The organism is Deltaproteobacteria bacterium, assembly GCA_019309045.1.
GTDB lineage: Bacteria > Desulfobacterota > Syntrophobacteria > BM002 > BM002 > JAFDGZ01.
Genome location: JAFDGZ010000002.1, coordinates 1 through 57,671, shown reverse-complemented (window position 1 = coordinate 57,671; position 57,671 = coordinate 1). Strand labels below are relative to the sequence as shown.

The 57,671-nt window shown below is 54.3% G+C and carries 49 protein-coding genes (1 of these 49 running past the window's edge); 16 read left to right on the top strand and 33 right to left on the bottom strand.

Annotation, left to right across the window (positions count from 1 at the left end):
* The 27 genes from JRI89_00905 to JRI89_00775 form a co-directional block, all read right to left on the bottom strand.
* A protein-coding gene (locus JRI89_00905; protein ID MBW2069791.1) for a lactate/malate dehydrogenase family protein crosses the window boundary here: on the bottom strand, positions 1–529 show its 5' portion. Its footprint begins 398 nt before the window's first position; 529 of the gene's 927 nt are visible here — the first part of the coding sequence; the start codon lies at positions 527–529; its stop codon lies off the left edge, out of view.
* A gap of 41 nt (positions 530–570) precedes the next feature.
* Positions 571–867, bottom strand: a complete 297-nt coding sequence (locus tag JRI89_00900; GenBank protein MBW2069790.1) for a hypothetical protein — start codon at positions 865–867, stop codon at positions 571–573.
* 3 nt (positions 868–870) lie between these two features.
* Positions 871–1,287, bottom strand: coding sequence for a heme-binding protein (locus JRI89_00895; protein ID MBW2069789.1), 417 nt, complete (start codon positions 1,285–1,287; stop codon positions 871–873).
* A gap of 21 nt (positions 1,288–1,308) precedes the next feature.
* Positions 1,309–2,709: an aldehyde dehydrogenase EutE gene (locus JRI89_00890; protein ID MBW2069788.1), complete on the bottom strand. Its 1,401-nt coding sequence runs from the start codon at positions 2,707–2,709 to the stop codon at positions 1,309–1,311.
* 72 nt (positions 2,710–2,781) lie between these two features.
* A complete protein-coding gene (locus JRI89_00885) occupies positions 2,782–3,366 on the bottom strand; it encodes a heme-binding protein (protein ID MBW2069787.1) in 585 nt (194 codons plus the stop codon).
* Between the two features lie 2 nt (positions 3,367–3,368).
* Complete coding sequence (locus tag JRI89_00880; GenBank protein ID MBW2069786.1) at positions 3,369–3,941, bottom strand: cob(I)yrinic acid a,c-diamide adenosyltransferase; 573 nt, start codon at positions 3,939–3,941, stop codon at positions 3,369–3,371.
* Between the two features lie 27 nt (positions 3,942–3,968).
* Positions 3,969–4,244, bottom strand: a complete 276-nt coding sequence (locus JRI89_00875) for a EutN/CcmL family microcompartment protein (GenBank protein MBW2069785.1) — start codon at positions 4,242–4,244, stop codon at positions 3,969–3,971.
* Between the two features lie 29 nt (positions 4,245–4,273).
* Positions 4,274–5,071: a hypothetical protein gene (locus JRI89_00870; protein ID MBW2069784.1), complete on the bottom strand. Its 798-nt coding sequence runs from the start codon at positions 5,069–5,071 to the stop codon at positions 4,274–4,276.
* A gap of 12 nt (positions 5,072–5,083) precedes the next feature.
* Entirely contained in the window at positions 5,084–5,926 is an 843-nt protein-coding gene (eutJ, locus tag JRI89_00865) for an ethanolamine utilization protein EutJ (protein ID MBW2069783.1), read from the bottom strand.
* Positions 5,927–5,936: 10 nt separating this feature from the next.
* On the bottom strand, positions 5,937–6,554 hold the full coding sequence (locus tag JRI89_00860) for a hypothetical protein (protein MBW2069782.1): 618 nt from the start codon (positions 6,552–6,554) through the stop codon (positions 5,937–5,939).
* A gap of 120 nt (positions 6,555–6,674) precedes the next feature.
* The gene (locus tag JRI89_00855) at positions 6,675–7,118 is read right to left on the bottom strand and encodes a BMC domain-containing protein (GenBank protein ID MBW2069781.1); all 444 of its coding nucleotides are present in this window, start codon (positions 7,116–7,118) and stop codon (positions 6,675–6,677) included.
* Positions 7,119–7,123: 5 nt separating this feature from the next.
* Positions 7,124–7,609 (bottom strand): glycerol dehydratase reactivase beta/small subunit family protein, encoded by a 486-nt coding sequence (locus tag JRI89_00850; GenBank protein MBW2069780.1) that lies wholly within the window; start codon positions 7,607–7,609, stop codon positions 7,124–7,126.
* 12 nt (positions 7,610–7,621) lie between these two features.
* Positions 7,622–9,448 (bottom strand): diol dehydratase reactivase subunit alpha, encoded by a 1,827-nt coding sequence (locus JRI89_00845; protein ID MBW2069779.1) that lies wholly within the window; start codon positions 9,446–9,448, stop codon positions 7,622–7,624.
* Positions 9,449–9,463: 15 nt separating this feature from the next.
* Positions 9,464–9,961: a diol dehydratase small subunit gene (locus tag JRI89_00840; GenBank protein MBW2069778.1), complete on the bottom strand. Its 498-nt coding sequence runs from the start codon at positions 9,959–9,961 to the stop codon at positions 9,464–9,466.
* Positions 9,962–10,075: 114 nt separating this feature from the next.
* Positions 10,076–10,720 carry a propanediol/glycerol family dehydratase medium subunit gene (locus tag JRI89_00835; GenBank protein MBW2069777.1) on the bottom strand — a complete coding sequence of 215 codons (645 nt, stop codon included), beginning with the start codon at positions 10,718–10,720 and terminating at the stop codon, positions 10,076–10,078.
* 25 nt (positions 10,721–10,745) lie between these two features.
* Positions 10,746–12,413, bottom strand: a complete 1,668-nt coding sequence (locus JRI89_00830; protein ID MBW2069776.1) for a propanediol/glycerol family dehydratase large subunit — start codon at positions 12,411–12,413, stop codon at positions 10,746–10,748.
* Between the two features lie 12 nt (positions 12,414–12,425).
* Entirely contained in the window at positions 12,426–13,235 is an 810-nt protein-coding gene (pduB, locus tag JRI89_00825; protein MBW2069775.1) for a propanediol utilization microcompartment protein PduB, read from the bottom strand.
* 57 nt (positions 13,236–13,292) lie between these two features.
* The gene (eutM, locus tag JRI89_00820; GenBank protein ID MBW2069774.1) at positions 13,293–13,580 is read right to left on the bottom strand and encodes an ethanolamine utilization microcompartment protein EutM; all 288 of its coding nucleotides are present in this window, start codon (positions 13,578–13,580) and stop codon (positions 13,293–13,295) included.
* 110 nt (positions 13,581–13,690) lie between these two features.
* Positions 13,691–14,185, bottom strand: coding sequence for a DUF1097 domain-containing protein (locus JRI89_00815; protein MBW2069773.1), 495 nt, complete (start codon positions 14,183–14,185; stop codon positions 13,691–13,693).
* Between the two features lie 15 nt (positions 14,186–14,200).
* The gene (locus tag JRI89_00810) at positions 14,201–15,307 is read right to left on the bottom strand and encodes a glycerol dehydrogenase (GenBank protein MBW2069772.1); all 1,107 of its coding nucleotides are present in this window, start codon (positions 15,305–15,307) and stop codon (positions 14,201–14,203) included.
* Positions 15,308–15,898: 591 nt separating this feature from the next.
* Complete coding sequence (locus JRI89_00805; GenBank protein MBW2069771.1) at positions 15,899–16,552, bottom strand: response regulator transcription factor; 654 nt, start codon at positions 16,550–16,552, stop codon at positions 15,899–15,901.
* Positions 16,553–16,558: 6 nt separating this feature from the next.
* Positions 16,559–18,274, bottom strand: a complete 1,716-nt coding sequence (locus tag JRI89_00800; protein MBW2069770.1) for a PocR ligand-binding domain-containing protein — start codon at positions 18,272–18,274, stop codon at positions 16,559–16,561.
* Positions 18,275–18,618: 344 nt separating this feature from the next.
* Entirely contained in the window at positions 18,619–19,920 is a 1,302-nt protein-coding gene (gene hisD / locus JRI89_00795; protein ID MBW2069769.1) for a histidinol dehydrogenase, read from the bottom strand.
* Positions 19,921–19,959: 39 nt separating this feature from the next.
* On the bottom strand, positions 19,960–20,769 hold the full coding sequence (locus JRI89_00790) for a septal ring lytic transglycosylase RlpA family protein (protein MBW2069768.1): 810 nt from the start codon (positions 20,767–20,769) through the stop codon (positions 19,960–19,962).
* A gap of 97 nt (positions 20,770–20,866) precedes the next feature.
* Entirely contained in the window at positions 20,867–22,696 is a 1,830-nt protein-coding gene (locus tag JRI89_00785) for a histone-lysine N-methyltransferase (protein MBW2069767.1), read from the bottom strand.
* A 180-nt stretch (positions 22,697–22,876) separates the two neighbouring features.
* A complete protein-coding gene (gene aspS / locus JRI89_00780; protein MBW2069766.1) occupies positions 22,877–24,691 on the bottom strand; it encodes an aspartate--tRNA ligase in 1,815 nt (604 codons plus the stop codon).
* A gap of 102 nt (positions 24,692–24,793) precedes the next feature.
* Complete coding sequence (locus JRI89_00775) at positions 24,794–26,065, bottom strand: histidine--tRNA ligase (protein ID MBW2069765.1); 1,272 nt, start codon at positions 26,063–26,065, stop codon at positions 24,794–24,796.
* A gap of 386 nt (positions 26,066–26,451) precedes the next feature.
* On the opposite strand from JRI89_00775, the gene JRI89_00770 reads away from it, so the two are divergent.
* Together JRI89_00770 and polA are read left to right on the top strand one after the other, a co-directional pair.
* On the top strand, positions 26,452–26,952 hold the full coding sequence (locus JRI89_00770; protein MBW2069764.1) for a hypothetical protein: 501 nt from the start codon (positions 26,452–26,454) through the stop codon (positions 26,950–26,952).
* 2 nt (positions 26,953–26,954) lie between these two features.
* Positions 26,955–29,642, top strand: coding sequence for a DNA polymerase I (gene polA, locus JRI89_00765; protein MBW2069763.1), 2,688 nt, complete (start codon positions 26,955–26,957; stop codon positions 29,640–29,642).
* A 536-nt stretch (positions 29,643–30,178) separates the two neighbouring features.
* Here the strand turns inward: polA and JRI89_00760 are convergent.
* On the bottom strand, positions 30,179–30,499 hold the full coding sequence (locus JRI89_00760; protein MBW2069762.1) for a hypothetical protein: 321 nt from the start codon (positions 30,497–30,499) through the stop codon (positions 30,179–30,181).
* 421 nt (positions 30,500–30,920) lie between these two features.
* Here JRI89_00760 and JRI89_00755 point away from each other — a divergent pair, with 421 nt between their 5' ends.
* The 10 genes from JRI89_00755 (at position 30,921) to JRI89_00710 (ending at position 42,728) form a co-directional block, all read left to right on the top strand.
* Positions 30,921–32,123 carry a helix-turn-helix domain-containing protein gene (locus tag JRI89_00755; GenBank protein ID MBW2069761.1) on the top strand — a complete coding sequence of 401 codons (1,203 nt, stop codon included), beginning with the start codon at positions 30,921–30,923 and terminating at the stop codon, positions 32,121–32,123.
* A 275-nt stretch (positions 32,124–32,398) separates the two neighbouring features.
* On the top strand, positions 32,399–34,963 hold the full coding sequence (locus tag JRI89_00750) for a TIGR03960 family B12-binding radical SAM protein (GenBank protein ID MBW2069760.1): 2,565 nt from the start codon (positions 32,399–32,401) through the stop codon (positions 34,961–34,963).
* Positions 34,964–34,965: 2 nt separating this feature from the next.
* The gene (locus tag JRI89_00745; GenBank protein MBW2069759.1) at positions 34,966–36,483 is read left to right on the top strand and encodes an Rne/Rng family ribonuclease; all 1,518 of its coding nucleotides are present in this window, start codon (positions 34,966–34,968) and stop codon (positions 36,481–36,483) included.
* A 188-nt stretch (positions 36,484–36,671) separates the two neighbouring features.
* Positions 36,672–37,001 carry a 50S ribosomal protein L21 gene (gene rplU / locus JRI89_00740; protein ID MBW2069758.1) on the top strand — a complete coding sequence of 110 codons (330 nt, stop codon included), beginning with the start codon at positions 36,672–36,674 and terminating at the stop codon, positions 36,999–37,001.
* 12 nt (positions 37,002–37,013) lie between these two features.
* Entirely contained in the window at positions 37,014–37,274 is a 261-nt protein-coding gene (gene rpmA, locus JRI89_00735) for a 50S ribosomal protein L27 (protein ID MBW2069757.1), read from the top strand.
* Positions 37,275–37,311: 37 nt separating this feature from the next.
* The gene (obgE, locus tag JRI89_00730) at positions 37,312–38,343 is read left to right on the top strand and encodes a GTPase ObgE (protein MBW2069756.1); all 1,032 of its coding nucleotides are present in this window, start codon (positions 37,312–37,314) and stop codon (positions 38,341–38,343) included.
* 162 nt (positions 38,344–38,505) lie between these two features.
* Positions 38,506–39,687: a glutamate 5-kinase gene (gene proB / locus JRI89_00725; GenBank protein ID MBW2069755.1), complete on the top strand. Its 1,182-nt coding sequence runs from the start codon at positions 38,506–38,508 to the stop codon at positions 39,685–39,687.
* A 405-nt stretch (positions 39,688–40,092) separates the two neighbouring features.
* Positions 40,093–40,752, top strand: coding sequence for a nicotinate-nucleotide adenylyltransferase (locus tag JRI89_00720; protein MBW2069754.1), 660 nt, complete (start codon positions 40,093–40,095; stop codon positions 40,750–40,752).
* Between the two features lie 7 nt (positions 40,753–40,759).
* Positions 40,760–41,185, top strand: coding sequence for a ribosome silencing factor (gene rsfS / locus JRI89_00715; GenBank protein MBW2069753.1), 426 nt, complete (start codon positions 40,760–40,762; stop codon positions 41,183–41,185).
* Positions 41,186–41,279: 94 nt separating this feature from the next.
* The gene (locus JRI89_00710; protein MBW2069752.1) at positions 41,280–42,728 is read left to right on the top strand and encodes a M48 family metalloprotease; all 1,449 of its coding nucleotides are present in this window, start codon (positions 41,280–41,282) and stop codon (positions 42,726–42,728) included.
* A gap of 269 nt (positions 42,729–42,997) precedes the next feature.
* On the opposite strand, the gene JRI89_00705 is transcribed toward JRI89_00710, so the two are convergent.
* From JRI89_00705 to JRI89_00695, 3 genes are read right to left on the bottom strand one after another with little or no spacing between them, the layout of a single operon-like run.
* Entirely contained in the window at positions 42,998–43,615 is a 618-nt protein-coding gene (locus JRI89_00705) for a class I SAM-dependent methyltransferase (GenBank protein ID MBW2069751.1), read from the bottom strand.
* Positions 43,616–43,664: 49 nt separating this feature from the next.
* Positions 43,665–46,790, bottom strand: a complete 3,126-nt coding sequence (locus JRI89_00700; protein ID MBW2069750.1) for an efflux RND transporter permease subunit — start codon at positions 46,788–46,790, stop codon at positions 43,665–43,667.
* On the bottom strand, positions 46,787–48,067 hold the full coding sequence (locus JRI89_00695; protein MBW2069749.1) for an efflux RND transporter periplasmic adaptor subunit: 1,281 nt from the start codon (positions 48,065–48,067) through the stop codon (positions 46,787–46,789). Before JRI89_00695 ends, JRI89_00700 begins: the two co-directional genes overlap by 4 nt.
* Positions 48,068–48,402: 335 nt before the next feature.
* Between JRI89_00695 and JRI89_00690 the strand changes: the two genes are divergently transcribed.
* Entirely contained in the window at positions 48,403–49,818 is a 1,416-nt protein-coding gene (locus tag JRI89_00690) for a hypothetical protein (GenBank protein ID MBW2069748.1), read from the top strand.
* 290 nt (positions 49,819–50,108) lie between these two features.
* Here the strand turns inward: JRI89_00690 and JRI89_00685 are convergent, their stop codons facing one another.
* Positions 50,109–51,170: a lysophospholipid acyltransferase family protein gene (locus JRI89_00685; GenBank protein MBW2069747.1), complete on the bottom strand. Its 1,062-nt coding sequence runs from the start codon at positions 51,168–51,170 to the stop codon at positions 50,109–50,111.
* 46 nt (positions 51,171–51,216) lie between these two features.
* Positions 51,217–54,045 (bottom strand): PAS domain S-box protein, encoded by a 2,829-nt coding sequence (locus tag JRI89_00680; protein MBW2069746.1) that lies wholly within the window; start codon positions 54,043–54,045, stop codon positions 51,217–51,219.
* A gap of 917 nt (positions 54,046–54,962) precedes the next feature.
* Between JRI89_00680 and JRI89_00675 the strand changes: the two genes are divergently transcribed.
* The 3 genes from JRI89_00675 to JRI89_00665 form a co-directional block, all read left to right on the top strand.
* The gene (locus JRI89_00675; protein MBW2069745.1) at positions 54,963–56,354 is read left to right on the top strand and encodes a hypothetical protein; all 1,392 of its coding nucleotides are present in this window, start codon (positions 54,963–54,965) and stop codon (positions 56,352–56,354) included.
* Positions 56,355–56,567: 213 nt separating this feature from the next.
* Positions 56,568–57,347: an RHS repeat protein gene (locus JRI89_00670; protein ID MBW2069744.1), complete on the top strand. Its 780-nt coding sequence runs from the start codon at positions 56,568–56,570 to the stop codon at positions 57,345–57,347.
* Between the two features lie 127 nt (positions 57,348–57,474).
* On the top strand, positions 57,475–57,671 hold a 197-nt coding region (locus tag JRI89_00665), incomplete at its 3' end, for a hypothetical protein (GenBank protein ID MBW2069743.1).

Sequence of the window (57,671 nt, the reverse complement as noted above, 5' to 3'; positions counted from 1 at the left end):
CGCCGTGCTCACCTAGAATCAAGCCTTTCACCTGGGTGGGTGCCGCCTTGATGGCAGCGGCAATCAGGGAAGAGAATCGTGAGGTATCTAGCAAGGTGCCAAGGCCGATGATTTGCTGTGAAGGCAGACCGCTGCGCTCAACAGCCAGATGCGTGAGAATGTCCACCGGATTGGAGATTACCAGCAGTATGGTCTCCTTTTGCAGAGGTGCCTCTTTCAGCTCCTGCAAAATGGAGAGAAACAACGATACGTTCCTGTTGATGAGATCCAGCCTCGACTCCTCTGGTTTTCGGCGCAGGCCGGCGGTGATGATAATGATCTCGGCCTGAGCCGCAGCAGGCATCTCTGCCACCCCTATGCGCTGGTCGTGCAGGAGAGCGCTGCCATGCAGCAGGTCTAGGGCCTCTCCCTCAACCAGCTCCTCCATAATGTCATTCAAGATGATCTCAGATACGATGCCAGCACACTGCAACGCATAAGCTGCACAGGCTCCCACTCGCCCACCGCCACCTATGATTGAAACCTTCATGTCCACCGCCAATTCTATCGCTGCTATCGGCCCGCTATATCCTATTCGCGCCGACTTTCCTGAATCTTATCCAGGGCGGTCCGCACTGCCGCCTGTTGTCCAAAAATTGCCAACATCTGAATATGCTGTGGGCAGTTGCCCAAGACCAGCACCGGCACCACGTTGCTCGCCTTCTCAGCCACATCTGCCGCCCAGTATAGCTCTATGAGTCTGGCCTGCACTAGGCCAACCGCACCCCAACGCGTCCCCTCGATTTTTTTGCGTTCCTGCGGCCTTATGTTGTTCAGCAGCATCTGCAGGAAGGCTGCAGTAGGTGAGCGAATCAGTTCTGTTCTCATAACTCAACTCTCTGGCAAGCTCGCTAGATATTCGATAGCAGCTTCGGCGCATAGCACGTCCTGCTCCACGCTACCACCGCTGACACCAATGCCGCCGATGATCTCCTGGCCGCGCTTCAACGGAAGACCGCCCCCGAAAATAATGATGCGGCCGCCGTCAGCATTGTGAATGCCAAAGAGCGGCTGCGTCGGCTGAGCCAACCCCGCCAGCTCCCCGGTGGCGATCTTCACTGCCACAGCCGTGTAAGCCTTGTTGATGGCAATGTCTATGCTCACCAGCAGAGCCCCGTCCATGCGCTGCAGCGCCACCACATTGCCGCCGCCATCAACCACAGCTATTACCATGGGCACGCCAATCTCGCCGGCCTTTTCCCTGGCCCTAGCTATCAATTCCAGGGCCAGCTCAAGATTAATGTTCATCGGTTTCCTCCTGGGCCCTGTTCAAATAATCCTGAAACCCTCTACCAGCGTACAGCGCCGCTGGCGAGTGAACGTTCGTGCAGAGGTCAATCCCTCTCCTGTGGGCCCGGCAATAGTAAAGGCAGTATGTCCCTCTCCTCCGAGGCCTATTCCAGCAAAGGAAGGTCCATTTTTTACGAATATGGTCGTCTGCACAGCCCGGGCAAAGGCAGTCATATTGTCCACGTTTGTTGAATGCATAATGGCAGTATGCCTGTTCCCCTGCTCCACCTCTACGGCGAAACTGATTCCTTCCTGGACATCCTGGACGCGCACTATGGGCATAATGGGCATCATCTGTTCCAGCCATACCAGGGGATGATCCTTGGCGGCCTCGAAAATGGCCAGGCGGTATTCCTCGCCCAATTCAATGCCAATCTGGCGCAATATGACCTGCACGTTTTTGCCTATGTAGGCAACATTGACCTTGCCCTCAGGAGTGACCACAAGATCCGTCACTCTGCTGGCCTCCTCCGCATCGAGCAGATAGACCTTGCCGGTTTCCTGCATGAACTTGATCAGTGAATTGGCCACTTCGTCCACGACTATCACTTCTTTTTCAGAGGTGCAAAAGACGTTGTTGTTGATGCTGGCCCCATCAACAATACAGCGGGCAGCTCTGCGAATATGTGCTGTCTCGTCCACTAGTGCCGGTGGATTGCCGGCGCCGGCACCAATGGCCTTCTTGCCAGAGCTGAGCACTACTTTCACTACCGGCCTGCCGCCTGTGGCCACCAGCATGTTGACTTTGGGGTGCTCAATAATTTGCTTTGCCGTGTCCAAGGTTGGTTTGCGCACAGAGGAAATCAGACCAGCAGGGCCCCCAGCAGTCACTACGGCCTGATGGAGTATTTGAATCATCCTAGTACTGGTTTTGGTCGCTGTGGGATGAGGATTGAAGACCACAGCATTGCCGGCGGCTATCATGCCGATACTGTTGTTGATGATTGTTCCAGTAGGATTGGTGATGGGAGTCAGGGCGCCAATGACACCCACCGGGGCAAACTCCAGAAGCATCAAACCATCATCGCCGCTCAGCGCCTGGGGGCGAATATCCTCAGTGCCCGGAGTCTTGGTGGCACATAGAATGTTCTCTCTGACTTTGTCTTCATAGCGGCCAATTCCAGTTTCCTCTACTGCCATGGCGGCAAGCTGTTCATTATTTTCCAGGGCTGCCTGCCGCATGGCAGCAATAATCTCATTGCGCTTCTCGAGAGACAGGGCAATGAGACTTTTCTGGGCTGCCACCGCGCCCACTACCGCGGCTTCAACTGTATCGGCAAGACCAGAGTGGTCGGACTGCCTCTGAGATTCTCCGTCCTTTGTGAGCTCGGCTATAACCTGTTTCACCAAGTCGGCAATTATTTCCTTGTTGACCGACATTGCACTCCCCCTCTTCGTCGAGCTTTGTGGACCCTCGTGGAGCCATACCTACATCAGGTTTGCCAGCAACTGTCAGGTGCGCCCCTCGAAGGCCAGCAGTACTGCTCCTTTCAATAGGGAAACATTCCCAGCCGCCTGAGTAAGATCCAACCGGCGCAGTTCCGCCTCGATTCTCTGCGAAAGTTCCGCAATGGTGTCAATTCCGTAGGCCGCCGTTGCCAGCACCGGTTTTAATTGCTCAGACAATGACTCCATTTGTTCCAGCGCTCTGACCACAGCCTCGGCAACCTGGATATCCTCCTCAACCGTACCGCCGCTGATGCCAACCCCTCCAACCACCTTGCCCTTTAATCGCAGAGGCAGACCGCCCCCGAACAGGACAATTCTCTTGCTGTGGCTGTGCTGGATACCATAGAGCGCTTTGCCGGGCTGGGCGAGTTTGCCCACCTCCTGGGTGGCCAGACGCAGGGCAGCAGCGGTATATGCCTTGCCCACAGCCAGTTCAATACTTACAGGTAGGGAGCCGTCCATGCGGCCAAAAAAGAGCAGAGAGCCTTCGCTGTCCACCAGAGCAATTACCATGGGCACGCCCACAGCCTGAGCTGCCGCTTCAGCAATTGCTGCCAGAGTAGCTGCCAGTGGATAGGAGATCTTCATAATCAGTGGCCCTCCGCCGACTTCACCTCGAGTACGCTTCGCACTGCCTCTTCGACAATGGCTCTCAGTTCCAGGACCCATGCCAGGACAAAAAGCAGGTCGCTGAGGCGGTTGTAATAGACCAGCAATCTGCCATAGAGACCGCTCTCCTGCCGGTTCAGCACGAGGATCAACCGTTCACAGCGTCGGCACACAGCCCTGGCCACATGGACGGCGGCACTGTCCTGCGACCTGCCCGGCACCACAAAACCGCGGGGCAGACCATAACTCGCTGTTAATTCATCGATCCAGTTCTCCACTTTGGCAATATCAACCTCCTGCAGACGCCTATCTAACTTCGAAAGAGCAGCCCCAGTGGAGGCAATCTCAGAGCTCGCCACAAATGTATCCTGCTGGACAGCATAAAGAATGCGGCGCAGAAACTCCTGCCTGGTCATGGCCCGGGCCATCCCCAGGTGGCTCTGGAGTTCATCCAGGGCCCCGAATGTCTTGAGCCGGGGATCATCCTTTTCTACCCTTTCGCCGCTCAGGAGACGACTCTGTCCTCCATCTCCGCGTCCGCTATAAATTTTCATTGCCGTGGTTCTTCCTGGAAACGGTCATTATCCTTTTTGCACGTCTATTTCATCGACTATGCCAATGATGGTAGCATCCACCGGGCACAGCTCGTTGTCCAGTGCCTGCCGAGCACCACTGCCGAGGACCACTACCACCTGCTCACCAACACCAGCGCCTACGGCGTCTACCGCCACAAAGGGAGCATCTTTTTCACGCTGGGTCCTGGGTTCCAGGGGTTGAACTATCTGTATCTTGCTGCCCACCAACCGCTCGTGTTTACGGGTGGCGACCACCGTTCCTATTACTCGGGCAATCAACATGGTGCTTCCCTTTCAATAAAAGTGCTAATTTATAGGTCGTCTTCCAGGGCTATGCCGTATCTTTTTGCCAGATCGCGAGCCAGGGGAGTAAGCAGTGATGCCCCTGCCAGCAACAGACCCTCACCCTGGCGATGCGCCCGCAGAATGTCGCTGGCACATATGATCCTCCTGGCATAATTGTGCCCCGCAGCAAATGTTCCCGGGGCTCTTCTTGCAGAACTCGACTTGCCAACGCTGCCAAGCACTGCAGCAACCGTTGCTGTGAGCTCCTGCATATCAGTCAAATAGCAGCCGTAGTCTGCAATTGTCTGCAACCGTTCCTGCAAGGCCTGCTCAAGTGCTGCAGTCCCCCCGGCGAAACCGAGCAGCTGGCGACCCTGGCTCAAGGGGTCAGCGCCGTTGCGGGCGGCAATGACCTCTTTTCCCATAAACAAACCATGCAGGATGAGATTGCTTGCCAGAGAATCAGCTACCAGCAGGCACACCTTGGAGAGAGTGTTCACACTGAGCAGGGGAACTACAACAGCACGAGCCCTTCTCAGAGCAACGAGCCACTCTCCGGGCTCAATCCAGCCGAACAGTGGAAGTCCTGCCAGCTGCTTGCGCAGCACCCCGCCGTAAAGTTGTTCTGCTGCGGCTGACAGGGCCACTTCCACGCCATAACCGGCTAGAGGCAGCAACAGCACCTGCTGGATGGCCTCTTCGAAATTGACCGTAGCAGCGCTGAACACGGCAATCACCCTGGCCTGTTGGGCACCTGCTTCGAGCCGTGAGACCAACTTGCTGATGACCCGGGTTACGATCTGCTGCAACTGTTCGGTGCTCATGAAAATACTTGCCTATTCTGCCCTGCCAGCGCTCTGCAGGCAGCTCAGGGCAATGCCCAGAGGTGTGACGAGTAAAGGACTTGTGGGGCGCACCACCGGCAAGCCCGTTTCTTCCTCCATAACACCCTCTATGCCTGGAAAAGAACTGGTTCCTCCTACCAGATATATGGTCTCAACCTGATGTCCCTGCAAGTGCTGCCGGACAATAGTCGCCATCTTCTGAAACACCGGCCTCAGTAAAGGAAAAAGCTCAGTCTGCCGGGAAGAATCTCTCTTCAAGCGCTCGGCCTCAGCAAGCTCCATCCTGAAATGGCCCGCAAGGACAAGATCCAGGTGCACTCCGCCAGTTGGTTCATCTGCTGTGTAGATCACAGCACCATTCTCCAGGACAGAGATGCCGGTTGTACCACCGCCGATGTCCACCACTGCCCCATCCGTGATCTCCAGCACCAGCGCGGCCGCAGTGGGCTCGTCTATGAGCCCCTGAACCTCCAGACCGACGGCTGTCAGCACATTGCCGAAAGCCGAGGCATTGCGGCCCGTAGTTCCAGGTGGATAGGCTGCTTTTGCCAGGCCAACAGCCAGGCCGGCCTGCCGCAGCCTTTGCAATTGCCGCCTCAGAATGGCAATGGCGCCCACATAATCCAGTACCAGACCGTCTCGAACGCTGGATTCACTGCGGGTGAGCACTCCGGCAACAGGCGTGCCCTGGCTGTCTACTACAGCGGTAACAATGTAGGCAGTGCCAAGATCTACGCCCGCGTAGAGTTCACCAGTCGGCCTGCTGTTGCCGTTCAATATCAATGCCTCTGCAAATGCTGCAATCCGCTTGTTTGCTGCTTCTTTGATTTTCATAACCAGCCGCTCATGATTGCTTGCCGCTTATGTTCTTGACGGCGGCTTCGGCAGCACCGGCAGCCCGTTCCACATCTGAGCGCTTGCCGCCGAGATACAGGCGGCCTACGGCACCGTAGCTTCTACAGTCCACCAGGGTGATCCTCGAGTTCTTTTCAGCCTCGTTGGCTGCGTGAGTGATGTAAGCAGCCGGCTGTACTTCGAGTATATAGAGATCCTGCCCTGGCAGCAGCATAGAACAAAGGCGCGAGACATTGACCATTTGTGCATGATAGGCGTTGACTTTGTTGATGATCTGCGAGCTGAGTATCTTTGGTTTGAGCCGATCTTCGATGGTCATGCCCAGGCTCTTGAGTACAGCACTGCCAGCGTGTTTGACCTCCGCCTGCGCTTTTGAATGGAACTCCAGCACGCCAAAATGGCGTTCTACAACCATTAGGCCCGGCCTCACATTGGCTGCTTTCACAGCAGCATCAGTCACCTGATTGATCAGGACTCCAGGTGAGATCTCTACCAGTAGAGCAGCCATCCCTGCAACCGGGATATATCCTCTGGCATTGGCCCCGATATACGCTGCAAATTGCGGCTGCAACCGGTCCAGGTATACATAAGAACGAAGGTCAGCCATGGACTTGCCTCCTTCAATGATCCACTGAGCTTGCTTCCCTGGTAACGCCCAGTTGGAACGGCAGTAGGGTAATTCGGCTGTTTATAGCTCATTAGGTGCCAGGGATGTCACCAGCCTTGCTCACTTGCGGGATTTCCTGCCTTTCTTCTTCACTGCCTTGGCGCTTTCTGCTTTGCCTTTTCCCCTCTTGCGAGCCGTTCGCTTCAGCGTTTTCTCTGCCTTCTCCTTTGCGGGAGAAGGTGGAGGCCCCTCGGGAGGTGCCTCGGTTTTTTGCTTCTCAACAGGAGGCGGCTTCTGCGGTTCGAACCTAGGTATCTGTTCGTCCGGCCTGGGAATTACGTGTACGGCCACCACTCTGCCCACCTTGACCGCTGCGGCTTCTGCTGCTGCCACCGCTGCCTTGACTGCCGCCACATCGCCTACAAATCTCAGCACGACCAGACCGGTCGGCACCTGCTCAAAACCAAGAAAAGCAACATTTGCCGCCTTGCTGCCCGCATCCGCCGCTTCTATAGCAGCTACCATTCCCCAGGTTTCAATGAGGCCTAGACTCTGCTTTTCCATGAGTTTCACCTGTTTTTCTGCAAAAGTTCACTCACTATCCCCTGAATCAACTCTAGCAGTTGTTGCTGGTTCAGTTCCCCCGGAGTCCACTGCTGCGGCTCCGCTGCTGCAAGCCCTGAACTGGAGGGGCTACCAGTGACCAGTGGATCTCCTTTGACCAGGCGGGCGGCATTGAGGCCTAACTGCCGCAGACGTGGCGGCTGCAGCTCGCCAGCAGCAAACTCGAACAAAGGCTTGTCGGCTGGCAGATCTCGATGGTGCAGAACAGCAACACCTTCATTTGCATTGAGGCCGATACCCACGTTCAAAGGTGAACTGTCAGCTGCCTCCTTGGCCAGCACTACTGCTGGCTCGGCTGTTGTCTCATGAAGTTCAGCCGGAATACCCTCTTCTTCGAGCCCCCAGAAGATCGGCGCTAGCAACTCTCTGGCCGCGCTGCCCCCCACCCGGATGAACACGGCGGGTTTCTTGCCTGGCTCAGAAAATTTCATACCGTCACCAAGTTATCCTCTCTGCTTCTCGGCATGCGCCAGAATCAGGCCAGTGGCCACTGCGTTGCGAGGCCCCTCGAGCCCGCGAACATTGGCCCGCCCAGTAACTACGCCATATTCCACCAGGGCGTCTGAGATCATCCGAGGAATTTCGAAATCCAGAGCCGAGCCACCCACCAGCACTACAAAACTGATCAGGCGAATATTGCCGGCCGGGGCCACCCTTTCCAGAGCTCGCAATGCATTACGCACAAAAACTTTTTTTTTGGCCTCCTGGCGAACCGCAGCAATCTTTGCCAGCGATTCCCTGACCTCGAGCGGCACCGCTCCCTGTTCAGTAAGCACCACAACCCGTCCGAAGGAGCGAGGATCAAGAGGCTCATGGAAAAATTGCACTGAGCCGTCCTCATGGCGCATGTGAAAAAGTGTCTCCACCTTGGCCAGGGGATACCATTTTATGTTCTCGGCAAGTTCCCGGTCTTCCAGAGCCAGTTCCGTGTCGATGAGCATGGAGACCATGTCCCCGGCACCGGCGAGATGAACACTGCGAATATTGCCGGCCTCGTCAATAAAGGAGGCGTCGGTGGAGCCGCCGCCGAGATCCAATATGGCCAGGGGCGCCGAAGTGCCGGGTGTAGTCATGGCCCCGCGAATGGCCATCTCAGCCTCGACTCCGGCAACAACTGTGGGAACCATGACCTCCTGTTCCAGCTTCCGGGCGAGTCGCTGCATTGGCAGTTTCTGAGTTTCCACCATGGCCGCCAACCCCACAGCATTGCCCATGGCATATTCGCCAGCCAGACTTCCGAGAACTTGTTGCGGCTTCATGGTGTCCACAGCCAGAATATCCTGCACTCGGATGGCACTGACCGGTTGATCTGTGAGGTCCGCCATTACCTGACGCACATGCTCGAACATGCCCCCCACATTGGTCCCTGGCTCGGCCTGGATTTCCACCAGCGGTGAAACGTGAGCCACCTGTCTCATTATGGCCTCGGCGCCTGCCTCCACCTGGACCTCTGCCTTCCTTTTAGAACCTAGCAAAACGATCTTGCCGGCAGGGATTCGGCGCTCTCTTATGTCGCCGCGCGGGGTCTTGATGACCACAGCACTGCGGGTTCCCATGAGAGCCCTGGCAATGGGCACCACCCGCCTGGTTTCCTCTGGACTCAAATTGAACAGCGTGGCGATATCATAAGGATTGGCCAGCTTTTCAATGGTCCTGCCTGGCCCGGCCACCTCCACGGCTGCCGTCATTCCTAGTGGCACCCGCTCAATGTGTCTGACTTCATCCACGATGGGGATAGCACGCTGCAACCTATTGTTAATGAGCACAGCGTCGTCTTTCTGGACTATGGCCCCGGCCAGGTTGAGGCCGGCTGCCGCTGCCTCGTTGAGTCGCGACGCTGCCTCCTGGAAGTCCACTGTACCGGGAATTATAACAATCCACGGTTCATGTTTCGCAGCCCCAGGCAGCTCTTCCAGTCTTATAGTAGTGCCGAGTCCGAGGCCCAGACCTCCAGGGGTTGCCGGATTGTGGCCGATCATGGCCGACTCCGTTATCACCGTCTCGGTGATGGTCTCCATGGCCACATCGCCAATTACCGGCGTTGCCTCGTTCAGGAGAATACTGCTGAGACTCTGCCGCTCAATGGCAAGCGGCTGCAGAGCCATATCAAGGGCGTCTATGATGCCCATGGCATTATGCACAGTTCCCTTGATCCCAACCGTGGGCACCAGAGAACTGGAGAGAAAAGATACCTGCCCTCCATCTCTGAGCTCACCTATGGCCACCTCAGTGGAATTGTTGCCAACATCCACCCCGGCTATATACACCATTCCCCCAAGGCTCCTCTAAGACTGCTTCAACCTGCCGCGCTTTTCGTATACTTCTGCCGCCTCCAACACCAGCGCCGCGCAAACTCGCGCCTGGTACTTCGCTTCCAGTTCCCTGGCGATATCGAGCAGTTCCTCTTTCGTTGACCGATAGGGCCGCAGAGCATTGTAGATCTCCAGGACGCGCTCGTCTGGAATCCTAGTCATTTCTCCTGCTCGGCGTAGATTGGCGGCGACTCGGGGCCGTCCAGCGCTTTCAGCAATCTGCGCCTGGTATTCCAAGGTTTCGGCGCGAATCTTCACGTCATCAAAGGTGATCTGCCCGGCCTCCACTTTGTCAACTGTTATTTCCTCTGGGCCAAGGCCGCTGGCTGAGCGCACCAGATCAGGCCGTTTGCTTGCCAGGGGATAGTCCTTCCTGGCATCAAGTCTTGTTGTCGGCCCACTAGCTTGGGCCGTTTTCTTTGTTGGTTCGCCCAGTGCTGCCATGACACGCTTTACTGCCTCAGCTATCATATCAGGCGAAATATTGTTTCCCTTATCAGCCATATACCTACCTCCTGACCCTCGTACCATTCGTCTTCATCTTGGCCTACTCACGTGTCCAATTTATTGGAGACGGTGCTCCACTCAGAGGTCGACACTTACTTCCGTGCTCGCCATATCTGGCTTCACATATTGGACTTCCTTGTTGTGCAGCAGTGCTGCCAGACCCTGGTAACGGGGCCGCGCCATGGGATCATTCCGTACTGGCACCGGCGCCGGGGTCTCCCCCTTGGCATACTTGGCGGCGTTACGGCCAATGGCACGAAAGGTTTCCAGTTCAACGAGGGGTGATTGGGAAAACAGTTCCAGATTTTGCAGGGGAGCCAGGTCCTTCTGGTGGATGACTGAGGTACCTCGGGAAAGGATGCCTATGCCTATGCCAGAGCCGCTAAGCTTGGCAGCTTCATGGGCAATGAATCCCACGTCCGCCGTCTTGTTCACTCTGACCAGGCGCGCTCTCAGGCCTTCCTCTTCAATGCCAGCCATTACTTCTCGCAGTACCTCTTTATGAGGTATACCGATGATAGTCTTTGTCATTGCCCTGCCAAAGGCTGGTGGAATGCCAATTACTACCTCGTTTCTGTCGGTTCCAGGCTTGGCCTCGCCGATTTCCCTGAACTCGACAGCTGGGAACTCTACATCCGCGGTGGCAGTGGATGCTTTCTCTCCCTGCATCTGCTGCAAAACTTCAATAATAATCTCTTTGACCATCTCTTCAGAAATATCCATTTGCAACTACCTCCCCTGAGCAGTGCTAGACGTCTTCAGGACTAATGGCCTGTGGGATATCCTTCAAGAGCTCCCATCTTGCGCCTTCGAGCCGATAGCCTGTCCCAGGTCCCTGATAATCATTAGGATCGTTGACTGCGCTCAGCACTTCAAAATCGTCGTCGAAAATAGCCGAAGTGTGGAGGTAATCTCCAGATACCTTTGCCTTCAACATGCCAAGTACCGCCTCCGCCACATCCCTGAATCCATGTTTTGCCAGGGCCTTAACCACATCCAGTCCCGTAGTCCCACGCTTCATCATCTCATCAATGGCGCGCAGGTCATCAGGAACATGCCGATCTGGCATCTCCTTGCTGCCATGGGCATAGGTGGCTTCCTCTACCTCCTCATCCGTAATCGGCGGCAGCCCCAATTCCTGGAATACAGCCTGCAACGCCCTGGCTGCCTTGTTGCGCACGGCTATCACCTCATCTTCCCTTACCGGTCGCAAGCCGCCATCAACCTGCAAATCACGTTGCAGCACGAGATAGTCGTCATAATCGTCCGAGTCATGGGTAGAGCCGGCAAACATGTTGTCATAGTTGGGCACCGCGCTGTAGCCGGAAAAAATCAGGTCTGTACCGGGAAGAAACTGCATCAGCATACGCGCCGTGTTGCGAATGGGTGAATGGGTAAAAGTCTGATCATTACCCGAGGCAACTTCCAGGTCCATGAGAACAGTGGCCACATTTTCTGCCAGCACTGCCCGAATACCACCTGGCACTGCCCCTGGCACGCCGATTACACTGATGGAGCCGTTTTGCAACCCCTGAACTCCAGCAGCCTTGGTGATCATTACGCAGCGAATCTCCAGGTACAGCATGGACTTGCCCTCGGCATAGCCCATCTGCACTTCTGAGCCCGTGCCTGAGGTGTACCTCATTTTCAAGCCCCGCGAGGCATAGGCCGAAGCCAGGAAGGCCTTGGACCAGGGGGTGTCATCGCCGTCTACAAAAACCTGTTCGGTTCCATAGACAGAAACTGTTTCAGCATAGGCTGTCAGTCCTCGCATTCCCATGGTGAGTTCAAGGGCCTCTTCCACGGCACATTGGGTGAGCGAGCCAGGTCTCCCTGTCTGGGAGCCCACAAGAATAGAAAGGGCGTTCATGGGGGCGTAACGACCAACACCGACCGTGGTCTCCAGCTCACTGAAGCCCCGATAGGCGCCTTCAGCCGCATCCGCGGCCAACAAGGCCGGCGTATCCTTTAAATTGGTAACGTGAGCCTGGTTGGACGGCGTCCGCCTGGGCCGCAGTTTTTGCATGGCCATCATAAGCTCCACCACATTCATCTTCTTTAGAACGTCGAGGATCTTTGCTGGGGTCATGCCGACAGATAGACGGACGATCTCAGAACGGGGCACGTGGATATCCACCAGCATCTGGGCGAATTTCAGGGAGTCAACGGCCATTGCCTCCTCAGCCACGGACGTATCTATACAGTGGTCTGCTATCCAGGTATCGATCATATCGAAATCTCGACGACTCTTGCCGTCCAGTTCCATCACCTTGCCGTTTTCTATCTTTATTCCGGGCGTTGGATCATTGGGACTGTCCATGGCGACCAGACCTACTTCAATCCATTCCTTGATAAAGCCGTCTTTGTTGACGGCTCGTTCGGCAAGCACTTGGAAGCGTTTTTGTCTTCTAGCCATTGCGAACTCTCCCTATATGTATGGTGTACCCAATGACTTCGGTTCCTCACCCCAGGCGGCCAACAGTTTGTTGCCCACTTCTCGACCAGCAATTACCGCCTGGCGCACTGCCCCAGAGTCACCGGTCACCCAGATAAAAACCTCATTGGTCAGGCTGGTCCCATGGGCAGGTGAACCGTAGCCGAGAACTTCCACATCGGCTGCCTTGACAGCTGTGTCAACCATGAGCATACCTACCACTGCGGGGGCTCCAAGGATCAAACCGAAAGCCCGTCCTTCAGGGACTTTCAAGGCAAAGTTCAGAACCTTGCTTACCCTGGCAGAATACTGATTCTCGGTATAGCCCTGGTCGTTGGCGTACACATCACCGAAAAACTTTGGCAGTACCTCCAGAGTCACCTCCACAGCACGGCGGGCGTCAGAGACGTCTTCTGCCCCGAATATGATCAGATTGCCATGGCCAGCCTGCCCTTTGGTATCTCTAGGCATCTCAACTCTGAGGATCTCTGTATTGGTTGCCTTGATCCCCTCGTCAGCCGCCATCAGTTGTGGGCCAGCCCCCACCCGGCCGCCAATGATTCCCAGAGAACGATAGGTCTTGTCAAAGCCCATGATCTCGTGGATTATGGGATCCAGATTGGCAATGACGATTCCCTGAGTGTCCCCTGGGCCAATGCCGACAAATTCGGTGAGTTCCGCCAGACTTGCTGCTGCAGAGGGATTATTCTTCTTAGGTGCCTTAGACCCAGCCGCCCCAGAGGAGGCCGAGCCAACCCTTTTCATCACTTCCTTCAAGACTTTATTTATCAATTCTTCTTGCATCGGATATTCCCTCCTGGTTAGGGCCAAATCGTGGTGATAATCCAGGATGGGCCCCTGTTACTTCTTGTCAGGGGCTTCTGGCAAAACTCTCTCCACGTCCTGATGAGGTCTCGGGATCACGTGCACGGATACGACCTCGCCAACCTTCTGCGCCGCAGCCGCTCCTGCATCTGTAGCCGCCTTTACCGCGCCCACATCCCCTCGCACCATGGCCGTAACGAGACCAGCACCAATCTTGACCTGTCCCACCAGCACCACATTGGCTGCCTTGACCATGGCATCGGCTGCCTCGATGTTGGGGACCAAGCCTCTGGTTTCAATCATGCCCAATGCTTCTTTCACCATCTCCTGTACCTCCTTTGCATTTGCTTGCTGGCCAGCTGAGCTCCACCTGCTTCCTCAGCCGCCAGCGCATTGATATCAAGGACCTTGCTCATGCAAGCCGTTGTCCCCTGTCAGGTAGCAGCCTCCTCAGCTTCCTCCTTTTTCTTGAAAACATCAGGAAGTTTCGCCGACAGGATACCCGCCAAGTTCCCTATGATCATACAGACAAAGGTGTTCACGAGAGTGACCGCTATTTCACCCTTGTGACCGCCCAAATTGCCAAAAAAGACAGCAGCACCCACAAACTGTCCAGGAATGGCTGAAAGAAGTGGAATATTTCCTTCTATTGTCATGACGAAACAGAAGACACCGATCCAGATGGAGAGCAAGATCACATTGCCGCCGCCAAATTTGAGCCACAGCCAATAAAAGAGAGCACCCTGTACCATGCCAGCCACATTCGCTGCAATGGACTTTACCAGGGCATCCTTGTTGCCACCGGCATAATAGAAACTGGCCCAGGCTGCATAGCCGACCCAGGCAATGAGCCAGGGAACCCACATGGTGATTTGAAACCAGAGTGCGCACAATATGCCGATGCTTATGGACACGGGTAGTAGAGCCATTACTGCACCTCCTTGTTAGCCAGCTTTTGCTTGTCTGCCGATTGCGTCTGCCGCCCAGATTGCAGCCTCGACAATGTCGGCATTCACCGGAAACCAGGTAGCATGGATGGTTTCACCCTCTGCCGTGGTAGCTTCTGCCACTTTCCTGATATCTTCCCTGCTCGGATCAACCAGTCCCACATCTTCCAGGCACACCGGCAGACCCACATCTAGACAGAAATCGAGCACTTCATTGACATCACTCGCAGGACGGCCTTCCATGACCAGTTGGGTGAGAACGCCAAAGGCAACCTTCTGGCCGTGCAGTTTTCCGTGTGAGGCCTCCAGCACAGTAAAACCGTTGTGTACAGAATGACTGCCAGCCAAGCCGCCGCTTTCAAAACCCAGCCCGCTGAGCAAGGTATTGGCTTCTACAACTGCCTCTACCGCTGGAGTCACTGCATCCTTTTCCACAGCCAGCTTGGCTGCCAGCCCGTGTTCGAGCAGAGTGTCATAACAAAGCCGTGCCAGGGTAATTGCGGACAGGGTCGGCGGTGTTGCCCCTGTGAGCACATTCGGCTTGCAGCTCTTGGCACAGGTGTCGGCTTCCCAGAAAGTGGCCAGCGCGTCTCCCATGCCTGATACCAGATAATGCACCGGGGCTTTGGCCACGATTGCCGTATCCACAAGAACGCACTCCGGATTTCTGGGCAACACCAGATAGCGGTCGAAGACCCCTTCTTCGGTGTAAATGACCGACAGCGCCGAACAGGGCGCATCAGTTGCAGCTATGGTAGGCACAACAATTACCGGCACTTTCAACTCATGGGCCACTGCCTTGCCAGTGTCGATCACTTTGCCACCGCCAGCACAAATGATCACGTCAGCACCATTAGACTTGGCCGCCTCAACTAGTCGGTTGATTTCCTGATCTGAGCATTCTCCATGGAAGTCCTCCTGATGACAGCCGATGTTCTTATCAGCAAGGCTGGCCCTGATCGACTCGGCCACGGCAGACAAGGCAGTGTTGCCTCCTGTCAACAGTGCTTTGCTTCCCCCCAGGGTGGCTGTGTGCATGCCAATCTCGTCAATAGCGCCTGCTCCTTGAACATAACGACCGGGTGCAATCAACATTCTGCTCATTGGTTTTCCCCCTCTTAGTTGGAATCCAGGATCAGGACAAACCCTGACCTGTAGAAAAAATTTTTCCCCACCCTCCTGGCAGGGCCTGATTGCCACTACGAAGGCAGGGGGCCTTGGTTGAGCATTAAATCAGACGGACACTATCAATTCACACCGCCTTCCTCTGCCAATATGCCGCTGAGGAGGACAAGTGATTACTAGTCAGACGCCAATTTGGAGAACCGATCCACAGAGTGGTAGCTGTTGAGAGCAGACATTTCTGTCTGAGTCATGAAAACAAAAGTAGCAGCTTATTAAAATCCCTCGAAGGGGTGGAATTGATCCCTCATCCTGGGTAATTTTAGGGGAGGACGTACATCCGAGAGAAAATTGGGCCTGCACCTCATCGGCCAGGGAAGGAAAAGCACCTGGGCTGGCTGGTATGTCAGCTCAGCAGTTGGCTGGCCGGTGAGGCATCGAAAAGGACAGCAAATCTCCACGAGGGGTAAAGGCCGTGGCGGGCCACCAGCAGAAAATATTCAGGCGAGGAGTCGGGCAGCTGAGAGCAACGCTTTGCTGGCCGAATGTCAGGGCATTTGCCAACCGGACCATTCAGTCTAAAAGACCCTGCTGCCTGGCAACCATGAGGGCCTCGACACGATTTTTCACCTCTAATTTCCTGTAAATGCTCTTGATGTGACTTTTCACTGTTTCAATGCTTATGTTGAAGGAGCTGGAGATCTCTTTGTTGCCCTTGCCTTCACTGACAGCTCGGAGAATCTCTGTCTCGCGGAGGGTAAGCGGTGGGAGATCCGTAGCGCCATTAGCCTGCTGCTGGGGCAAAGAACTTACAGTCAAGTTCATCAGATAGGGTGATATTACCGCTTCACCTTTGCAGAGGGACGTTATAATTCGAACAAGCTCTTGGACTTCAACAGACTTTGAAACGTAGCCATTGGCTCCCGCCCGCATGGCGTCACGAATATAAGCTTCATCTCTATAGGTAGACAGCACGAGAATTTTTGCATCAGGCAGTGCCTGGCGCAAAACTTTAATGGCCAAAATCCCCGAAAATCCGGGCATATCGGCATCTATCAGTGAAATGTCCGGCGGATCGCTTTGAATCCTTTCAACTGCACTGAAGCCATCGCTCGCCTCGCCTATCACTTCGATGTGCTCATATTGACCCAGGCTGAGACGCAAGCCTATGCGGAACAGAGGGTGGTCATCAGCGAGGAAAATCCGGATTGGTTTGAGACTGCTCACAGCCGATTACCGCCCTTTCATTATCGCCGACAAGTCTCCCCGGCCCGTAGTCGCCGGTAGCACAAAAGAAAATCTACAGCCGCACTCCTTACCCGCGGCATCTCGACTAACTGGAGACTCCATGAATATACAGCCACCATGAGCCTCTATCACCCGTTTGCAGAAGGCCAGGCCAAGGCCTACTCCCTTTCTGCCTTCCTGATATCGCGATTTGACCTTGAAGAACTTGTCAAAGACCAGCTGCTGAAATTCCTGCGGAATACCGAGACCCTGATCTGCTACCGTTGCAAAAACATATTTTTGCTGCGGCAGCATTAACCTCTCATATTCGGCGGGTATATTCACAGGACTCCTCATTGCTGCACCGCTGGAGAACAGCCCGGAGACAACAGTAATTTCACGTCCCTCCGGGCTATACTTGATGGCATTGTCCAGCAGGTTTACACATACCCTTATGAGACGCTTCTGGTCGCCAAAGAATCTTATCGATTCCGCGGCAGGTTTAAAAAGGATGGCAATCTTCTTGTCCTCAGCAAAAAAGCGCAGCTGCTTCAAGCTCTGGTAAATAATCTGGTTCAAATCAATGGGAGACTTGACAAGCATGAATTCGCCGCTTTCACTCCGATATACATCCAGCAAGTCGTTGGCCATGCCATAAAGCTGGTGGCTGGTGCCCAGAGCCATGCGCATGATCTCCTGCTGGCTTTCGTTCATTGGCCCCAGGTTTCCTTCCACCAGCAGCTCCAGGGCCTTTTGCAAAGAGAGCACCGGGTTCCTCATGTCATGAGTAACCATACCGATGAGATCTTCCTTCATGCGGTCTATCTTTTTTTCTTCAGAAATATCCCGAATAACTGCCACATAGTCAGAACCTGTTCCCTTTTCTGTAGTCACGGCGGATATGGAGACCTGGACTGGAAATGCCTCTCTGTCCGACTTGACCGCTATGGTTTCACCCCGCCATTTCTTTTGCCGCCTTGGCGCTGGCTCTTTCTGGTAGATCCCCCCCAGTTCAGTGCCGCAAAACAGTTTGGCAATTGATTTGCCAATCATCTCTGCTCTCTCCGCGCCAAACATGTTGGCACCAGATTCGTTGATCATGGTAATGATGCCATCTTGATCAGTTGATACAATGCAATCTGAAACACTATTGATGAGCCTATTCAGATGCCGTTTGGAGTACTTTTGCAGAAGATATTTGCCCAGGGCCAGCTCACTGACCGTCTGCGTAATGACTGACATCAGGTTGACGATGTCAAAGAGACGATCCCGGCTCATCAGAGGAACTCTTTCCAGTTCCTGCAAGTATCCTTCAATATCAGTAATGCCTATGGACCGTGCTCTGGCCACTGCCAGGTCTACGTCAAGCCGTTCCTCCAGGACCTGGCCGCACAAGATGGTCGCCAGATGATAGCCCTCCACAATCACTGGGGCTGCACAGTCTAGCAGACCCGCATTCAGACAAGAATAAATCGGTGGCTTTCCCAGGCGCCACGATTCAGCACCGCCAAAACGGTCGCTCTGGTAACATTTATGTCGTCCTTCCCGGGTCGAGCGGCAATACTTCTGGCAGAGAACCGTAAAATTGTGCGGTTTAGTTATAGGCCAGCCGTCAGGGTCTGCAATTATAGAGGCCACCCCGGTGACAGAAGTGAATCCCTTGAGTATCTGATCCAACTTTTGTCTGTCCACTAGATCCAGCAGGTGGATATCATAGGTCATGCTCGACTCCCATGCAGAAAAAATTTTACGGTGGCGGGGAGAACAGGCGGGATGCTACCGTATTCGCTCTACAGCCGAACGCCCTTTAGACTTGGAGCTACCGGAACCTCGAGATTTTCTCCCACGCCGATTTCTGCTCAATGTGAGGTGAGATACTGTTTCGAGATGTACAAATTGGGAGCTGGCAATTATCTCTTATATAAAAAATATACCGGAGTATATCTCGATTGGCAATCCATAATCTAGCAACAAAATAGTGCGGCAATTAGCTGAAAGCAGCAACCCAGCTGTGGAAGTGCGACATAAAAAAAGCGGTGGCCAGGCAGAGTGCTGCAAGAGCCGAGCTACTTTTCCAGCCGAAGCTGCACTGCTCGGCCATGGGCTCCAAGTCCTTCCAGTTCTGCCAATTGTATGATATCACTTGCATCTCGCTGGAAGGCTTCGGCTGAATAATAAATAATGCTGGTTTTCTTGACAAAGTGCTCCACGCCCAGGGCAGAGGAAAAACGGGCCGAACCAGCTGTGGGCAAAACGTGATTGGGCCCAGCAAAATAGTCTCCCACAGGTTCGGGAGAATGATGTCCCAGGAAGAGAGCCCCTGCGTTGTGAATCTTGCCCATCAGCAGGAACGGTTCAACCACCAGCAGCTCCAGATGTTCAGGAGCAATGCGGTTGGCAAGCTCCACTGCCACCTCCAGATCGGCTACTACTACAATGGCGCCGAACGACTCCAGTGCTTTTTCGGCAATCTCTCTCCTCGGCAGGGATGGCAGCTGTTCCTCGAGAGCTGCTGCCGTGTCCCGAGCCAGAGCTTCATCTGGAGTGAGAAGCACACTGCTCGCCAGCACATCATGCTCGGCTTGACTGAGAAGGTCGGCGGCTACGTGGCTCGGATCAGCGCTCTCATCAGCAATGATCAGTATTTCACTCGGTCCAGCAGTCATGTCGATTCCCACCCGGCCAGCTACCATCTTCTTGGCCACGGTGACGTAAACATTGCCGGGCCCCGCGATCACGTCAACAGGCGGAATTGTCTCAGTGCCGTAGGCTAGAGCCGCTACAGCCCAGGCACTGCCAACCTTGAAAATGTCTTTGAGCCCCAGCAGGTGAGCCGCCAGCAGCAATTGTGGAGATATGCTGCCATCTCGTCTGGGAGGGGTGACCAGCTGAATCCTGCCAACACCGGCCACAAGTGCCGGGATGGCGGTCATCAGCAGAGAAGAGACAAGCGGGGTTTCTCCGCCTGCGCCCCCGGGGATGTATAGCCCGGCAGCAGCAACCGGCCGCACCAGTTGCCCGACCACACTGCCGTCCTCGCTGGCAAGGAACCAGGATTGACGCCGCTGCTGCCCGTGAAAACGCATGATATTATCTTTGGCGCGCCCGAGCAGGGCGAGATGATCAGGGTCGGCAGCCCGCCAGGCTCTGTTTATCTCATCCTGGCTCACCCGCAGGTCAGCAGCCGTGAAATCGGGAGCATCAAATGATCGATTATAGCGCACCAGGGCAGCATCGCCCCCGGCTCTCACCGCTTCGATCATGGCGGCTACCGACTCCTCAATCTCCGGCGAAAAAGAAAGCTGGCGTTCGATTATTTTTTCCAGGCGTTTGTTGGCAGCCTTGCTGGGATATTGCAGTATTTTCATGACCCTCTCATCTCTTTAGGGTAGAATTATTATTGAGTTTTATCTGTCCCTGGCAATCACAAAGGCTGCAGGAAAGCCGTCTTCCTGCAAGCGTCTGGCCGCAGCCTCGGCCTTGTCCAAGCGCGAATATCTGCCCACCCACACCCGGTAGAACTGCTTCGCCCCTTGGATATATATGGAAACACTGGCGCTGCTGTACCTGCGGGCCAGGGTATTGCGGAGCCTGAAAGCATTCTCCTTCTGGAGGAAAGAGCCCACCTGAATGGCAAAATCGCCCACATTATAGCTCGGAGGCTGAACGTATTTATGCACCCACATTCCCCGGCGAAATTCTTTCCTGTCGTAGCCCAGGGCCCTGATGCGCACCGGTACCACGCCCTCCTCTGCCATACCCAGGTCCCTGGCTGCTGTATATGTCAGGTCAATAATGCGTCCTCTCACGAAAGGGCCGCGGTCATTGATGCGCACTACAGTCTTCTTACCATTTGTCAGATTGGTCACTTCAACATAGGTGTTGAACGGCAGGGTCTTGTGAGCAGCCGTGCGGGCATACATATTGTAGTGCTCGCCATTGGCGGTGGAACGTCCATGAAAGTCGCTGCCATACCAGGAGGCCAGACCCCGCTGTACAAAGCCCGCTGAGGTGGCCAGTGGATAGTAACGCTTTCCCATGACCACATATGGCGCCGAGCCTTCTCTACTCTTGCCATAGCTTCCTTCAGCAGGTGGTCTCTGCGGAGGTGGAGACACTGCCGAGCCACCGCAACCATACACCCCGAGCCCTGTAGCCCATATAATGAGCCAAAATAACAGAGAACTCCGTGCCTCAGTTACCACTATTCTGAGCATGGCAGCATTATCCACTGACAACCGTGTCCGAAGGAAGTGAATGCTGAATTGCTACCTTGTCACTTCGACTATCTGCCCGGGTGAGCCGATGCCTTCTCTACAACTCCTTGGCTTCCTCCAGTTTCGCCAGTTCTTCGAACCTGATGTCGATGCCGAGGACGCCGATTATTTCGTCAGAGGCGTCACGAATTGGAGCTGACACCGTAATACAGAGAGCTCCAGTATAGATCGATTTGTAGAAATCGGTGACGTGCACTTTGCCGTCTTTCATGGGGTTTACGAACCAGTCGCGGTCGGAGAGATCCTCTCCTACTCTGGCCAGATCATACTTGGCTCGATCCACAATGTGGGTAATATTGCTGGTAATCTTTGTGCCCTGTTTGTCTGTAACGTAGACATACTGGATGAAAGGATTGAGCTCCAGCAAGGTCTGCAGCACCGGTTCCATCCGGGCTGGCTCCATGGACTTTATCTCCTCGGATTCCACCACCTCTCCCACCAGATGGGCGGCTAGGGCATGAGCCTGACGCTTCAACAGATCAAACTCACTGACAAAATACTCGGCAAGATATCTGCGGGCCCACCTCTCCATCTCTTTGTTCGAGATACTGGTGACTCGGCCTTCTGCATATTCCTGCATTATGCGCTTGTGTATCTTGATTACGCCGGGATGCCGTTTATGGATGGCCGCCTCACCATCCAGTCCCAGATAGTTGTTCACCCAGTAGGCCACCCCGGCAGCGCCAGTCTTGTCAGTGATGGTTATAGAAACTGGCCGATTGAGGATCTTGCGGGTGTCGAAAATATTGTAGATCTCCTCGTTCTTTATCAGACCATCGGCATGTATCCCCGCACTGGTTGCATTGAAGTCTCTGCCAACAAATGGGTAGTTTGGCGGAATCTGGTAGTCGAGCTCCTTGCTGAAGTAGTCGGCAATTTCAGTAATCACCGTGGTGTCAATGCCGTTGTTGTGTCCTCTCAGGCTGATGTATTCGATAATGAGCCCTTCTATGGGAGCATTGCCGGTGCGCTCGCCAAAACCGAGCAGGGTGCCGTTGGCTGCGGCACAGCCGTACAGCCATGAAGTGGTGGCGTTGATCAAGACCTTGTGAAAGTCATTGTGGCCGTGCCATTCCAGAAGAGAGCCAGGCACGCCAGCATCATCTATCATGGCCCTCACCAGCTTGGGCACGCTGCGCGGCAGGGCGGCACTGGGATAGGTTACCCCGTATCCAAGAGTATCACAGAGGCGAATCTTGATGTCGATGCCGCTCTGCTCTCTCAATTTCATCAGCTCTATGGCAAATGGCACACAAAAGCCGTAGATGTCGGCCCGGGTAATATCCTCGAAGTGACAGCGGGGAACGATGCCTCTGGACAGAGCAGCCTCCACAATGCTGAGGTACTTGGCCATTATCTTGGCGCGGCTGCTGTTGAATTTGAAAAAGATATGGTAGTCGGATACAGAGGTCAGGATGCCGGTTTCAGAGAGACCCACCTCCTGCACCAGGTCCAGATCTTTTTCCACCGCCCTGATCCAGGCTGTAATTTGCGGATATTGATATCCCTTGCTGAGACAACGTTCAACCGCCTGCCTGTCCCGCTTGCTGTACAGGAAAAACTCTGACTGCCGGATGATTCCCTGCGGTCCGCCGAGGCGGTGCAGAAAGTCGAATATGGTTTCGATCTGTTGCACGGTGTAGGGCGGCCTTGCCTGCTGGCCATCCCGAAAAGTGGTGTCAGTTATTATTGGTTCGTCTGCAGGATCGATGGCTATGAGTTTGTGGTCAAAATCTATCCTGCTTATCTCCTCGTAAGGAAACACTTCCCGCATCAGGTTGGGTTCGGGCACATCCTGCAGGCGATATACCCAGAACTTGGTGTGCTGGTGGTCGAGCACTTTTTTTCGTTTGTTCCAACGAGCCATGACATCACCTTACCAGGGAAACCGTCTCGAGGATTCCCTTGCAGCAAAATAGGGTTTTTCCCTCAGTCGAAATGCGGCCGGAGCAACAGCCGCCCTCGACGCCATACCTGCCTGTTGTTCATAAAAGGATGGTCACTTCCTGGCCAAGCCATTATCTGAATAGCAACGTCCTCGCTTCCTTTACGTCTGCCGCAGCAGATCCACCTTGATGGAGAGCTCCAGGAGCTGCTCCAAACTTACTTCAGCCGGAGCGCGAGTCATTGGGCAGGTAGCCTTCTGTGTTTTGGGGAAGGCAATCACATCACGGATGGAAGAAGCGCCGCACATCAACATCACCAGCCTGTCGAAGCCGAGGGCAATACCGCCATGAGGGGGCGCTCCGTAAGTAAGAGCTTCCAGCATGAAGCCAAATTTCTTCCTGGCCTCTTCTCTGTCAATGCCCAGCACCGCAAACACCTGCTCTTGCAAGGGCTGTTGGTGGATTCGAATACTGCCGCCACCTATTTCATTGCCATTGAGCACCAGATCATAGGCCCTGGCACGAACTTTTTCAGGCTCCTCGAGGAGCATGGCCACATCTTCTTCTGCTGGAGCAGTAAAAGGATGATGCACCGCCACGTAACGCTTCTCGTTCTGATCGTATTCCACCAGCGGGAAGTGGGTAATCCAGACAAACTGATGAGAATTGTCTCTGATATTACCGAGCCGACGGCCGAAATGGCGTCGGAGAATGTCCAGAGTAGCATTGACAACGCGAACCTCGCCGGCCACGAAAAGGATGAGATCTCCCTCCCTGAGTCCGGTCAGACTCTGCAGGAGCTGCTTTTCCCCCTCACTGAGGTTTTTTGCTACCGGCCCCTGCCAGCCGTTTTGCTGCACTTTGATCCAGGCTACACCCTGGGCGCCAGTCTGCACGTCATAATAGTCAGCCAGGTTTTTCTTACCCTGCATCCTGTCGAGCTCACTGCGCGGAAGATCAGCCATTCCCTGCAACAGCAGGGCCTTGACCACCCCCCCGCCCTTGATGAGCCTGGCAAAGATCTGAAAATTACTGTCGGCAAACACTGCCGTCACATCCAACAGTTCCAGAGGCAGGCGGGTGTCTGGTTTGTCCGTGCCATAGCGATGCAAAGACTCCTCGTAGGTGAGCCTTGGAAAGGGAATCTCCAGCTGTTCACCCAGCACTTCTGAAAAGAGATGCCCCAGAAGGCCCTCGGTAAGTTGGAAGATCTCCTGTTCTCCAACAAAGGCCATCTCTATATCAACCTGGGTGAATTCCGGTTGACGATCGGCGCGCAAATCTTCATCCCGAAAACATCTGACGATCTGATAATACTTGTCGAAGCCGGCTATCATGAGCAGCTGTTTGAAAAGCTGCGGCGATTGGGGCAGGGCATAGAACTTCCCTGGATTCACCCGACTTGGCACCAGGTAGTCGCGCGCCCCCTCAGGGGTGCTCCTGGTCAGAACCGGCGTTTCCACCTCCAGGAACCCGGACTCATTAAGATAGTGGCGCATTGCCTGCGCTGCTCGATGGCGGAGCAGAAGATTCCGGAAGAGATGTGGGCGCCGCAAATCGAGATAACGATAGGTGAGACGCAGGTTTTCACTGGCATCGATCTTTTCTTCCAGTTGAAATGGCGGGGTCAAGGCAGTATTCAGGAGACGATAGTCGTCCACAATCACCTCGATTGCTCCGGTTGCCAGCTTGGGGTTGGCCATTCCCTCCGGCCTGAGGCGAACCACCCCCTGCACCGCGATTACGTGCTCCGAGCGAAGTGAGTGTGCCCGCTGGTGTGCCTCCCTGTTTCGCTGTGGATCAAAGACAACCTGAGTGATGCCTGCCCGATCGCGAAGATCGATGAAGATCAAGCCGCCATGGTCCCGTCGTCTTTGCACCCATCCCATGAGAACCACAGTGTCGCCGATATGGTCAGAGCAAAGAGTGCCGCAGTCGTGCGTTCTTTTCAGTTCCCCAAGGCTATCAAGTTTCATTCGCTGCCCTTCCAAATTGCCTTATGCCGCCTGGTCCCTCTTGTGGGCTTCTGGCGAAGCTGCTCCGCTTGTAATGTCATACGAGTCATCAGAGAGCAGTATCTACCCTGCCAATGATTGCCCACACAAAGTGAGCAGCTGTTCTTTCATTGTCTCAAAAGGGACTTCCACCTGAGTCTTCTGTCGCATATCTCGCAGTGTACCCTTCTGCCTGGCAATCTCATCTTCGCCGACAATGAGCACATAGTGAGCCCGCAGTTTGTCTGCCAGGCGCATCTGCGCCTTGAGACTTCTGTTGCCGTAGTCAGCTTCAGCATGCACGTCTTCCCTGCGCATCTGCTGGACCAGGGAAAAGCCGAACCGCCTGGCCTCATCTCCCAGACAGGCTACAAAAAGATCCACCTGCCTGACCTCTCTGGCGCCCTCCCCGGGAAGAAGCATTATGAGCCGCTCCATACCGATAGCAAATCCGATACCGGGAAGGTCGGGACCGCCCAGCATCTTCATCAGGCCGTCGTATCTGCCGCCGCCACCAACAGCATTCTGAGATCCAAGATGTTCCGCAAGAACTTCAAAAGTGGTCTTGGTGTAATAGTCGAGGCCGCGCACCATGTATGGATCCACCCTGGCAGCCAACCCCAGAGAGCGCAGGTAATCACTGACGCTCTGAAAATGAGCAGCACATTCTTCACAGAGAAACTCCAGCAGCTTTGGAGCTCTCTCCAGAGTCTCTCTGCATGCAGGAACCTTGCAGTCGAAAACCCGGAGGGGATTCTTCAATTTTCTTCGCCGGCAATCCGCACAGAGGGACTCCTGTGTCTCATCCAGATAGCTGCTCAAAGAGGCCCGGAAGGGTTGTCGACAATTGCTGCAGCCAAGTGAGTTCAGGTGGAGCTCTACTTGCCTTATGCCCAACTCGTCGAGAAAAGCGACGAGCATGTAAATGACCTCTGCATCAATCATGGGATCGTCTATGGCAAAAGCTTCCACATCGATTTGATGAAACTGCCGATACCTGCCTTTTTGTGGACGCTCATGGCGAAACATGGGCCCAATGGTGTATAACTTACGCATGGTGGGCTGCAAATGCAGGGCATGTTCTATGTACGCTCGCACCACTGAGGCGGTGGCTTCAGGACGAAGCGTGAGAAGCTCACTATTCCGGTCAGGGAAAGTGTACATCTCTTTTTCCACAATGTCCGTGGTCTCACCAATGCTTCGAGCAAAAAGCTCAGTCTTTTCAAGAATGGGGGGCCGAATTTCCACATAGCCAAAATTGGCAAAGACCCGGCGGGCAGTATTTTCCACAAACTGCCATTTCCATGCCTCGGCTGGCAGAATGTCATTCATGCCCTTGATTGCCTTTATTGCCATAGCTCAACTCCGCCTTGCTCGCGTAAATGTGATCTGTTACTGAATTGCCAGGGTAAAGTCAAGGGAAAACGGGCCAGACTCACGGTATGCTTGCCAGCGGTTTGCTCTGGACCTCATGGAGCGCTCAAAAGGCCTGGGTGAATTTGCGGGCAATATTGTACATCGACAATGCTTCTTCTGAAAGAAGACAAGGTATTGCCAGGGGCGGACACCATTGCTGTGGGCCTCCTGTCCTGATCAGCACAGGCTCTCTAGAGGAACTGCCAGCTGCATAATTACATTGCCAAATCAAAAGGCTTTTTTTAAGATAGAGTTATTGAGCTATTCACCTTGTCAGCCGATGTGAATCGAGCTGATTCGTCTCAGCAGAAATACAGGAGTAATCTATGAGTCCCTCCCGCGGCTCTGATGATGATAGCAGGGAGCGCCCGAGTTGGCGAGAGATCGATCGCCGCCGTGATCGAAGCAGGCATGTGAGCCGAGACACGCCGAGCGCCAGGGAGAGGAGCTTGCGCTCCACCTGGGCCAAAGAACAGTATTTGAAGGAAGCTGACAAGCTTTTTCAAGGAAAGCGGGGCAGCAAAAAGCACCAGCAAGCCCTCAATGCTATACACAAGGCACATGGTACTGCCAAATTTGCTGGAGCTGTAAAAAAGTATCTCAATAATTTCGGCTTGCCTTCCGACTGGCGCACTCTCATGATGATTCTGGATTACAAGGAAGAAAAGGTGGTAGTCCAGGCCATTGCTGCCCTCACGGACCTGGCACCCAGCCGTTCAACTGTTGAATCCCAAAGACTCAGGGACAAACTGGAGCTTCTCACTCTAACGGCGCTAAACTCGCGGGTTACCGCTGCTGCCTCAGCTGCCTTGCAAACAGTAGATTGATCATGGCCAACTCCCCCAGAACGCTCTATCTCATAGATGGCAGTTCGTATATATATCGCGCCTTTTACGCCATCCCCAGTCTGAGCACCTCCCATGACCTGCCAACAAACGCAGCCTATGGTTTCCTCGGCATGCTCAGGCGCGTTCTGACTGTCACGCAGCCTGAATATATGGCGGTGGCCCTGGATGCACCCGGACCAACCTTTCGTCATGAACTCAGTCCTGCCTACAAGGCCAACCGCCCGCAAATGCCGGAGGCACTCGCCTCGCAGCTCCCTTTTATACGAAGGATCATAACTGCCTATGGCATTGCCGCCTTGGAGGTCCCCGGCTACGAGGCTGACGATATCATTGCCACCATCACCACCTGGGCAGCCGGCCAGGGCACAGAAGTGGTCATTGTCTCCGGCGACAAAGATCTGTTGCAGCTGGTTTCAGCCAACATCCAGGTGTGGGACACTATGAAAGACCGTCGCCTCGGACCAGCGGAAGTGGAAGAGCTCTTCGGGGTGCCACCCTCCAGGGTGGTAGAAATAATGGCACTTGCAGGCGACAGCACTGACAACATACCTGGTGTCCCAGGTATAGGACCCAAGACAGCCCGGCGGTTGATCAAAGAGTTTGGCAGCATCGAATCCCTGCTGGCTAATCTGGACAAGATTCCCTCAGCAAAACAAAGAGCCAGACTCGAGACCTATGCTGATCAGGCCAGATTGTCCCGCCAGCTCGTTGTTCTGGACTCGCAGGTGCCTCTGCCCAAAGACTGGAGCCAATTCAAAGTTGCCCGCAAGGACAACGACGCCCTGGCTGCCATCTTTCGAGAGCTGGAGTTCCACAAATTTCTCAGGGAACTGGAGGGCAACCTTCATGAACCTGCTGCAGTCGCTGCCGGCACCTCCTACACATGTGTCTCCACAGAAAGTGAGCTCACAGAGCTTTCCTCCCGGCTAGGCCACCAGAGACAGATAGCCGTCGTCGCCTCAGCCAGAGGACGAAGTCCCCTGTCGGCCAGAGTCCGGGGATTGGCAGTCTCCTGGCAACCACGAACTGGTTGCTACATTCCGCTGACTGGCTCCCCAGCAGACCGACGTTCACGGATGCCGCTGGAGGTCTTCAGAAAGTCGCTGGCTCCCGTATTGACAGATGAGAAAATCCTCAAGGTGAGCCCTGACAGCAAGACCACCTGGCTCCTTCTCCATACAATGGGAATCGACTGCCAGGGGCTCCATTTTGATCCATTGCTGGCAGCGTATCTGCTGGATCCCGGCAAAGGGAGGTATTCCCTCAGAACCATTGCCAGCAAGTATCTCAATGTATCTCTGCCCAGTGCAAAGGAATCTCATCGGCCTGGCCAAAAGGCGCCAGGCTCCGTGTCAGCCTCACCAGCTATAGTTCAGGCTGCCGCCGCTGAAGCAGAGGCCTCTTTGCGTCTGAGGGAGGTTTTGCACCGCAAGCTGGAGCTCGAACAGTTGGCCCAGCTCTTCTATGACGTGGAGATGCCCTTGACAGGTGTACTTGCCAGGATGGAATTGCGTGGGGTCAGGCTGGCCACTGAGCAACTGCAGAGGCTTTCACAGGAGTTGAGCGAAAAACTGGCCCTTTCTGAGGAAAGGATCTTCAGCATGGCCGGAGAAGTTTTCAATGTAAATTCTTCTCAACAGCTGGCCGCTATTCTGTTCGACAAGCTCGGGCTGCCAACTAGAAAAAAGACCAAAACGGGCTACTCCACGGATATGGGCGTCCTGTCTTCACTTGCTCATCTGCATCCCCTGCCAGCGGAAGTAATTACCTATCGCAGTCTACTCAAGCTCAAAAACACCTATGTGGACTCACTACCCCGCTTGATCCACCCGGCAACCGGACGAATCCACACTTCCTACAACCAGATGGTGACCGCCACCGGGCGACTCAGCTCCAGCAACCCCAACCTGCAAAATATCCCGGTGCGCACCCAGGAAGGACGTGCCATCAGGCGCGCCTTCGTGGCTGCCGAGGGCAGTTGCCTGCTCGCAGCTGACTACTCACAAATCGAGCTCAGGATTCTGGCGCACCTGTCGGATGACGAGGCCCTGAAACAGGCCTTTTTGAGTGAGCAGGACATCCATCGACAGACAGCAGCTGAGCTTTTTTCCGTAGAGCCGCAGGCAGTAACAGAGTCCATGAGACGGCGCGCCAAGACCATCAACTTCGGCATCATCTACGGTATGAGCCCTTATGGACTGGCAAAGGAATTGCACATAACCCAGGCCGAAGCAAGAGACCTCATAGACCTCTATTTCCAGCGCCATAAAGGAGTAGGCCGCTACCTGGAAAAAGTCACCGAAGAGGCCCGCCAGCAGGGGTTCGTCACTACCCTGTTCGGCCGCAAACGATATCTGCCGGATCTGCAGAGTCGCAATCGCAATGTGCGGCGCTTCGCAGAGCGCACAGCAGTGAACACTCCCATCCAGGGAACTGCCGCGGACATCATCAAAATTGCCATGATCCGTATAGACAGGGAATTGCGGTTCAGAAGGCTGCCAGCCACCATGATCATGCAGGTTCATGATGAACTGGTATTCGAAGTGGTTGCCGAGGTGCTGACAGAGGTGACTGCCCTGGTAAGGGAACAGATGGAGTCTGTGGTGGCACTCTCAGTGCCCCTGCGCGTGAAAACGAACTATGGCGACAACTGGGATCAGGCCCACTGAAGTGCCGGCCCCCGAGCAATGTTCTCTGTCCGGAGGCTGCCACAACTCTTTCGAGAGAAACCATTGACAACGTGGGCTGCCGGCACTAGACTTTATAAGCGGATGGAAAAGCATCTTCCACAGCAACAGGCACAGAAACGGCGCCTCCTGCTGCCGTGCCATCAGGAATGGACGGCACCGCACGCTTCGGCGTGCCTTACGGAGCCATTAAAGCGCAGGCGTGTTTAACGCCTGCCGGCCCCGGTTGCGGCGTGAGCCCCCGTCACTCTGCTGCAACCGTTTGCGGGCGGGGTTGCGTCCAGAGACAACCCGCAGCTCTGGACGCGAGAGTCCTGCGGGTTCGGCCTGACCGGACACCAATCACCAGACATGCCGGAGGGCGACATGAGGTCTGGTACCCTGGGCGCACAACGTTTCTGTGCCTGTTGCTGCGGGATGGCTGGGCCTCCATAAAAAAAACCACCTCCAACAAGGTGGTTTATCTCCTTTGGCACTGATCCTGGCGCAGGTTCATTCAGAGAAGACAACTGCCCATACTAGGCCTTGTCTTCCGCCTTCTTCATTTCCTCGAGCTCGGACTTGAGCTTCTCAGCCTCTGCCTTGTATTTTTCAGCTTCTTCCTTGTATTTACTGCTATCATCCGTGTCAACTGTTGGCGCGGCCTCCTCCTGCTTTTTGCCGAAATAAGGGAGCTTGTCCTTCACTTCATCAAACCCGAGATAGGCTGCCACAGCGCCACCGAGCAATAGGGTCACCGGAAGCGCTCCTGCCAACAGCTGCAGGAATGGAACCCACCACACAATAAGCAAGATCACACCCACTACCGCTGCAATTATTCCACCGAGAAATACTGCCATGCCCTTATCCTCCTTCTCTTCGCTTTCAATATTCAATTCCCACGGGATGACTTCTAGCTGTGCTCAGATTACAAAGAAACGGTCATCATATACCATGGGCTCTTGGCGATTGCAAGCTAATTTTGCCACCCTGCTGCCCAGCAACTTCCTACAGGTATTGGACCATGCAACCCTGTCCCGGTGAATGTCCACAGCTCCTGAAGATCATGTCCAGAAATGATGTATTGGACTTGTCTCACTTCCACCGACACAGGAAAATTTGATCCTGCTATATAAAAAAACCACTTTACAACAATTTTCACTATCTATATAATCGGGCCGATCTGGTGTGGGACTCTGCTCGAAGGCTTTGTCTTCACTCTGCTTGTGGACACGGTTGTCTAGAGTACAAATTAACACCTCAGGAGCAAAGGTGGTAATCATGGCAAACCCAACTAGAAAGGGAGCGAAGTCAGAGGCTGAAATTGAAGCTGAAGCAAGACGGAAGAAGGAAATCTTGGATAAGGTGGCACAGTCCAACCTACCAACGAAAACGATTTTGAAAGAATTGGGCATTTCCAGGTCTACTTATTACAGTTGGTTGAAGCGCTTTGAAGAGCACGGCATGGAGGGATTAAAAGACAGCCGGTCCTCACCAAAGTCAACTGAAACCGAGGAAAAAGCAGCAGCCGGTCCCACCGAAGTGGAAAGTGTGGCTGAACAAGCGGCAGAAGAAGATTCTGTCATCGATTCGGCGAAAGCTACCGCGGAAAGTCCCACCAAGTTCACCACGGAGACAGAGCAGACTCGTCCGACTGAGCCAGCGGAGCCAGTTGCATATGATGTCGAGTCACATGGAGCTACAGCGAGAGAGGAGATGGGTATGTCAGGACAAGGCGGTCAAATCAGTGGCAGCGAACAGAAAAAAGGCATGGGAGTCTACGCCCTCATTGCCATATTCCTGCTGGTGGTAGGTTTTCTGGTCATTATCAGTTTCAGCAACTCCAATAGCTATCGCCTCAAGGTGGAAGACAACAAGATTACCCTGTGGAAAGGAAAATTTGCTCCTCGGGGCATGGCCAAGGTCGATTCCTTTGAACCAGTGGCCATCGGCGACGCTGACGTCAGTCCACTGCTCCACAAGAGTTATGTGGGCAAGGAGGCAGTGTATAAGGCCCTGTTCGGCTTTTTCATGCAACAAATAGATGCAGAGTCAACCAAAGGAGACAATGCAGATATTGCCAGAATGGCACAGCTGCTGGAAAAGGCTGAGGCCATATCTACCAACGGCGGCAGTTCGGGAAAGCAGGCCGTTGCCACTCTGTACCAGCTGGCTGAGAAGCGGGTGGCCGTTGCTGAAATGGCTCTGCAAAATGCCTACCGCAAGGCTCTGCCTGCCTATCAGAAAGCCCTGCGCTACGGTCTGGGAGACCCTTCGGCCATCAAAGCTCGCATCGACACCATGGAAGTGGCCCTAGGCTTGAAAGCGCCTCCCAAGAAAAAAGAGCTGCCTGAAGCCGCTGCCCCGGCTGTAGAGGAGAAAATTGAGGAGCAAGCGCCAGGGCAAGGGCATGCAGGTCACCATATGCAGAGTGAAAAAACCGAAAAACCCGCAGCAGCTGAAGGCTCAGCAGAACACAAATAGCAAGCGGGTTATTCCGTCTTTCGGGCGCTGGCTGGCATTACATATGCTGGCAGCGCCTTTCTTATCAGTATATTTGCCTTATTCAAGGTATGACCGCCATCATTCAGGTACGGCATGGGTCGCCTGCATTGAACTAAGCCGGTATTTGCGATATCCTGGCATCAATTATACTGGCTGCGCCTCCGGCTTGGACAAAGCAGCCTGCTGGCGGCTGTAGATATGCCGCCATTGCTGCGTCGCTGTTGAGAAGACAGCAGCAATTGCTGGATATTTCTATGAATAGCACCAGAGTGAACAGACAAGCTACTGCCGCCTCGAGCAAGTATGAGGCTCTTTTGCCTCTGGTGCGCAGACCAAGCAGATATCTTGGTCTGGAAATCAATGTACCTGAAAAGAGCTGGGACACCTATCCGGTTCGTATAGCTCTGGCCTTTCCAGACGTCTATGAGGTGGGCATGTCGCACCTCGGCATTTTACTCCTCTACGATATTGTCAACCGCCTCGACTGGGCTGCTGCTGAACGTGTCTTCGCACCCTGGCCGGACATGGAGGCCCTGCTGCGGGCGCACTCCTTGCCGCTGGTCACTCTGGAGTCCGCCACGCCCCTTTCTGCCTTTGATATCGTTGGCTTCAGTCTGCAGTACGAACTCAGCTACACCAACGTGCTCAATATGCTGCAGCTGGGTGGCATTCCCCTTCGCTCGGCAGATCGCCACAGAGCCATGCCTGTCGTACTGGGAGGAGGCCCCTGCACTTTCAATCCGGAGCCTGTGGCCCCTTTTTTTGACGCCTTTGCTCTTGGAGACGGCGAAGAGCTGTTGATCGAGGTGGCGAAAAAAGTGCGCCAGTGGAAAAACAGTTCTGCAAACCGCTTCGAACTTCTCGAAGAGCTGGCTCAGCTCGATGGAATCTACGTCCCTGCCTTTTTTGAACCGCACTACCTGGCCGACGGCAGAATTTCGCATATAGTGCCCCGCTCTTCTCACAGGGTTCGCGTGCACAAGCGCATTTTGCCGCAGCTCGAAGCAAGCAGACCTCCTGGCAAGCCGCTGGTACCTACCACTGCCATCGTGCATGACCGCCTGCGTTTTGAAGTTGTTCGCGGCTGCAGTCGCGGCTGCCGCTTCTGTCAGGCAGGCTACATCTATCGCCCGGTAAGGGAGCGATCTGCTGCAGATCTGTTGTCATCTTTGCAGCAGGCCCTGGCAGCCACCGGCTACGATGAAGTCTCCCTGCTGGCCCTCAGTATAGGCGACTACAGCTGTATTCACCAGGTTCTGCGCCTGCTGATGAAAAAATACAGCAGCGACCACCTGGCAGTTTCCCTGCCCAGTCTGCGCGTTGGCACGCTCGACAAAGAGATGATCGCTGAGGTGGACAGAGTCAGGAAAACCGGCTTTACTCTGGCTCCCGAAGCGGGCAGCCACAGGCTTCGCCATGTCATCAACAAAGCCATCAGTGAACCTGAGCTGCTGGAAACGGTCGAGGCCGTATACCAGGCTGGCTGGCCTCTGCTCAAGCTCTATTTCATGATGGGCTTGCCCACTGAGACAAAAGAGGACCGGCAGGCTCTGGTAGATCTGGCCCTGAAAGTCTGGCAGCAGGCCGCCAGCTGCAGGCCTGCACGCCGGCTGCACGTGAGTATTTCCACCTTTGTTCCCAAACCTCATACGCCATTTCAATGGGAATCTCAGATGAGCCTCGCTGAAATGAGGCACTGTTTGCAGTTTTTCAAAAAGCAGCTGCGCAGAAAAGGATTGAGCTTCAAATGGAACCAACCTTACCAGAGCATGCTGGAAGGCGTCTTTTCCAGGGGTGATCGTCGTCTTGCCAATGTTTTACTCACCGCTTATCAACTGGGCTGCCGCTTTGACGGTTGGAGCGACCAGCTTCGTGCGGAGCTCTGGCAGAGGGCCTTCGCTGCAAACCATCTCGAACCCGAGTTTTACTGCGAGCGGCCCCGCGACCGCCTAGAGGTACTGCCCTGGGAGCATCTGGATTGCGGCGTCGATCCAGAGTACCTGTGGAAAGAATACCAGAAGGCCATGAAGCAAACTCTCACCCCGGACTGCCGCCAACAAGGCTGCACCTCCTGCGGCGTCTGTGATCACCAGCAGGTGAGGCCCCAGTTGCGGCTGCTCAAAGAAGAAGAGAGTCAGGAAGTAGCTATGCCCGGGCAAATCCAACCGTCAGACCCTCATGAAAAACGCTGCTGGTTTGTCATCCGCTACGCCAAACAAGGTGTTGCTCGTTTTCTCAGCCATCTGGAAACGGTCAATGTCTTTCGGCGGGCTCTCAAAAGGGCGGCTCTGCCGCTCTGTTACAGTGAGGGCTACCACCCTGTACCCAGACTTTCTTTTGGAAATGCCCTGCCGCTGGGTATGGAAAGCCGGGTAGAGGAGATGGAAGTGCTCTTCTATGATGCTCTACCACCAGAGGAAATAGCTGTTCGCCTCAACAGCCAGCTGCCCACTGGCCTAGAGGTCGTCCAGGTAAGCAGAAAAGAGAAGCACCAGCCCAACAGGGCATATCTGGTCACCTATGAGGCCGTGCTTTCTGAGCAATGCTGGCCAATGGCAGGGTTCCTCCGTTTCAACAAGAATGACCTCGCCCCCTTGCGGCAGAAATCCAAAAAAGGCGACAAAGAAATTTCTCTGCAGAACCGTCTGAGAGATCTTGTGCTGGTGACTCCTGACACCCTCAGATTCGGACTGCTCGAAGGGATCAACGGCAACATACGCGTGCGCGATCTCCTCTGTCATCTCTTCGAGGTGCCCGAAGAAGTCGTGGCCACGGCTCGCATCGTAAAAACCTCGGCTGTACCTGTGAAAGGGTTGTAGACGTGTCTACTGATCTGATTATCAATACCACCTCTTACGAAACAAGGGTAGCTCTTCTGGAAAACAGTACTGTAAGCGAATTGTACATAGAGCGGGCCGGAGAGCGAAGCATTGCCGGCAACATCTACAAAGGAAGAGTAGTGCGTGTTCTGCCCGGCATGCAAGCCGCTTTTGTGGACATAGGTCTGGACAAGGCAGCCTTTCTCTATGTAAGTGATGTCTCAGACAATCTCGATGGCATGGAAGAGATGATGGCAGCCGCTACTGAAGAGCTCGACGAAGAAGAACTGGAATGTGAACAGCCGCTGGAATTTGAAGCACACATAGAAGATCGACTGCAAGAGGGCCAGGAAATTCTGGTGCAGGTAGCCAAGGAGCCTCTGGGGAGCAAAGGGGCCAGGATTACCTCTCATATTTCATTGCCCGGACGGCATCTGGTTCTCATGCCCACTGTAGATCATGTTGGGGTGTCACGGCGCATCGAGAACGACAAAGAACGCCGACGTTTGCGGGATCTATTGCTCAGCATCAAGCCCCCCACCTGCGGCTTCATTGCCCGGACAGCCTCCGAAGGCGTGGAGCGCGACAAGATAAAGACGGAAATGGACTTCCTCTTGAAACTCTGGAACAGCATCCAGCGAAAAAATGATCACTGTCAGGTTCCTGCCCTGCTCCATCAGGATCTCGATGTCAGCCTGAGGGCGGTACGCGATCTTTTCACCAAAGAGGTGGACAAACTGATAGTGGACTCCCCGGAGGAATATAACAAAATCCTCAAATTTGTGGACACCTTTATGCCAAGCCTCAAGGCGGATGTGAGGCTCTATGAAGAGTCTGAACCCATATTTGATGCCTACGGCATAGAAGTGGAGCTCCAGAGGGCTCTCGGCAAGAAGGTATGGTTGAAATCTGGCGGCTATATCATTATTGAAATTACCGAAGCCCTTACTGCCATAGATGTAAATACGGGCCGCTACGTGGGCAAACGAAATCTGGAAGAAACCATCCTCAAGACAAACCTGGAAGCTGTGAAAGAAATCGCCTACCAGCTGCGCCTCCGCAATATTGGCGGCATCATTATCATTGATTTCATAGACATGGCCAAAGAATCAAACCGCGACAAGGTCTTCAACAGCCTCAAGGAGGCCCTCAGAAAGGACAAGAGCAAGACCAACATTCTCAAGATGTCCGAACTCGGGCTAATAGAGATGACTCGCAAGAGAACCAAAGAAAGCATCACCAGAGTTCTCTGCGAACCGTGCTTCTATTGTGAAGGCGAGGGATGTCTCAAATCAAAAACTACCATCTGCTATGAGATTTTCCGGGAAATCGAACGGGAACACGAAACCCTGTTTGGCCGGAGCATTATGGTCACAGCACATCCAGAAGTGGCCCACCTGCTCTACGATGAAGAACGGCAGCATCTGGAAGAACTGGAGCGAAAACTGCAGGGCCGCATCACTGTGCAAACAGACAATCACTTGCATCTCGAACAATATGAAATCTCAGCGGTTTCCTGAAGTTGCCTCTCTTGAGCAGAGACCCCTCGCCAGGCCTGATGCTTCTTCTGCTGGGACATGCTCTGAACAGGGCAACAGAAAGCTCCCCTGATGGCAGCGGAGCGGACTTCACAAAAATGGCGGATGAATCTTGACAAAAGGAAGATTTTACATTAATTTGACTATTTCTCATTCTGGAGGTATGACATATGTACGCAGTGGTTCGCACAGGTGGTAAACAGTATACCGTGAGTCCCGGCGATGTGATTCGCGTAGAGAAAATCGATGCTGCCGTAGGAGATATGGTGCCTCTCGACGACGTGCTGATGGTCAATGACGGCGACAAGCTCCATGTGGACCGAGAGACGCTCAGCAACACGCAAGTAACTGCAAGAGTACGAGCACAGGTGTTGGGACGCAAAATAATCGTTTTCAAGTACAAGAGACGCAAGGGCTACCGCAAGAAGCAGGGACATCGTCAGAGATACACCGAGCTGCTCATTGAAGGCATTCAAACTCCAGAGATGTCCTCCGCATGAGGTAATAAGCATATGGCACACAAAAAAGCTGGAGGAAGCTCTCGAAATGGTCGCGACAGCGCCGCCCAACGCCGAGGCGTCAAGCGCTTCGGTGGCCAGTTTGTCCGCGCCGGCAATATCCTGGTAAGACAGGTTGGCTCCCGTTTTCATCCCGGGCAAAATGTGGGCATGGGTAAAGACTATACCCTGTTTGCCAAAATAGACGGCGTTGTTCGCTTCGAGAGAAAAGACAAGAGACGGTTGAAAGTCAGCGTCTATGCCCCCGGTTCTTGATGAACTGCAAGTCTGAAAACGCCGGTCATCGCTACCTATGCGATTCATTGACGAGGTCAAGATACACGTGCGCGCTGGTGACGGGGGCAACGGTTGTGTGAGCTTTCGCCGTGAGAAATATGTCCCCAGAGGTGGGCCTGATGGTGGTGATGGCGGCAGGGGTGGCCATGTGATCCTCCAGGCCACCAGCACCAAGCAAACCCTTCTCGACTTCCATTTCCAGCGACATTTTCGGGCGGCTAGAGGAGAACACGGCCGCGGTAAACAGCAAACTGGCAGGAGCGGCAGCGATTTGAAACTGCTGGTTCCCGTGGGCACTCAGGTCAGAGACGCTGACAGTGGAGAACTGTGTGCTGACCTGGTCACTGAGGGCGACTCCTGCATAGTGGCCAGAGGCGGTGCTGGCGGTAGAGGCAATGCCCGCTTTGCCACCTCCACCAGACGGGCTCCTCGAATTGCCGAAAACGGTCAACCTGGAGAAGAACGCCACCTCATACTCGAGCTGAAGCTTCTGGCGGACGTTGGCCTGGTCGGCTTTCCCAATGCGGGCAAATCAACATTGATTGCCAGGATTTCGGCGGCCCGGCCCAAAATAGCCGACTATCCTTTTACTACCCTGGTGCCCAACCTTGGCGTGGTGCGGTCCCAACAGGGCGATTCCTTTGTGGTGGCGGATATTCCCGGCCTCATAGAGGGCGCTCATCGCGGTGCTGGCTTAGGACACAAGTTTTTGCGACACATCGAACGAACAAGAGTTCTGGTCCATCTCATTGACATCTCAATTACTGAGGAGGACCCAGCAGAAGCACTGCAGCGATTTCATTCCCTGAACCATGAACTGGAGCAGTTTAGCGCCAGGCTATTGGCCAAACCGCAAATCATCGCCTTGAACAAGATAGATCTGCTCTCCAGCCAGGAGAAGCTGAATAAAATCAGTGCATCTCTTGAGAAAATTGGACTTCCAGTGTATGCCATCTCTGCGGCCACAGGGCAAAATGTTCAACTCTTGTTGCAGGCAATAGCAGAACAACTGGCGTCACTCGGCAATAGAAGCAATTGCTTCTCTTGAGGTGCTCGAACAATATTGGCTTGTTTGGATAAAACCGAAATCTTGTTCTCTGGCCTGCTCACCATTGTCATTCTCTGAGGAGCCATTCGAGAGGGTAGCCCCTCCCAGGAGAGCAGTCGAGCAGGACACTGGCACCGGAAAGAATCCTGCTGAATGGCTGGCATGCTCACATCAACTGAACGCCAAAGAATTCTGGCTGAGGTAAACCGCGTTGTCATCAAGGTTGGCAGCGGCGTGCTCACAGGCAGCCGTGGTCTGGACCTCGGGGTAATCAACCGCCTTTGCGACGAAATATCCCTGTTGCGAGAACAGAACCGCCAGGTAGTCATTGTCTCATCAGGAGCAATTGCCTCCGGCATGCGCAAGGTGGGGCTTCGAGAGTGGCCCAGAACGATTCCTCAAAAGCAGGCTGCCGCTGCTGTTGGCCAGAGCAGCCTAATTCAGGCCTATGAAGAGGCCTTCCACCATTATGATCTCAAAGTTGCCCAGGTGCTTCTCACCAGCGATGATCTCACTCATCGTCGCCGCTATCTGAATGCCCGTCATACCCTGCAGACCTTACTGGACTGGGGCATTATCCCTATTGTCAACGAGAATGATACTGTTGTGGTGGACGAGATTCGCTTCGGCGACAACGACAATCTATCAGCCCTGATCGCGCACCTTACCGAAGCGGACCTCCTGGTGGCTCTCACTGATACCGACGGGCTCTTCGATTGTGACCCGAGGCGAAATGAGAACGCTAGCATTATTCACCTGGTGCGCCGCATCGATCGCCGTCTGCAGCAGTGCGCCAGCGACACTCCAGGCAGTGTGGGTACCGGCGGCATGAGCAGCAAACTCATAGCTGCTCGCAAAGTAATCGCAGCCGGCATTCCTATGATCATTGCCAATGGCAGAAAACGATACGTGCTCAAGCAAATTTTTGACGGCAAGCAGATCGGCACTCTCTTTCTGCCGGCAAAAAGGCGGTTGCCGGGAAGAAAACAATGGATCGCCCACACCTTGAAACCCCAGGGCGAGCTCGTTCTGGATGACGGCGCAGCCAAGGCACTGAAGACACAGGGCAAGAGCCTTCTGCCAAGTGGTATTGTCTCGGTGACTGGCAAGTTCGGCGTGGGTGCCCCGGTGCGCTGTCTCGATCAATTCGGGGAGACCGTGGGCATAGGTCTGGTAAACTACTCGGCTGCCGAGATCGATTTGATCAAAGGCAAGAGGAGTAATCTGATCGAGCGGACTCTGGGATACAAACACTCGGATGAAGTCATCCATAGAGACAATTTTGTCCTCGGCTCCCTGCTGGAACCTGGCGACAGCAAGGCCCTCGCCAAACCGCCTGCTTGACTCGATCATTCTACTTTTTCCTTCCAGCAAGAAGGCGACGATCACAAATCCTTCTGAATGTGCTAACATGAGGCATAACAAACAGCGGCAGTGGGCAGGAAAAGAAGGTCTCAGGTGGTTCCAGCGGTTCAATTGCTCCAGCCCGGCTATTGCCAGAGCTCCTGTGGCCAGCCAGTGCAGGGGATATCTCTCCTGCAGACTGCGGCACGGTTCTTCAATGCCGAACCATAAACAGCACCTGCACACCACCTGGCACCGAGCAGCATTACAGCGAGGTGAGCCCGCGGCCCGCAGGTCTGGACAATCATGAGCCTGCAGTTGCAGTTTGCAGCAAAGGACGCCCACGGCCGCAGTGGCAGCCGAAGCCAGCCAGAAATCAACTGACACTCTGCATAAGGTTTCTCCATGAAAAAGGGTATTCTTGGCGGCACCTTCAATCCAGTGCATTTCGGTCACTTGCGGGCAGCTGAAGAGGTGGCGGAATCACTGCAACTGGCTGAGGTAGTTTTCATGCCCGCAGCAAATCCACCCCACAAAGATTTGCACTGTCTGGTTTCTTTCTCACACCGCTATGCCATGCTCGAACTTGCTGTTGCAGAAAATCCTTTCTTCACCCTTTCAGACCTGGAACGTCAGCTGTCGGGCAAATCTTACTCGGTGGAGACCCTGACCTGGCTCGCCTCCCACTCCCCTGAAGAGGAACTGCTGTACTTCATTGTTGGCCTGGATGCCTTCCTGGATCTCCCTTCCTGGAGAAAATACCGGCAGCTTTTCACCCTGGCACATTTTGTAGTGGTAGCCAGACCAGGCTACTCTCATGAACAGCTGGAATCTATGCTCACAGCACAGATATCCAGCGACTTCGTCTACGACGACCATGAGGGCAAGTTCAGCCATCCTCATTATCTTCCGGTGTACTATCGCCAGGTGACTCTCATGGATATATCCTCTTCTAAAATCCGCCAGTTGCTGGCAAGCGGCCGCTCCGTTCGCTATCTGATCCCAGCAGCAGTGGAAGCCTACATATACCAGCATGCACTTTATGGGAGTTCCGGGAAAAGTTAGCTCTATGATGACAATTTCAAAAAAGAAAGGCACTGTAGGCAGCGGCACTGTTCAAAAAGCAACACTGGAAAAAGCCCTGCTGTGCGCCCAGGTAGCCATTGACCATAAAGCCACAGAGCCCATAATACTCCATGTGGCCGAAATCGTCTCCATTACTGACTATTTTGTCATCTGCAGCGGCAGATCAACCAGACACGTCCAGGCCATTGCTGAACACATGCAGCAGGAGCTCAGGGCGCAAAGATTGAAACCCATGGGCATCGAAGGCATGCGTGAGGGGCACTGGGTGCTCCTGGATCTAGGAGACGTGGTAGTACACATCTTCTACGAGCCGATACGCAGCCTTTACGATCTGGAAGGATTGTGGCGGGAGGCTCCAAGGGTGGAGGTCAAAACCACTGGCGGCAAAAAGAACTCTGACGGCCACACATAGGAGCCTCGCCAGAGAGCTTACTGCTGGACACAGCGCCCTGGTTGGAGCTAAAATATGAAATATCATCTGCTAATGATCTAACCGAGTGAATGACATGAACAAGACAACAAGGCCATGTTTCAAGATTGTCACCGCTCTCATGACGGCTCTCTTGCTTGTACTGATTTCTCCCTGTCAGTCGCTGGCCGAGCTCACCATCGAGAGAGAGCGGCAAATGGGCCAAAAATTCATGAAGGCAGTCTTCAGCCACTTTCGCTTCATTGAAGATCCCGAAGTTGTGGACTATGTGAACGAAGTTGGTCAGCGGATCGTAGACAAACTGGACCATACTTTCTTTCCCTTTCATTTCTACGTTATCGACAGCAGCGCACTCAATGCCTTTGCCGCACCAGCAGGCCACATCTTTATCAATAGCGGTCTTCTGCAGCTCATGGACAACGAAGGTGAACTGGCGGCAGTGCTCAGCCATGAGATAGGCCATGTCCAGTCCCGTCATATTGCTGAACGGATGGCGCGCATGCAGAAGCTCAACATTGCGGTCTTGGGGGGCATGCTCGCTGGTATCTTTCTCGGCAAATCACCAGTAGCCAGTCAGGCCATTACCCGCGGTTCTCTAGCTGCCGCCACCTCTTTCGAACTAGCCAACAGTCGCCAGGATGAGGAAGAAGCAGATCGCAAAGGTCTCCGCTATCTGGAGGCTGCTGGCTATCCCGGCATCGATATGGTGGACATCTTCAAGAAAATGAATAAGATGAGCTGGCAGTCCGGAGGCCGGCCACCCCCCTATCTGCTCACCCACCCCGGGATTCCAGAACGGATCTTGTATCTCGAAAACACCATTGACACCAGGCTTTCACAGGAAAAAAAACTGGAGGCGGCCGAGGCACCGAAGGAAAGGACCGAAAAGTTTCTTTTGATGCAGGCGAAGCTGCTGGGTGGTTATGCAGATCCAGCTCAAGCGGCAGCAAGACTGCGGCAATGGGAGCAGCATCCCAGGACCCGTGCAATGGCGCTCTACGCCGAGGGCTTGCTGCTCCGCCGCGAAGATCGCCTGAAGGAGGCCACCCGGTACTTCAAACAGGCAGTCTCTCTCCGACCAGACCTGGCGCCCTTTCTAATAGAGCTGGGAAGAACTTATCTGCTAATGGGAGAACTGGACAAAGCACAGTCCACCCTGCAGTCTGCCATGACTTTTAACGCCCAGAACCCCACAGTGCTCTATATGCTCGGCCGGGTATTTCTAGAAAAGGACGAGGTTTCCCAGGCATGCCAATATCTCAGTCAGGCAGCGAATCTGGACAACAGGCTTCCTTCCATTCACTACTATCTGGGCCTGGCTTTTGGCAAGCTGAATCAGCTGGCGGATGCCCATTACAACTTTGGCATTTATTATCAGCGGCAGCATTCATGGAAAAACGCTGCTTTTCACTACAATGAGGCTCTCCGTTACAGCAAGAACCCCGAACGCCAGCATGCCATTCGTGAAGCCTTGAAGCAGATAAAGGATGAAATAGGCTCGCAGGAGCAACAGCAAAGAGGCTGACAAAGCACCTCGTGCCTTGCAGGCGGCGTCACCGCAGTCAGTGACCAACCGCTGGCAGCGCAGAGCTGCTCGGCCTAGGCGAGCAGACGGCCCTTCACTGCAGCCTCATCCAGCCATCGGCTGCTGCCTAACCGACGGCGTCGTGAGAGCGGCATGTCTCCAGCGGCGGGCGTTCAAGTAATACTTCTTCTCTTGCAAGCCGGCAGTAAAGCCCCAGGGGAGGCCTGCGCGCCAGCCAGCCACATCGCCTCCTGACTGGACAGTTCCCCTCATTCAGCTCTCAGCAGATGCAGGCAGTTGCCCTGCAAAGGGATTTCCTGCAAAACAGACAACTTCTCTCCTGCGACCAGGGCAGGCAATCCTCCAGTAGTGAGAAAACTTCTGAAGTTGCCGTAGTGCTGCCTGCCGGCAAGTCGCTCAATGAGGTGAATGCTGCGGGCTCTCAAACTTCTCTTTGGGAAAGGCACTCTATAGTCCACCATGATGGTGGTCCGTGCAATGCGCCGCACCTCACGAAGCAGCAGGGGGCGCATATGGAGGGTCACTTCGTGGAAAACCATACACACTGTGGCATAATCGAAGGCATGAAAGGGAATGAAGTCCAAATCGGCCCCGTCGCCAAAGATAAACTGCAGCCGCCCTCGCGGATAGTTGCTGGCTCGTCTACTGGCATAGGTCCACATGCCTTTAGAGCGCTCCACCCCCACAAGCCTGCTGCACCGGTCGGCCAGAGAAAATAGCAGCTCTCCGGTGCCGCAGCCTATGTCGATCAAAGTGCTGCCAGCATCTATCTGCAGCTTTATTAGACGACGCACCCTGGCCATAGCCATATCTATGGCCAGATGATAAATCCAGCCGTCATAGATGTGCTCCTGGTTGTTCTTCATCAGAGTCACACTCTGTTGCTCGGCAGCAGTTGCCTCGAGCAGCAGCTCTTCAGACCGACCTCTCCCCACCGGCAGAAGGAAGTCGCAGCCCGCTGGACTGCCTTTGGCATTTCAGCACCACATCGTCCAGAATCGCGTACAGGCAGGGGACCAGCAGCAGGGTGATCACCGTGGAAGCCATGAGGCCATAAAAAATGGCTATGGCCATGGGTGAGAGAAATCTGGCCTGACCTTTAGCCAGGAAGGCCAGAAAAAAGAGCCCGCCCATGGTAGTCACCGAAGTCAGCACCACTGGCCTGAAGCGCACCTTGCCTGACTGCACGATAGAGGTGTGGCGGTCAAGTCCTGAACCCCTCTTCTTGTTGATAAAATCTACCAGCACCAGTGAATCATTCACCACGATGCCGGACAGGGCCACCAGACCAATCATGGACATGATGCCAATTGTCTTTCCCATCACTATGTGTCCAAGGATAACCCCGTCGATGCCAAAGGGAATGGCAGCCATGACAATAAGAGGCTGCAGGTAGGAGCGAAACTGCGTGCCTAGTATGAAGTAAATAAGGAGAAGCCCCAGGAGAAATGCCGAGGTGAGTGCACTCAAGGATTCATTGATCTCCTTCATTTCACCCCGCTCTGTGCTCAATGAGTAGCCTGGGTATTTCTGTGAAATATCATGGAAGCGCTGTCGCACTGCTGCCGCCAGCTCGCTGGTAGTAGTCTTGTTCTGCTCGAGCTCGCCAGTGATGACAATGGCCCGCTTCTGGTTGTCCCTGATGATCTGGCTGGCTCCGGCAACTTTCACCACGTTGGCAACTTCAGTGAGGGGTATCTTGCTGCCATCCGGCAGCGTCAGCTTGAAATTCAACAACACGGCCAGCCGCTTCTTTTGTTTTTCTGGAATTTTTACCACCACATCTATGTCTTCAGTGGCAGTCTGAAACTTGGAGCTCTTCGCCCCCCAGAAAGCGTTGCGCAATTGCTCAGCTACTTGACGATCATCGAGTCCGAGAGCATAGGCCACAGGTTTGAGGCGAACTTGCAACTCAGGTTTGCCTGCTTCCAGGTTGTCTTTCAAATCATGCACTCCAGGAAATTGCTCCACGAATGCCTCTACCTGATTGGCGAGAAATCTGAGTGTCTGCCTGTTGTTTCCAGACAGAAGAATATATATGGGAGAGCCGCCTGGTCCGGCACTGACTTCGCGGATCTGGATGCTAGCCTCAGAGCGCAAGGGTTCAATTGCCTGTCTCACCCCGGCGATCACTTCCTTTATGGGACGCTTGCGCCCCTTGTCCAGATCCTTGAGCTCCACGATTGTCTGGGCCAGATTGCTGCCGAGCCGCACATTCTCGAGATCATCAAAGATGTAACCCACATTACTCACCATGGAAGTGAGCTCGCTCTCCGGGATGCTGCTTCTGATGGCTGCCTCCACTCTGGCAACCAGCTGTTCTGTATCCTCCAGAGAGTTCACCGTGGGAGTCTCCATATTGACAAAAAACTGGCTCCCTTCAAACTGGCCGAAGAGCACGAATGGAATATGATAGCGGGCATAGAGCACCAGCTGTAAAGAGACAGCCAGGGCCAGGACAACGAATACATAGCGCCAGTTGAGGACCCTCTCCAGCAGTCTGCCATACTGGCCAACGATGCTGTTGATCCATTGGTTGAGGCGGTGGCGATATGGACCAGGCGGCTTTGGCTGGCGGGGCAAGAATTCTGCCAGGTGTGACGGCAAAATCACCAGGGCTTCAAAGAGAGACACCAGCAAGGCAAAGGTGACCACTTTGGGAATTACCCCGAGAAAGACTCCGAGCGTTCCAGGCATAAGGAGCAGAGGCAGAAAGGCCGCTACAGTTGTTGCCACTGCGGAGACCACGGGGTAGGCAACCTCCTGGGTTCCTTTTACCGCCGCCTCAGCAGGGGAAAGTCCTGCCTCGTAATGCCGGTAGACATTCTCGCCTATCACCACGGCGTCATCAACCACCAGGCCCAGCACCACAATCAGGGCAAACATGGCGATCATGTTCATGGTCATCCCAGCATAGTGCATGAGGATGATCGCCCCCAGGAAGGAAACTGGGATTCCCAGGGTGACCAGAAGTGCCACTCTGGTATTGAGCATGAGAAAAAGCAGCAGGAAGACCACCAGCAGACCTTGCAGTCCATTCTGCTTCAGCACGTGAAGCCTGTTTTGAATATAGATGGAAAGATCATTGAACACCCCCACATTAACAGTGGCGGGAAGTTGAGTGCGGTACAAGGCCACCAGCCGCTGGACGCCCCGAGAGACCTTGATGGCATCGCCTCGTTTGGTCTTGGTTACAGTGAGGTTCACAGCCCGTTGTCCATTGAAACGGCCGAGGGAAGTCTCCCTTTCGAACCAGTTCTTTATCCGGGCCACATCTCCCAGTACCACTCTGCCGCCATCAGGGGTGCTTTTCAACACCAGATTGTTCAACAGACGGCTTTCAGAAACCTTGCCCACGGTGCGGACCAGAAACTCTCCCCGGCTCGTCGGAAATGTGCCCCCTGGAAGATCGAAATTCTGGGATCTCACAGCCCGGGCTATGTCAGCCAGGGTGAGATCATAGCGCTCCAGTGACTCAGGAGCCACCTCTATCCAGAGCTCCCGCTCGGGCAGGCCCACGGTTCGCACATCCGCCACCCCGGGCAAGGCTGAAATTTTATCCTTGAGATCTTCGACAAACTCTTTCAACTGCAGCAAATCGATATTGCCGTAGATGGACACCGTGATTACCGGATAATTGGTCTCTACCTCCCGAATGCTCGGATCCTCTGCGTCTTCTGGCAGGTCTGAAATCTGGTCTATTTTCTGCTGCAGATCGCCAAGCAGCTTGGCCATGCTCTTGACGTCGGGCGACACCGTCAATTTTACTGTGGAGCGGCCCTCCTGGGATATGGAGAAGATATCGTCCACATCGTCCAGGTCGTTTATGGCGTCTTCGATCTTGATAGTGACGTTTTTTTCTATTTCTTCCGGCGAAGCGCCCGGGTAGATTGTGGTAATGATGACCTGATTCTTGCTGAATTCAGGGAAGATCTCCTTTGGCATCTGGGTATTGTAGAGAACCACCCCCATCACCAGAATGCAGATCATTATCAGGTTCACGCATACAGGATTTCTGACTGAAAAGCGGGCCAGATTCATCCCACCTTCTCCAGAGAGATCACCTTTACTGGGGCACCATCAACCAGATTCTCCTGGCCCTGGACCACCACCACCTGACCTTCACTGAGGCCGTGCACCACACAGACCTCTTCCTGCTGCCAGCTGTTCTTGATATAGACCTTTCGAGCTCGAGCTTCACTGCTATTGTCAACTACAAAAACATACTCGCCCTCATTGTCCTGGCCTATTGCTGCCACCGGAATGACAAAAGAGGATGCCGCTCTCTTCTCTTTCATGACCACAGTGACAAATTGCCCCGGCAGCAAAGCAACAGCCCCGGGGGGGTTCTCCACGTAAACCTTGGCGGCAAAGAGCCGTGTGCTCAGGTCCGCTTGCGGGGAGAGGTGCCGCAGCTCGCCCCTTCTGAGCAGCTCCCCGTTCAATGCCCTGACCTCCACTTCAACTCCCTTTCTCAGCAAGTCCAGTTTGTTGGAGGGAACCTGCACTTCCACCACCACCGTGTGATAGTCCACAACTCGGAAAGCGGCCTCATTTACCGCCAGCCTGTTGCCCAACTCCACAAAGCGCCTGGCAACCACGCCGTCCAGGGGAGACTTTATCTCTGTCCTGGCCAGGTCCAGGGCAGCCTGCGCCCGCCTTGCTTTTGCTAATTTCACCTCTGCCTCGGCCCTGGCCAGCAAAGCCTTGGATTTTTCCACCCGGGCTCGCTGCTCCAGATAACTGCTCTCCATCTGCGCCAGGGCAGAAACCTGCTCATCATATGCCGAGGAGGAAATAGCAGAACGCTCCCGCAGCTTCTTCTTCCGCTGCAGCTCTTTGCGGCTGATGCGCAATTCTGTTTCTCTTTGTCTCAGCTTCTGCTCCTGCAGGGCATTGTCTATATTCTGCAGGTCATAACCTGCCTGAGCCTCAACCAGAGCAGCTTCTGCCTGCTGCAGGGCAATCTCGTAGAGAGCAGGGTCGAGCCGCACAAGAACTTCTCCCTGCTTCACCTTCTCGCCAGGTTCACACCTGGGACTGATCCAGACAATATTCCCCTGTATCTCTGCAGCAACATCTGCTGCCACCAGGGGCTCGGCGCTGCCGTAAAGAGTCATTGACCGTTGAAATGGCTGCTGGCGAACTTGCACTGCCCGCACAGGAAGCACCAGCGGCGCCACCGTCCTCACAGGCTCCACAGTAGGACGCCTCAGGATGATCGTGGCAGAAGCGAGCACTGTTACAGCAGCGATAATGCCGATGACAATAAAGCTCTTCTTCCTGTATTTTCTTTTTTCCGCGTTCGGCTCAGTCAAGAGCAACAGCCTCCTGTTCTATAGGAGTCTTCACCTCGTCTGCTATACTTTATTCTAGGGCAAGATCTTGTCAATGAACAGTGCCATTAGGTTAGTGTGTTCTTATGCGAACATGTGTTATATATAATAGCTGCTGCACTGCCGCCGCAGCTTTGAGCAAGTTCAGCTGGCAGGCTTCTCTCGGCCTCGCTCCAAAGGCCGGCAGTGCAACAATTCAGCATCAGTCGGATCTTTTCATGATGCACCTCTGAGCGCAGCTGGCGTTCCCAGCATATCATGGCATCAGGGGTAGCCCTCAATCTTGCAACATCCAGGCCTCGGGACCGAGGTGCAGAATGGCTTGTCTCAGTCGGGCAGAATTTGACCTGCTCATCAAAGATGTGCAGCAGGACAGCATCGCCTCCGTCTACCTGTTTCACGGAGACAGTTATCTGGTGAGCACTGCCCTGGAGCAGTTTCTGCAGGTACTCCTTCCACCAGCAACCAGGGATACCAATCTCCTGGTGGTTGAGGGAAGACAGGCTGATTTTGCTGAGCTTCTTCAGGGGCTCAACACCTTCAACCTCTTCCCCGGGCGCAAGGCAGTGGTGGTCCGGGACTGCCGCCTGTTTTATTCCCGTGCCAATCTTTCCACTCTTTTTCTCAAGTGCAAGGATGAATACGAATCTGGCGATGTTGAAGCTGCGGCCCGCCTGTTGCTCGAAATATTGGCCTATGCAGGTTGGTCCCTGGAGCAATGGACAGGAGGCGCCTGGCGGACAGTTCCGGCCAACCTCTGGCAGCATACCCTCAAGGTGGACAAGGATGAACAGTCGCTGGCATGGCTCGACCAGGTGCTCTCTCATATCACCGCAAACGACATGCAGATTCCACCTGCCCGCGACGACGGCCCCCTGCTGCAAGCTGCTTTGCAGCAGGGCTTTCCCGCCGGCCACTGCCTGGTCCTCACAACCGATGCTGTTGACAAGAGGCGTGCCCTCTACAGGGAGATAGAAAAGCAGGGCGTAGTAGTGGATTTCAGCGTGGCCACAGGAACCAACCGCCAGGCTCGCAAGACGAGAGAAACCCTTCTCAAAGATGTTGCCGCAAGTCTTCTGGAGAAGGGAGGAAAAAGGATTCAGCAGCAAGCTCTTTCCCTGTTATTGGAGCATACGGGATTCAATCTCTGGGCCCTGAGGAGCCAGCTCGAAAAGCTCATATCGTACGCTGGCGACCAGACCACTATCACCACAGAACACGTGGCCAGCATAAGCGACTATTGCCGCGAGGAACCCCTCTACGAATTGAATTCAGCTCTGGCTTCCGGCGACACCCTGCAAGCCCTTGCCATCCTCCAGCGCCTTCTAGATCAAGGCTATCACCCACTGCAGGTTGTGGCCACCCTGGCAAACGAAGTGCGGCGCCTTATTGCGGCACGCGAGATCATCGATATTCATCTGCAGGGTCGCTTTGCTCCTGAAACTCAGTACAACACCTTTCAGCGGAAAATCGCTCCTTTGCTCAAGAAGCATATAGCGGCAGATTCACCCCTCAAGCAGCTGCATCCTTTCGTCCTCTACAAGACCATGGCTCGGAGCTGCCGCTTCTCCGCCACCGACCTCGTGCAGGCACTCTTGTCTCTCCAGCGTGCGGATCTAGCCATCAAGAGCACAGCAGTGCCTGCCCGGATAATTATCGAAGACCTTCTCCTCAATCTGCTTGCGCCCATGCCGGGCAAACCCTCACCTCGCTTAGCCTCGAGCCAGATATAGCGCTGCTGTTTCCCCAACTGCAGAGAGCCGTTGCCTGCAGCTGTCGGCCCTTCAGCCCGAGAGCTCGCAACTGCAGAGATATTTGCTATATGAGGCAAGAATTCGCCGGGTAACAGCAGAAACTCGGACATGCTGCCTGCCAGCGCCAGCCGTCCTGGGCCCATTCCAGGTGGCTCATGCCGGTAACATTCGAGCAGCATCCGGGCCGGCATTCAGCCTGACAGGCTTGCAGTGACATGAATTCGTCATACAGACGTCATTGCTGCTTGCTGCTCGCTAGAAGCCCCAGGTTACTTGGAATGATAGAGCGAGGAGGGTTGAGGGTCTATATTGCTGCGTACATCAACGCCCTCACAGCCACCCCCGGGAGCTCGACAAGCATCGCTCCCACTTCTGCGGTCTGCCACTGGCCGGCCAGAAAGGGGAATCTGCTGCCCCAGAATAGCCCTGACTTCGCCCCACAGGTACCACTGCTCCGGAGCATTGCCGATATATCTCTCCAGGACCTGCAAAACACGCTCTGCTATTGGACCACTCGTGGAACCGCTTTCTTGACAATCCACAGCCTCCAAAGTGAGTTCATAACGATTCCCTGCCCGCCGCTCCATGAAGCCGGTGATTACCGGAGAGCGATAGCGTCGATATAGCAGGTCCAGAGTGCGGTCCAGGGGAGTCGAAAATCCCAGAAAAGTTGCCCGCCTGTGTCGGTGAGGTCTCCAGGATCTGAACTCGTCGCACTCGGTGATCAAAATTCTATTGGCTTTCAAAGACTGCAACGCTTTGAATGGAGTCATGCCGTTTTGATTCATATCAAGCAAGGAGATGCCCACGCGCTGGGCGTGTTGATTGAGAATTTGCTTGAGCCGCCTGGAATTGAAGCGCACCAGCATTGTGACCCTGTAGCCTCTGAGTGCCAGAATAGAAGGCAAGAATTCTATCCCTCCATAATGGCCAGTCACCAGGATTACCCCTCTGCCCTGGGCGAGGGCCTCGTCCAGAAGCGGGCGGCCTTTGATAGAAACGTGTTCCTGCAAGAATCGACAAACTCTGGAAAAACCACCATAAGCAGTGAATAGCTTTTCGTGATAATGGGCAAACATGCCATGCAGAGCTCTCTGGCTGACGAGGTCCAGTTGCTTCTGGGGGCGAAAGTGTTCCATTACCGCCGTGAGATTCTGCTGAATCTTTTGCTTTTCTCCACGATTCAAGGAAAAATATATTTTCCCCAGCAAGTTCAGGTAAGTCCTGCTTGCATGAAACGGCAGCCAGCTCATGAAAAATGTATTGCACCGCCATTGAAAATAGCGGCTGATGCCAATGTCAGCCAGAAAATGCCCCACCAACCGCTTCATGCCATCCCCCTTCTCTCAAGCTCCCTCTCCCGGAAAAACCTTCATCTCAATGGGGAAAATTTCCGGCCCCACCAGTTGCTCGTGCGCCTCCCCGTTCAGTGGCCCGGCTGTCAAACCTGTTGTCCAGTGTTTGCCGAACAACTCTAGCCAGTTCTTCCAGCTTGAACGGCTTCTCTATTATGGGCAGCTCCATGCCCAACTCTGCTTCCAGATCATTTTCTTCAGGGGTGCAGCCGCTGCAAATGACCACCCTGACCTCTGGCCTCAGTTCTTTCAGGCGAATCAGGGTCTCTTTACCGCTGAGCTTCGGCATGATGAGATCCAGCACCACCAGATCGATTGGTTTGCCCTCATCTCTACAGATTGCCAGAGCTTCCTCGCCATCGGCCGCAGTGAGAATTCGATAGCCGTAACTCTCCAGTAAGCGTTTCCCCAGCTCTCGCACCAGTTCTTCATCGTCTACCAGCAATATGGCCTCGTGTCCCCCCATGGGTGAAGAACTGAGATCTTCAACCACCTGCTCTTCTTCCCTGTCGTCCACAGGAAAGAAAAGTTCAAAAAGACATCCCTGTCCTTCCCGACTCTCCACATGGATATAGCCATTGGCGTTCTTCACAATGCCATACACCATGGCCAGTCCCAGACCAGATCCCTTGCCCACTTCCTTGGTGGTGAAAAAGGGGTCGAAAATCTTGGAGAGATTTTCCCTGGGAATGCCCGTGCCAGTGTCCTGCACTTTGATCCGCACGTACTTTCCTGGTTTGGCAGCAAGATCACCGTATTGGCCCGACCTGTTCTGTTTGATCTCAGCAATGTCAGTTGAAATTCTGATCTCGCCACCGTCGGGCATGGCGTCTTTGGCATTCAGGCATAGATTGAGGATAGCCTGTTGAATCTGGGTGGCGTTCGCCTTGATCAGCGGCAGGGCGGATGTGAGCTCCAGCTTGATCTCCACTTTTTTGGGCAGGGTGCTCTCGAGAAGTTTGTTGGTTTCCCGAATGATGCGGTTGGTGGAGATGAGCTGAAAACCATCCGGCTGGCTGCCCCGACTGAATGCCAGCAATTGCCGCACCAGGTCAGCAGCTCGAATGCTCGATGTTTCAATGATCTGGGCAAACTTCTGCAGCTCTACCCTGTCGTTCAGCCGGTGCTTCAGCAGGCTGGCATACCCCAGAACTCCTGTGAGAATGTTATTGAAATCGTGCGCCATGCCGCCTGCCATAGTACCAATGCTCTCCATTTTCTGTCTGTGGAGCAATTGGCTCTCCATGCGCTTCTTCTCGGTAATATCTGTGAGCATGGCAAAACTGCCCTTGTAACGATCCCCTTCCATTATGGGCACGCTGCTGACAATGGCAGAGACCGTATCTCCGTCCTGGCGCACCAGTTCCAGTTCTTCCTGGACAACTCTACCCTGCATGTTGCTTATCAATAGATCAAACAGCGTCCCCTTTTTCTCAGGAGCCACCAGAGAATTGATGTTGCGGCCCATCATGTTCTCATAGCCCAGGATCTCAGTAAGACGCTGATTGGCAAAAGTGATCACATTCCGCTCATCTACCACCCAGATGCCTTCATGGGCATTTTCCACCAGCTCCCGGTACTGCCGCTCGGATTCTTCGAGCTTGTGGTAAAGACTGGCATTGTGAATGGCGATGGCGATCTGGTTGGAAAAACTGATAAGGAATTCCTTCTCAGAACCGAGCTCGTTGCCACTCGGGTTTTCCTTGTCGCCAACCAGCACTCCCACAACATCCCCCCTGACCTTCAACGGCAGGGCAATGAAAGCCTTCGGGCTGAACTGTTTGATCAACGGATTTTCTTTGTTGATGCTGGACTCGGTGAGATTTTCTACCAGCTCCGGAACACCGGTGCGCGCCACCCTGGCAACAATATTGTTCTCCTTGGCGACTGGCACCACATATTCTTTTGCCTGCTCAATTTGACTCGCCGCAACACCCACGCCGTGGGCAAGTTGCAGCTCTCCTTTTTCCTCGTCCAGAAGGAAAATAGCTGCCCGGTCCAGAGCAGAAACCTGGACCAGGCGGTTGAGGATGAGACCCATGAGTTCATCAATGTCCAGAATGGAAAGAATGGCTGTACTTGCCTCTTGCAGACTCAGCAGTCTGTCTATCTGCCTCTTGAGCTCGAGGTTGAGGGCATGAACCTCGGCGTATTTCTCTTTCAGGAGCTCCTTGTCCCGCTCCAGTTCTTCCATGGAGGCACGGACCACCTTCCAGGGAGCCACCAGCTGCAGCAAGGCGCGCTTGAAAGAAAGAGGCCGCTTCCACTGAATGTGGTACTCACAATAGTCGTCGCCTTTGAAAAAACATTTTGGCTCTACCAGTTGACATGGCGATTCTTTCCATGCCACTGGTGCGGCTGTATAGATGCCTTTGTTCATCAAGCAGAAATCACCTGTCATGGGGATGCCCTGATACCAGTGAAGTCTGACCACGGCACTGTCTCTGTGCAGCTCTGTAATTTCCACCCGTTTGGTGCGGTTGAATTTGTCATTGAGGCTCTGAAGGCGCTTGAGAGTGAGCGGATAGCCGTAGAGTGCCCGGGCATATTTACCCGTGGTCAAAAGAAAGATACGTTCGATATAGCCCAGACGTCTTCTGGCAACGGATTCAAAGCCAATTTGAAAGACAACATTTTCGTCGTCGAACAGTCTCTTGACTCTTTCATACAGGCGAATGAGAACATCGGTTGAAACCCAGTTATTTGGATCGGACAGAAAGCCCTTCAGGTCCTCCACTCCTGCCAATTCTGGACTCAGGTCTTGCAGCAACAGCGGCAGGGATTCCGGAGCATGCTCCTCCACATAATCGATGACTGCTTTGGTGTTTATGCAACTGTTGTGTCGTTCCATCGCCCAGCTCACAACCGCACAGAAAAAAAACCGCCCACTTCAGACTAAGGGCTCTCAATGCAAGATCCATGCATTCGGCCGAGAGGCCCTTATTCTGCGGTGTGCGGTTGTTTGGCGGCCCGACTGACCTCCACACAGGAAATCAGTCCTTACGAATTTTTCGTATACCAGCTTTCCCTGCTCACTGTCAAGTATTTAACTTCATACGAACCTGAAAAAACAGGCCCACCAGATCATAATGCATCTTATCCACTTCACGCGTGCATATATTGCTAGCTCCTCGGAAGAACAGGTAAATATCTACGGCGACGCACAACATCGCAGACTTGTTGCCACTAACTGCAAGTCAGGCCCAAACCGAGCCTATAATCATAAGCTGCCAAAGCCAGCTACTGTTTACTGGCATTGTTAAGCGCAAGCTTCAAATTGTCTGCATACCATGATCACCAGCGGCAGCCGCTGCTATCAGGTTGTTCTTGCAAAGACACCGACACCCTGAAAATTTACCAACCCTGATTTTTTTACTGACGCCAGACAACCGCAAGAGTTCAAGTTGGCTTCGGCGCACAATTGACGGCGTACCTCAAGGCACCTCAGGCATTAGTCAAGCCGCAAGCCAATAATCAGATACCCCCAGACCTGCAGCAAGAACCTGTACCTGTGGCCGCAGCCCAGGCTTGCGTTCGCGAGAATGCCGACAACCCTTTCCGGGTGCCGGCAGCTTTCCCTGCGCCTGCCGTTGAAAGCGACAGAGAACCGTTGAGGCCTTTGAGGTCACAGGCTCTGTCACCAGACGTTCAACCGGGGGGCGAGCGAATCTTGAGGCCGGCTCTTTGCCTTCTGGTTTTTCGAGTTCTGGATATGTGTTGTTTGGCAAAAAGCCTTTCTGAGATGAAAGCAAGGCAAGAGGGAGGAAAATGATGGGAACCTTGAGGCCTTTCGGGACGATCCTTGTGGCAGCAGGCGTGCTTTTCCTGTTGAGCACTCCTGTCTTGGCAGACGACAGTCTGTATGTGGATGCCACGGGCAAAGTGGGCGTGGGCACTACTACTCCAGCCAGGAAGCTGCATGTCTCCAATGGCAGTTCAGGAGCAACCTTTGATTCCGCTGCGGATGTTGTCATAGAAGATGACGGCGCAGCCGTGCTGCAGTTTGCCACGCCATCCAGTGAGAATGCAAAAATCGTCTTCGGCGACCCCAACGGAAGCCAGGCGGGAGCCATAAAGTACAGGCACTCGACCAATGACATGACCTTCCGGACCGCCGGCACTGACCGGGTGCTGATCGATTCGGCGGGGCGGGTGGGCATAGGCACCCTGGAGCCGCAGCAGAGTCTTGTTGTGGCCAAGGGTTCAGGGACGCCTGTTATTGAAACTGTGAAGATAGACGATGACATAGGTGGTGGCGCGTATCTGGGACAACTCTTTTTTTCGGGCCAGGAGGACCCGGCAGACCCAAACAGCAGGTATGTAACGGCGCGCATAATGGCCAGGGCTGTTGGCGCCTGGGATGACAACAACAAGGGGTCTCGCCTGTTGTTTTATGCAACTCCGAAAGGCACGGAAACCCTGACGGAAATGATGCGGATAGACGAGAGCGGCAGTGTGGGCATCGGCACCACCCTTTTCGGCGGCGGCAAAGGCGTTCTGGCCCTGGGCGATGCCGCAGCCGTTCCGCACAACGCTCCAGCCAATACGGCGGTACTCTATTGCTCGGCAGGCAAGTTATGGGTCTTTGACGCCAATGGCAACAACACAGTGCTCTCCTCCCATCCCTCAGAGGAAATAGACGCCCTGGCCGAGGCCGACGATCCCTATCCGCTCTTTCACAAAAGCTCCAACCGGGTGATCGGCAAGGAGCTGGTGATCGATATGGGAAAGGCGCTGAGGCTGCTGCAGACTCTTTTCCCCGAGGAGCGCTTCATCTGGTACCGGGACATCCCCAAGGTGGATGCAGTGAAGCAGCAGCGGCAGGCGTGGAAGGAACAGTGGATTGCCGAGCACACGGCTGAAGCTGAAATCGATAAGCGGGAGGCCTTCGAGACCGTGCGGGTGAAAGTGGATGACGAGAGCAAGGTGGTGGGAGAAAAGGTGAGCTACCGGCTGGAGGGCGAAGAGGTGAAAGAGGTGAGAAGACCCGTCTACGCCAAGAAACTGGTGGAGCAAAGGCGGCTTCGGGAAGGGGTGCGCTTCGATACAGAGACCGGCAAATTCTATCTCCTGAAGGTGCCCACGGAGGCCGAAGCCGAGGCGGCCGCCGACAAGGACTTCCAGTTCACAGTGGACAGATGGGTCGAAAAACGCATGTGAGGAACCGGAGCCGGCTCCTTTGAACGTAAGCGGGCGGCAAGTGAGGAGACGGAACCTGCCGCCGCAGGAGGTCGCCGGTCCGGCTCCGGGGGCTTTGCGCAGCAGGAAGAGAACATGACGGAAAAGGGGAACTCCCTGTTTGCATCTCTTGGCCGGCGCGGACATTGCCGGATGAGAATAGACCCATAACTGCGACCAGAAGGGAGCGCTGACATGAAAAGGTTTTTTTTCTCTCTTCTCGTGTTGTCTTGGGCGGTCTGTTTTTTCTGGATTGGCCAGGCCCTAGCCGACGGACTCACCTACTACTACGATGATCTGAATCGATTATGGAAGGTGGAATACCCGGATGGCAAGACCATCGAGTTTAGCTACGACAATGTGGGCAACAGAAAAAGCGTATCAGTCAATCCCCCGCCAGACAGCGATAACGATGGCTTATCGGATATCCTAGAACAGTCCATGTGCACGGATCCAGCAGATGATGACACCGATGACGACGGACTGCTGGACGGCAATGAAGATGCAAACCACAACGGCCTCCTGGATGCCGACGAAACAGACCCGTGTCTTACAGATACCGACGGTGACGGCATTCAGGACGGCACCGAGCGGGGTCTTGCTGCCGCCGAGGGAACAGGCACTGACCTGGCCGTATTCATTGCCGATGCGGACCCGGCAACGGTCACCGATCCTCTGCTCGAAGATAGTGACGGGGACGGCTTATTTGATGGCGAGGAGGATGTCAACTACAACGGCAACATGGATCCGGGCGAGCAGGACCCCAATTCCAGCGATTGTGATTACCTCTTGCACGATATCACCATTTCAGCCGGGGTCACTCGCGATTACACCACAGCATGTTCGATCACCGCGGGGCCCGATTTTGTGATCGAAGCGAGCGCCGCTGTCAGTTTTCAGGCCGGCACCGGAATCTCCCTGGGCCCCGGATTCAAGGCAAAGCAGGGAAGCCAGTTCAGCGCCGGCGTTCAATGACGACTCCGAGGGGAAGCGGCGGCTGCGAGCCGATATGGCACCCCGAAGTATCGCGAGCGAAGGAGCGAAACTCTGAAGGCGCATCACTGCAGGTTACACAACCCGTTGCACGGAAGGGATGAAAGCCATGGCTGCACCAGCGACCAAGAAAATCGGATATCTCGCCATTATCTTATGTTCCCTGATCTTGATGGTGCCATCGCTTGAGGTGTGGGGCGCAAGTGGAACGGTCACCATAGACGAACCCTCTGTAAATCCATATGAAGCCACCGGAGACTTCACTGTGGAAGGCACCTATATCATGAGCGAAGATGAAACGCCCAC

Excerpts from the sequence above, each read along its gene's own strand:
- aspS (MBW2069766.1), bottom strand. The coding sequence starts at position 24,691 with ATGAAACTTGATAGCCTTGGGGAACTGAAAAGAACGCACGACTGCGGC.
- JRI89_00830 (MBW2069776.1), bottom strand. The coding sequence starts at position 12,413 with ATGGCTAGAAGACAAAAACGCTTCCAAGTGCTTGCCGAACGAGCCGTC.
- JRI89_00875 (MBW2069785.1), bottom strand. The coding sequence starts at position 4,244 with ATGTTGATTGCCCGAGTAATAGGAACGGTGGTCGCCACCCGTAAACAC.
- JRI89_00670 (MBW2069744.1), top strand. The coding sequence starts at position 56,568 with ATGAAAAGGTTTTTTTTCTCTCTTCTCGTGTTGTCTTGGGCGGTCTGT.
- hisD (MBW2069769.1), bottom strand. The coding sequence starts at position 19,920 with ATGAAAATACTGCAATATCCCAGCAAGGCTGCCAACAAACGCCTGGAA.
- eutJ (MBW2069783.1), bottom strand. The coding sequence starts at position 5,926 with ATGAAAATCAAAGAAGCAGCAAACAAGCGGATTGCAGCATTTGCAGAG.
- JRI89_00785 (MBW2069767.1), bottom strand. The coding sequence starts at position 22,696 with ATGGCTCGTTGGAACAAACGAAAAAAAGTGCTCGACCACCAGCACACC.
- JRI89_00800 (MBW2069770.1), bottom strand. The coding sequence starts at position 18,274 with ATGACCTATGATATCCACCTGCTGGATCTAGTGGACAGACAAAAGTTG.
- JRI89_00870 (MBW2069784.1), bottom strand. The coding sequence starts at position 5,071 with ATGAGCACCGAACAGTTGCAGCAGATCGTAACCCGGGTCATCAGCAAG.
- proB (MBW2069755.1), top strand. The coding sequence starts at position 38,506 with ATGCTCACATCAACTGAACGCCAAAGAATTCTGGCTGAGGTAAACCGC.
- JRI89_00890 (MBW2069788.1), bottom strand. The coding sequence starts at position 2,709 with ATGTCGGTCAACAAGGAAATAATTGCCGACTTGGTGAAACAGGTTATA.
- JRI89_00770 (MBW2069764.1), top strand. The coding sequence starts at position 26,452 with ATGAGTCCCTCCCGCGGCTCTGATGATGATAGCAGGGAGCGCCCGAGT.
- JRI89_00685 (MBW2069747.1), bottom strand. The coding sequence starts at position 51,170 with ATGAAGCGGTTGGTGGGGCATTTTCTGGCTGACATTGGCATCAGCCGC.
- polA (MBW2069763.1), top strand. The coding sequence starts at position 26,955 with ATGGCCAACTCCCCCAGAACGCTCTATCTCATAGATGGCAGTTCGTAT.
- obgE (MBW2069756.1), top strand. The coding sequence starts at position 37,312 with ATGCGATTCATTGACGAGGTCAAGATACACGTGCGCGCTGGTGACGGG.
- JRI89_00835 (MBW2069777.1), bottom strand. The coding sequence starts at position 10,720 with ATGGATATTTCTGAAGAGATGGTCAAAGAGATTATTATTGAAGTTTTG.
- JRI89_00700 (MBW2069750.1), bottom strand. The coding sequence starts at position 46,790 with ATGAATCTGGCCCGCTTTTCAGTCAGAAATCCTGTATGCGTGAACCTG.
- JRI89_00675 (MBW2069745.1), top strand. The coding sequence starts at position 54,963 with ATGATGGGAACCTTGAGGCCTTTCGGGACGATCCTTGTGGCAGCAGGC.
- JRI89_00750 (MBW2069760.1), top strand. The coding sequence starts at position 32,399 with ATGAATAGCACCAGAGTGAACAGACAAGCTACTGCCGCCTCGAGCAAG.
- rsfS (MBW2069753.1), top strand. The coding sequence starts at position 40,760 with ATGACAATTTCAAAAAAGAAAGGCACTGTAGGCAGCGGCACTGTTCAA.
- JRI89_00855 (MBW2069781.1), bottom strand. The coding sequence starts at position 7,118 with ATGGAAAAGCAGAGTCTAGGCCTCATTGAAACCTGGGGAATGGTAGCT.
- pduB (MBW2069775.1), bottom strand. The coding sequence starts at position 13,235 with ATGCAAGAAGAATTGATAAATAAAGTCTTGAAGGAAGTGATGAAAAGG.
- JRI89_00860 (MBW2069782.1), bottom strand. The coding sequence starts at position 6,554 with ATGGCTGACCTTCGTTCTTATGTATACCTGGACCGGTTGCAGCCGCAA.
- JRI89_00885 (MBW2069787.1), bottom strand. The coding sequence starts at position 3,366 with ATGAAGATCTCCTATCCACTGGCAGCTACTCTGGCAGCAATTGCTGAA.
- eutM (MBW2069774.1), bottom strand. The coding sequence starts at position 13,580 with ATGGTGAAAGAAGCATTGGGCATGATTGAAACCAGAGGCTTGGTCCCC.
- JRI89_00705 (MBW2069751.1), bottom strand. The coding sequence starts at position 43,615 with ATGAAGAACAACCAGGAGCACATCTATGACGGCTGGATTTATCATCTG.
- JRI89_00810 (MBW2069772.1), bottom strand. The coding sequence starts at position 15,307 with ATGAGCAGAATGTTGATTGCACCCGGTCGTTATGTTCAAGGAGCAGGC.
- JRI89_00755 (MBW2069761.1), top strand. The coding sequence starts at position 30,921 with ATGGCAAACCCAACTAGAAAGGGAGCGAAGTCAGAGGCTGAAATTGAA.
- JRI89_00900 (MBW2069790.1), bottom strand. The coding sequence starts at position 867 with ATGAGAACAGAACTGATTCGCTCACCTACTGCAGCCTTCCTGCAGATG.
- JRI89_00690 (MBW2069748.1), top strand. The coding sequence starts at position 48,403 with ATGGCTTGTCTCAGTCGGGCAGAATTTGACCTGCTCATCAAAGATGTG.
- JRI89_00895 (MBW2069789.1), bottom strand. The coding sequence starts at position 1,287 with ATGAACATTAATCTTGAGCTGGCCCTGGAATTGATAGCTAGGGCCAGG.
- JRI89_00760 (MBW2069762.1), bottom strand. The coding sequence starts at position 30,499 with ATGGCAGTATTTCTCGGTGGAATAATTGCAGCGGTAGTGGGTGTGATC.
- JRI89_00850 (MBW2069780.1), bottom strand. The coding sequence starts at position 7,609 with ATGAAATTTTCTGAGCCAGGCAAGAAACCCGCCGTGTTCATCCGGGTG.
- JRI89_00840 (MBW2069778.1), bottom strand. The coding sequence starts at position 9,961 with ATGATAGCTGAGGCAGTAAAGCGTGTCATGGCAGCACTGGGCGAACCA.
- JRI89_00775 (MBW2069765.1), bottom strand. The coding sequence starts at position 26,065 with ATGGCAATAAAGGCAATCAAGGGCATGAATGACATTCTGCCAGCCGAG.
- rplU (MBW2069758.1), top strand. The coding sequence starts at position 36,672 with ATGTACGCAGTGGTTCGCACAGGTGGTAAACAGTATACCGTGAGTCCC.
- JRI89_00710 (MBW2069752.1), top strand. The coding sequence starts at position 41,280 with ATGAACAAGACAACAAGGCCATGTTTCAAGATTGTCACCGCTCTCATG.
- JRI89_00720 (MBW2069754.1), top strand. The coding sequence starts at position 40,093 with ATGAAAAAGGGTATTCTTGGCGGCACCTTCAATCCAGTGCATTTCGGT.
- JRI89_00790 (MBW2069768.1), bottom strand. The coding sequence starts at position 20,769 with ATGCTCAGAATAGTGGTAACTGAGGCACGGAGTTCTCTGTTATTTTGG.
- rpmA (MBW2069757.1), top strand. The coding sequence starts at position 37,014 with ATGGCACACAAAAAAGCTGGAGGAAGCTCTCGAAATGGTCGCGACAGC.
- JRI89_00880 (MBW2069786.1), bottom strand. The coding sequence starts at position 3,941 with ATGAAAATTTATAGCGGACGCGGAGATGGAGGACAGAGTCGTCTCCTG.
- JRI89_00845 (MBW2069779.1), bottom strand. The coding sequence starts at position 9,448 with ATGGTGTATATAGCCGGGGTGGATGTTGGCAACAATTCCACTGAGGTG.
- JRI89_00815 (MBW2069773.1), bottom strand. The coding sequence starts at position 14,185 with ATGGCTCTACTACCCGTGTCCATAAGCATCGGCATATTGTGCGCACTC.
- JRI89_00680 (MBW2069746.1), bottom strand. The coding sequence starts at position 54,045 with ATGGAACGACACAACAGTTGCATAAACACCAAAGCAGTCATCGATTAT.